Here is a 44,028-nt window from a genome sequence, read left to right on the forward strand (position 1 = left end):
CACCTAATGTGCGTTTAAGGCAGCGCCTCCAGCTTCGGCTCTCCCCAGAACGCCCAATCGTAGCCATAATCCCCTAGCGAGTCGGTAATCAAGGTGATGACGACGGTTTTGCCCGCATAGGCGGAAAGGGAGACGCTGAACGGCGTCCACGCGCCGCCGGGCTGCAGATCGTCCGACCACAGCTCGCTGCCGTTGACGGCGACGCGGAAGCCGACACCCTGCGAGTCCTCCGCGCCGTCCTTGATACCCGCGAAGCCGGTCAGCTTAGCGCCGCCCGCCGGCAGCGTCACGACGTAGTCGATGCGCGTCTGCCCGCGCTGCGGCGGATGCGCGTCGAGCCCCTGCTTCTGCACGCCCAGCACGGCGCCGGTGCCCGCCTTGCCGCCGAACGGATCCTGCGGCGGCGCCGTCGTACCGTCCTCGAACTGCAGGCTCGAATCGAACGGCTGCGCGGACAGCGACAGCGGCAACGTCACGGCACCGCCCGTGCTGTAGATCAGATACACTTGATCGGTCGCAGGCGCCGTGACCTTGTAGCGGTTCGTGCCAAGCGACGTATACGTCGCCAGTCCGGACGCCGAAGCCACCGACGCGAGCGGACGCGGGCTGACGAGCGTCAGATCCACACTGCGAGCAGCGCCCGTCTGTGCCAGCGCAACATGCGGCGCCACCCAGACGGCGGAGTCGTTGTCGACCGTCGTGCCGGGATGCGTCTCCATGCGGATCGTGACTTCCTTGCCCTTGAACGACGACAGATCCAGCGATACCGGCGTCGGCGTCGCGCTGTGGCTGAACTGCTCCGCGCTCAGCACCGGACGCGTGGCGGCAGGCGCAGCCTTTTCCCAGGCATACACCTTAAACGTCACGCCGTCGCTGCTCGCCACGTTCGCCTCCGAGCCGAGCTGGACGCCCGTCTCGAACGTCGGCGTACGGTCCGCCGGCAGCGTCACGTCGAACTCGAGCCACGTATGCCCGCCCTGCCACACGCCTGAGTACGGCGGATGCGCGAGGATGCGATCGCCCCAATGCTGCACGGTCCCGCCCTGCGCGAACGAATACGAGAATCCGTTCGTCGAGGAAAAAGAAGTCGCCGTCTGGTGCACGGTACCGTCGGCGAGCTTCTCGCCCGCGCGAATCGGACCGGCGTAATTCATGAAGTCGACGCTCGCCGGCTGCTGCAAGTCCTGCAGAGAGAGCACGGTATGATTCGTATGGACGGCCACCGACTTCATCCTGACGTCTGCGGGCATCCCGTCGATATGGAAAGCCGTCTGATCGCGCGGCAGATCAAGATACAAATAAGTCTTATCTGGGTTGAGACCGAACAGCTCATCACTGTCATACAGATACCAGCCCGGGATCCGTCCCGGCAGCGTCACGCTGTCCGAGCCGTACAAGTAGCGCAGCACGCCGACGTCCCCGCCCGAGCCCCCGGCCCCGTAAGCGGTCAGCTTTTCCCCGTAGGCATCCCGCTCGTACTTGGCCGACTTTCCGCTTGCCGTCTTGAAGGTGAACAGCGAATCGCCGTTCCACTGGCTGAAGTCGAGCTGCGGCTTGTTGTCCTGGTACCAGCGCGCCTCCGCGAACAGCTGCGCCATCAGCGGCGACGGGTTCGCGACTTGCGCGTAGGTCGGCCGGGTCAGCATCGGAACGGCGCCTAGCCGGTTCTGGACGACCTTGTGCCAGGCGATAAAATAGTCCTCGGTCAGCGGATTCGCATGATCGGGGTGTCCGTAACTGGTCGTATAAGGCGCGAAGATGGCCGAGCTCGCCGGCACGACCTGTTCGATCTTGCTGTCGTCCCAGGTGCCGGTCTGAGAGAAAATGCCGTACGCGTGCCGCTGCGCGAACGACTCGTATCGGGTCGTGATCTCGTTCAGGCTCTCGCCGCCTAGCGCTACATTAGTAGGCAGCTGCTCTCTCAGCTCGCGGTGCAGCGCGATGTTGCCCTGCAGCATATTGCGCCCGTCGATCGTGCCGTTGGCATCGTTATACATGAGCAGCGACTGGTCGAGATGAATGCCGTCCGGATGGAGCGACTGGACGAGCTGCACCATTTTGCCGACGAACAGCGTCCGCCACGCCTGCGAAGCCGGATTGATCTGCGCAAACTTGATGTGACTCGAGCCCGCGGTGTATTCGGAGAAAACGGGCTGCAGCGAAAAGGGATCCTTGACCTGGTACGGCTGCATGGCCGCAAATGCCGGATTGTTCGGATCGACGCCGAAAATGTTGACATACAGCATGACCTTGAAGCCGAGCGCCTGCGCCGCCTGAATCTTGGCCGCGATATCGGCCTTCGGCGTGTAGTCCGGGAAGTCGACGTCGTACGGGTCCTCGCGCCAGCCGGGCACGACGAGCAGCGTCTGCGACGGCTCCACCTCCTGCGCCAGCACATTCAGCGTCTGCGCGTCCTCGAGATCTGTCAGCACGGTGAACTGTACGTCCTTGGCCCACGCCGGCTGCAGCTTGGACAGCTTGGACAGGTCGAACTTTTTGTCCGCCCAGGTCCGGTACAGTGTAGCCCCGTTCACCCAGTCTCCCGTATAGGCCTTCAGCCGCCAGCCGGTGGACACGGCCTTGCGCACCTGGGCGAACGGCGCGGGCGCATATGTCTCCACACCGACGTAAAAGTTGCCGTTCTCATGCTTCACATGCAGCGACTTGAAAAACCGGGCGTCGTCGTCGCCGTGAACAAGCATGCCGCCGCCGCTGCCCTGGATGATGAACATCTGCGCTTCCCAGATGTTGGGGTAATCGAACTGCTGGAAGCCGTACGCCGCGTCCGGCGATTCTGCCGTCAGCCGGATGCCGCCCAGCACCGGGAGGATCAGATCGTAAGTATCGGGCACGACCATTCCCCACTGCACGCCCGAGATGCCGCCCGCCTGCGTATCGGCGTTCTGACTGATCGTGAGCGTGCCGTCGTACTTGGTCGCCACGGTCGTCTCGAGCTCGGCCAGGCTCTGGCCGCTGCCCCAAGTCTGTGCGTAGGTCGTATGCCCTTTCTTGACAGTCGAGGCGGAGACGGCCGTGTCGTTCCACAAGCCGCTGCCGCCGCCCAGCGTCCGGTGCCGGATGCCGGTTAGCGCCGGGCCGCTTCCCTTGGCCAGCGTCACCGTGCCGTAGGTAAAATTCAGCGCGCCTGTCGAGGCGTTCAAGGTCACGGCCGGACCTTCGGCCGCAGCCGAATCGCCGCCGGCTAGCGCGCCTCCCCAAACCATGACGGCGGCAAGCCCCGTCATCATCGTCTTTCTCCACTTCCCGCGCCAACTCGCGTTCATCGTCGCATCCCCTTCCGATCGTTGCTTTCCGTGCCTTACGGTTCAAGCAATACGGCTTCGAAGCTTGCGCTGCCTTCGCTGACGAAGAGCCCCCATCCCCCCTCTCGGTGATCGTACAGCCGCGCGCTCATCGCGACCTTGTCGTCCACGTACACCTCGCAAACCGTGCCGTCGATCACGATGTCGAGCCGGCTGACGACGCCCGGCGTCAACGCGACGGGCCGCTCGAGACCGACCTCGAAGGGAACGTCTCCCTTTCTCGGCCAGCGATCGAAAACAAGTCGCTGCCGTCCCGGTTCGAGGCGGATCATATAGCCCCGGTCGAGCGCTTCGTCCGTCCGCAGCAGCACGCCGCAGCCGCGCGTGTCCGCCCCGAAGGTCACGCTCACCGACAGCCTGCATCGGGACGGCAGCGACGATGAAGCGGCAGCCGCGAACGAATCCGGAGCTTCAGCGGCCGCGGTGCATACACCCGCAGCTTCATCGCTCTCGCCTGCATCCGCCGCTCGAATCGATGTCGCGCTCGCGCCCCCGCTTCCCCCGCCAATCCGCCAGTTGCCCGCGGACTCCCGCAGCGCAATCTCCGCCGGCCGCGACATCGCCGCCCGCACGGTCTCCGGCATCCGCACAATCAACGAGCCGTCAGCCTGCTGTGCGAGCTCGTGCACGACCAAATTTCCGCCCCACTGCCAGGTGCCTTCGTCGTGCTCACCCTCCCGCGTCGGATTCCAGCCGAACGCATAGCGCCGCTCGCCGTCGGTCCACGTTTTCGCCGCATAGAACGCCCGGTTGTCGAACGTGTCGTTCTCCGGCGCCAGCCAGGGACCCGACAGCGACCTGCTCATCCGGTAGTGCGTGACGGTGCGGTCGGAAAACGTCGAGTACACGAGATACCACCAGTCCCCCATCCGGAACAAATCCGGGCATTCGTGCGTCGTATACAGCGACGGCGCCCAGAACGGCTCGCGCACCTCCCAGCCGCTCAGATCCTTCGAGGCGCACAGCGCGACGCAGCCCCGCCTCCGGCTCGGCCCCTCCTTCAGCCGCGCGGCCAACAGCATCCAGTACTCGCCGGCCTCCTCGTTCCAGAAGACGAACGGATCGCGCCAGTCATGCTGCTCGTAGCGGTCGGCGGGCGCATAGAAGGCTTCCTCCGGATGTTTGGTCCAGTGAAGCAGATCGGTGCTCGTCGCATGCATGACCGCCTGCTGAAGCTTGCCCTGGGCGGGATAGTGGAAGTTGTTGCCCGTGTAAAAAATGTGATAAAGCTCGCCGACCTTGAGGATGCAGCCGGTATAAATGTACAGATCCTGTGCCGACTCGCCCCCTCTGGGCAGCACCTCGCCGTATTCGGTATAGTTCACGAAGTCCTTCGTCCCGAGCAGGAACCAGGGCGTCCCTTCGCCGAAGTTTTCCTTGTCGCGCCAATCCTTCAGATACAGCAGCTTGAACTCCCCGTCCTCGTAGAACGGGATGACGTCCGCCAGCACGCCGTCCGCCGGCCGGTAAAAAAAGTCGCTCATTTACTCCTTCACGCTCCCCAGCACGATGCCTTTGACAAAGTATTTTTGCAAAAACGGATACGCCAGCAGGATCGGCAGCGCGCCGACGATAATCTGCGCCGCCTTGGAGGTGCGGGTCGAGATCGCCTCCAGCTTGTACAAATCCTCCTGCTTCACGTGAGAAAAGTCGAAGTTAATGATGATCGTCTGCAAATAGGAGGACAACGGATAATGCTCCGGCTTGTTCATCAGAATCAGGCCGTCGAACCAGGCGTTCCAGTGCCCGACGATCGTGAACAGGCCGACGGTGGCGAGCCCCGGCAGCGACAGCGGGACGTAGATCGTCCAGAGCGTGCGCAGATGGCCGGCGCCGTCGATGAAGCACGACTCCTCCAGCTCTTTGGGCAGGCCGCGGAAGAAATTCAGCAGCAGGATGACGTTGAACACGGGGACCGCGCCGGGAATGACGAGCGCCCACACCGAATCGAGCAGGCCCGTATACTTGATCGTCATGTACCAGGGGACAAGTCCGCCTGCGAAAAGAATCGTGAAGACGAAGATCCAGACGTAAAACGTGCGCATCCGAAACGTCCTTACGTCCTTGGACAGCGGATACGCGATCATGATCGTCAGCAGCATGTTGATGGCGGTGCCCAGCAGCACGCGCTCGAGCGTAATGACGAAGGAGCGCATGAATTCGGGCCTGCTGATGATAAAGTCGTACGACTTGAGCGTAAAATCGACCGGCCAGAACGTGACCTGCCCGGCGGCGACCGCCGCGCTCTCGCTGAACGACACCGCGAGGACGTGGACGAGCGGCAGGAAGCACAGGACGGCCAGCAAGCATAGAAACGCGGCGTTCGCCACAAGAAACACTCGTCTGGCCGGGGAGATATGATGCAAGCGGAATCTCTCCTCTCTAGAAAATGCGATAGTTCGCCAGCCGATAGGCCAGCCAATAGGAGACCGATATGAGCAGGAAGGATACGACGGACTTGAACAGGCCGACGGCCGTCGCCACGCCGTACTGCGCGTCGTTGAACGCGATCCGGTAGATCATCGTGTCGAGAATGTCTCCGCTCTCGTATACGAGCGGATTGGCCAGGTTGAACACCTGGTCGAAGCCGGCGTTCAGCACGTTGCCGAGGCTCAGCGTCACCATGAGCACGATGATCGGCATCATGCCGGGCAGCGTGATGTGGCGCGTCTGCTTCCAGCGTCCCGCCCCGTCCATGACCGCCGCCTCGTACAGCGTAGGATTCACACTCGTGATCGCGGCCAGATAGACGATCGTGCTAAAGCCGAACTCCTTCCAGACGTCGGAGAGGATCAGCACGGCCGGGAACCAGCGATTGTCCGCCAGGAAAAAGATCGGCTCGATGCCGAGCTTGCCCAGCATGGCGTTCACGATGCCCTCGGACGGCGACAGCAGATCGATCAGAATGCCGCCCAGGATGACCCAGGACAGAAAATGGGGCAAGTAAATCAGCGTCTGCACGCCGCGCTTGATGAACGAGCGGGTCACCTCGTTAAGCAGCAGCGCAATGAAGATGGGGACGAACAGCCCCGCGATAATTTTCATGCAGGCGATAAACAGCGTGTTCCAGATGACCTGGCCGGTGTTCGGCATATCCAGCACGAACCTGAAGTTGTCCAGCCCGATCCACGGGGAGCCGAACCAGCCGCTGAAAATCGCGAACTTCTGAAACGCGATCACGACGCCCAGCATCGGCACGTAGCTGTAGACGAGCACCAGGACGAGACCGGGCAGGAGCAGCAGGTGCAAAGGCAATTCCCGCATCCACTTTGCCGCTTTCATTTCGTACTTCACCGCCTTTTTCCTCATTCAGCGCGTTCGGACGCCGATTCGGGGCATGACGGAAGAAGGGGACGATGGCCAGGACCGTCTCCCCTTCCGCCTGTCTATGCCGCGAGCGTCCGCGCATTCGCTTCTACTTCTGCGCGCTCAGCCAGTCGTTGATCTCCTTCAGGATCGCCTCGCCGCCGAGCTTGTTCCAGTCCGCCACGAACGTATCGAATTCGTCGACCGAAGCGGCACCCATGATAATCTTCGTGAACGTTTCCTTCTCCAGCTTGTCGAGCGTCGCCCATTTGTCGGTCATCGTCGGCGTCTGGCCGCCGAACGCGGTCATGAGCAGCCGGTCGCCGGTGTAATTGTCCATCGTCGTCACGAAGCCGAAGTACTGGTGGGCGACCGCCCAGTTTTCGATATTGCCCGTCTTGAGGTAGTCGACCGTCGGACCGTATTTGTCGGTCTCCGTCAGCGCGTCCTTCAGCAGGCTCTCGTCCTCGTTCTCGATCGCTTTGCGCAGCAGGGTCAGCGACTCCAGCACGCCCTGGTCGGAGACGCCGGACTGCACGAGCGACATCGGCGACGTATTGATCCGCTCGCCGTTCTCTTCGACGGTGATGAACTGACCCTCGTTGCGGCGCGAGCCGTGCACGACCTCCTCGTGCAGGTTGAGCATTTTAATGGCCGCCTCCGGATGCTTGGCGCCCTTGCGCACGACGACGTAGCCGCTGGCGGAGAAGCCGACGTTCGCCTTCGTCGGGGTGCCGTCGACGGAAGGCACGGGGAACGGCATCCAGTCCATGCCCGGATTTTTCTTGACCGCATCAAGGAATACGTACGGGTTCCAGTTGGCGCCGAACGCCATGCCGAACTTGTTAGCGGCGATATCCTCGGCGACCTTGGTGCCGTCCTTGACGCCGAATTCCCGGTCGAGCTCGCCGGCCTTGTACATTTCCTGAAGCTTGGCCAGCGTCTGCTTCATCTCGGGCTGCGTCGAGCCGTAGACGACCTTGCCCGAAGCGTCCTTCACCCACGTTTGCGGGTAGGCATGGAAGGCGTTGGACAGCCCCGTGATCGAGGTGATCGGGCCGTACAAGTAGTTGTTGACCGCCAGGCCGTACGTGTCGGGCTTGCCGTTGCCGTCCGGATCCTGCTTCGTAAACGCTTCCGCAATCTTAAGCACATCGTCCAGCGTCTTCGGCTCGGACAGATTCAGCTTCTTGAGCCAGTCCGTGCGGATCCACAGCAGGTTCGGCTCGTAGATCGGCGCGTTGACGACCGGGATCGCGAGCAGCTTGCCGTTAAACGTGGCCGATGCCAGCGCCGCGCCCCCGTCGCCGTGCTGCAGCTCCTTCGTATGGTCGGAGGCGTATTTTTCGTAAACTTCAGTCAGGTCCTCCAGCTGTCCGGCGTCCGCGAGCTGCTTGAGCTGGCTGGCCGATACCGAGAACAGCTCGGGCAGGCTGCCGGAGGCGATCGAAACGTTCAGCTTGCGGTTGTACTCGCTCGTCAGCGCGGTCCAGTCGTGGACGATCTTGATGCCGAGCAAGTTCTCGTACTCGCGGTACCAGACGTTATTGTCGATGCTGTCGCCTTTCGGATACGTCCAGGTCTGGTCGACGGCGCGGGCGACATGAAGCTCGATCGGCGGGTCGTACTTGCCGAACGGATCCTCCTTCTCCGCTGGCGCCGATGCGGACGCCGGCGCAGTGCCGGTTGCCGCAGACGAGCCCGTCGCCTTGCCGGACGACTCCGGGCCAGCGGCGTTTTTGCCCGAGTCGCTGCAGCCGGTCGCCGCGAGCGCGCAAGCCAAGATGCCGCAGACGAGCGCGATTCGTTGATTCTTTTTCAATCTCGGTTCCCCCTTCGAGCTCATGAATGAATACGTCTTGCCTTGCATGAGCTCATTATAGAGCCGGCGCGGACGCGCTCTCTACTCGCCGATTTTTACATTCCATTATCCGTTTTGGATATCGCTTGCCGCTCCTTGTACTCCTGGGGCGTGAGTCCCGTCTCCTTCTTGAAGAAGCGGTAAAAGGACTGCTCGGTCATAAATCCGACGGCTCGCGAGATGTCCTGCACGGTCAGCTGATGGCCCGCAAGCAGCTTCTGCGCCCGCGCCAGGCGCGTCGCGGCGATGTAATCCGTCAGCCCCTCGCCGGTGAGCTGCTTGTACAGGCGGGTCAGGTAGTACGGATTGTATCCGACGACCTCGCCGATGCGGGTGAGCGACAGATCGCCTGCCAGATTGTGCTCGACATAGCGCCGGACGTGACGGATCAGGTCGTCCTCGCGATCCGACCGCTCGGCGCGCTTGAGCGAGAACAGGCGCTCGGCCAGCTCCGCGAAATATTCCTCCGCCGCATGCCACGAAGAGTGGCTGTCGTACCGGGTGAGTTTGCCCAGATCGGTCGTCCCGCCCATTTCCTCGTGCGCGGCCCAGCGGTTCAGCTCCGACAGAAAGACGGGGACGAGCGAATAGTAGATCTCCAGCCTGAGCAGTTCGTCCCGCTGCCCTTCCTCGGCTCCCAGCGCCATCAGCCCCGCGTATTCGGCGAAAAACTGCGCGCTCTCGCCGTTCTCCAAATAAGCCGCCAGCGTGCCGATTCGGTCGAGTCGGCTGCGCGTCTCGTGCGTCCGTATATCCGGCTGCGTCCCTGCGCCGTCCGGAGACGGCCGGTCCAGCAGGATCAGCTCCTGGCCCAGGCCCAGACCGCGGCCGAGCAGACGCTTCAGCGCGCGGAACTGTCCGGGAATGCGCGCCCAGTCCCTCGGCTCGTCCGCGGCCGCGAACGAGACGCTGAGCTGGAGCAGCTGCTTGCACGCGCCCTGGATCGTCTCGATCGTCCCTTGCACGAACCGGACAAGACGCCTGCGCGCGTCCTCCGCCTGCGGCCATGCGCCGGATGCGACGTCCGGCGCCGGGCCCGCGTCCGGCTTCGCCTGAACGAGCCACAGCAGCTTGTTCTGCTCAAAGCTGACGGTCGTGCAGAACACCGACTTCGCGAAGTATTCCTCGGCAATGTTCGCGATCGCGTACAGCATCAGATGCTTGTCGCCGCCGCTGAAGCCGTCGCGCCAATCGTCCACCCGCCCGAGCACAAGCAGCGTCTCGGCGTCCGCGTCCAGCGGCAGCTGCAACTCCGGCAGCCGCGCATGCCGCTTGCGCAGCGCCTCCGGATCGCCGCCCGCCAGCGCCAGCAGGTACTCGCTCACGAGCAGCGGCCTCGCCAGCTGCATCTGACGCTCCGCGTTCAGGATCAGCTGGCGCGACTCCACCGCTTCGTACAGCTGCGCCGCCGCCCGCTCCACGGCTGCGACGACCGCGTCGTGCCCCTCGGTCTTGAGCAGGTAGTCGACCCCTCCGCCCCGCAGCGCCTGCTGGATATAGTCGAAGTCGTCGTAGCCGCTCAGGAAGATGATCTTGCACCACGGCCACTGCCTGACGATCTCTCGCTGCAGCGCGAGCCCGCCCATGCCCGGCATTCGGATATCCGACAGGACGATGTCGATCTTCATCCGGCCCAGCGCCTCCAACGCCTCCTTGGCGGAGTATGCGCCGAACGTCTCCAGCTCAAGCTTAGCCGGACGCCCGAACAGGTCCAGCAGACTGTCGACGATCCAGCGCTCATTGTCCACGATCAGCAATCGAATCATGCCGCATCCCCCTTGTCTTGGCGTATCGTCAGCTCCGCCTTCAGCCCGCCGAGCGCGCTGCGCGACAGAGTCAGCCCGCAGTCCGGCCCGAACTTGAGCTGCAGCCTGCGATGAATGTTCAAGAGGCCCGTCGTCTCGATCGCGCGGTCCGCCGCGGAGACGGACTTGCGCAGCCGCTCCAGCCGAAGCTCGTCCAGCTCTTCGCCGTTGTCTTCGATTTCGATATGCAGCCGGCCGTCCGGCTCCTCCCGGAAACCGATGCGCAGCCGGCCGTCGCCGGTCTTGTTTTCAAGGCCGTGCAAATAGGCGTTCTCGATCAGCGGCTGCACGATGAGGCGCGGCACCTCAGCCTGCGCCCACGCGGCAGGCAGCTCCTCCTGCTCCACCTCGACCGTTCCCGAGAAGCGGAACTTCTGAATCTCCACGTACGAGCTTGCGTGCTTCATCTCTTGCTCGAGCGTGACCGTCTCCGCCCCGTTTCGCGTGATGAACTGGAAGTAGCTGCCCAGATGGCGGAACATCTTGTCCGCCAGCTCGTGCTCCCGCATCTGCACCAGTCCCTGCAGGATAAAGAAGCTGTTGTAGAAAAAGTGCGGATTGATCTGCGACTGCAGCTGCTTGAGCTCGGAGCGCTGCGATCTTATCTGCTGTTCGTACACCTCGCCGATGAGCGTCTCGATCCGGCCCAGCATGTGATTGAACTGGTTGTACAGGTAATGGAACTCATCCTGGTTGCGGTGATAGACGCGCACGCCGAGGTCGCCCTTCTCCACCTTGCGGAAGGAGACGACCAGCCGCTTGATCGGCTTGTGAATGAGCCGGTGGATCCAGTAGGAAAAGGCGACGACCAGCACGAGCGCGATGAGCGAGAGCAGCCAGATCCAGTCGCGATGGCGGTTGAGCGGCTGCATCACCTTCTCCGCCGGCACCAGCACCGCAAGCGTCGAATCGAGGACAGGGGAATACTCATGGGCCACGAAAAAGGAGCCGGCGTTCGTCTTCATCGTGAACTGGCCGGGCGCGGACGCGCTGTCCGGGTTCTCCGCCCGCTTGGCGCCGACCGCCCCGGACAGCTCGGACAACGCCTGCGTCTCGAGGCCCGATGCCACGTTCCACGCGCCGTCCGCGCTCAACCACGCCGCCCCGCCCTGCTCCCCGTTCGCCATGGACGAAAGCGTCCGGACGATCTCCGCCTTGGACAGCTCGATCTCGATGGCCAGCACCGGCTTGCGGTTCACGTAGATCGCGTCGGGATACACGCCGCTGAGCAGCAGCCGGTCCCCGAAGCCAAAGACGGGCGCGCTCAAGTTGCGCGGCTCGAGCATGGCGCCTAGCTCTGCCGCCGGGATCGTGTCGTCGTAGTTGTTGGCCATAATACTGCGCCCGAGCGCAGGAACGTACAGCTTCACGTTTGCCACGAACGGACTGGAGCTCTTCAGCAGATAGAGCTTGCTTTTGACCGACAGAATGGTGCGCGAGCGCTCGAAGTCGTTCATCCGGGACGCCGTCGTCCCCAGACTGAGCAGATCGTCGTCGCTCACGTACTCCATCTGGAGACGGCGGAGCCTCGCTAACTCCGTCTCGAGAGACGACAAGTAAAAATGGACGCGCGATGCCATCGAAGCGGAGATCTGCTGCTTGACGACGTCATGGCCCGACTGGTTCATGAACAGGCTGGACAGATAAATGGGGATGATCATGAGCAAAAAAGACAGCACGAGCTTGGGATAAATTGTTAGCGCTTTCAAAAAAGATCCCATGATGATAACCCTCCGCCGCGATCTGGCTGCGCCGGGAGCTTGCCGGCACGCCGCTTCCACATCAGAATAACAAAAAAGAGGGGCGGCGTCGCTCCTCTTCGTATCGCATCGCGTCGCCTAGCGCGCCTACTGCGCGCGCCGCCCCCTTCCGCGCTACATCCCCAGCATAAACTGCAGCGCCTTGTCCTCGAAGTCGGCCAGCCTTTCGTGCACGTAATCGTGATAAATCTCCATCCGCTTGCCCGCGACGATCTTGTTGTAGGCCGCGAACTGCGTGGACGGCGGACAGACGGTGTCCAGCAGCCCGACGCCCATCATCACCTCGCCCCGGATCCGGTCCGCCAGATGCTGCACGTCGATATAGCCCAGCCGCTCGAATAGCTCCTCCTCGCGCTTGTGCTGGGGATCGAAGAGGCGGAAATAGGTGCGCAGCTCCTCGTACGCGTCTCTCGCCAGATCCATCTCCCATACGCGCTTGTAGTCGCACAGGAACGGCACGCTCGGCGCCGTGCGCCGAATGCGCGGCTCCAGCGCCGCGCAGGCCAACGCGAGTCCGCCGCCCTGCGAGCCGCCGATCGTGCCCACCCGGCCGGCGTCCACCTCCGGCAGCGACATCGCGATGCCGGCGAGCTGCGCCGCATCCAGGAATATATCGCGGAACAGCAGCCGGTCCGGGTGGTCGTCGAGCCCGCGGACGATGTGCCCTTTGAACGTCGTTCCCCGGATGCCTCCCTTGTCCTCCGAACGCCCGCCCTGCCCGCGGCAGTCCATCGCCAGCACGGAGAAGCCCGCCGCCGCGTAGCCCAACTTGTCGATCCAATCGCCCGAATGATGGGCGTAGCCGTGGAATTGCAGCACCGCCGGATGCGGCTCCGGGACGTTTTTCGGCCGGACGTACTTGGCATGAATGCGCGCGCCGCCGACGCCGGTGAAGTATAGATGCAAGCAATCCGCGCCGGGAACCTGGAAGTCGCTCTCGACGATTTCCACCGCCGGATCGACATTCTTCATCTCCGCGAGCGCCCGCTCCCAATAGGCGTCGAAGTCGGCGGGCTTCGGGTTCCTCCCCGCGTACGCGCTTAGCTGCGCAAGCGGCATATCGATCGTAGGCATCTTCCATCGCACCTTCCTGCGTAGTACAATATTTGCAAATTTCGCGTTCCTATTTTCGAATGTAGGCCATATTCGTCCTTACTTCAATCGTAAATAATTGAGTTGGAGGTCGCATTATATTGCTCAGAACCAACTTTGGATTCAGGTATGCGGAGCCGACGGACGCCTTGATGGCGATCCGGACGATCGGCTGGGAGAGCGCCGTGAACGACAGCTACAGATGGAACGGGCGGGCGCGCGGGGACAGGTTCGTCGTGTTTCAGTACACGCTGTCCGGCGAAGGCAATCTGGTTAGCGGAGGCAAACATTATCGCATCCCGAAGCACCATGGTTTCTTCGTTACCGTGCCGGATAACCACGAGTACTACTACAGCCCGGATGCCGGCGGCGAGCCCTGGGAGTTTATTTTTTTGACGGCGGCGGGCCGGCATGTCGAAGGCTACTGGAACGATATCGTCGCGAAAACCGGGCCGGTCGTATCGTTCAAGCCGAACGCGCAGCCGATCGCCATGCTGTGGGAGATGATGGAGAACGCGCAGTCGAAGACGGGTCTCGACAAATACGAGCTGTCCGTCCGCCTGTACGAGTGGATCGTCGCCTGCCTGCGGGCGATCGACGGCAAGCCGGACGCGGGCCGTCCCGCTCCAGATGCAGTCGCCGCCGCTTTGAAGTTTATGGAATCGCAGTATCATCGCTTTCTGACGCTCGAGCAGATCGCCGCGGAGGCGGGCGCGTCCAAGTACCATTTTTGCAGGCTGTTCCTGAAGCATGTCGGCGTCACGCCGATCCACCATCTGACCAAGATCCGGATCGAACAGGCTTCCCGGCTCCTCCGGCAGACCGACCAGCCCGTAGCGGCCATCGCCGCCGCGACCGGCTTCGACAACAGCAGCTACTTCGGCAAAGTGTTCCGCAAGCTGATGGGCGTCTCGCCCCAGCAATTCCGCGACAGTACGGACGACATCCCCGAGCATCACATTTTTATCGACTGAGTACCGCGCAATATTTTATCAATCCGGTGAAAATATTATGCTATTTACGCCCCATGTATCAGGAATCTATGATATTACCCGAGAGGATGTAATGCGCAATTATTTCATACGGAGGTCATGATAAAATGCTGAAAATTGCAATGATCGGGGCGGGAAGCATCAACTTCACGCGCAGGCTCATCATGGACTTGATGGCGGTGCCCGAATTCCGCGATACCGAATTCCGGCTCATGGACATCGATCCGGAGACGCTCGAGATGGTGACCAAGCTGAGCGAGCGCATGCTCGAGACGAACGGTCTGACAGACGTGAAAATTGTGCCGACGACGAGCCAGCGGGAAGCGATCCGGGATGCCGACTACGTCATCTGTCTGGCTCGCGTCGGCGGACTCGAGGCGTACCGCCACGACATCGAGATTCCGCTCAAGTATGGCGTCGAGCAATGCGTCGGCGACACGCTCGGACCGGGCGGCGTGTTCTTCGCCCTCCGCACGATCCCGGTGCTGCTCGACATCGCCAAGGATATGCGTGAGCTCGCGCCGAACGCGCTGCTGCTCAACTATTCCAACCCGATGGCGATGAATACGTGGGCCGTGCGGCGCGCCGGGGGCGTTCGGGTCGTCGGCCTATGCCACGGGGTGCAGCACGGGCACGAGCAGATCGCCGAGGCGTTCGGCCTGCCGCAGGACGAGATCGACCAGATTTGCGCGGGCATCAACCACCAGACGTGGTTCATCAACATCTCTCATAAAGGCAAAGATCTGACACCGCATCTGCTCGAGGCGTTCGAGAACCATCCGACGCTGCCGCAAAGAGAGCCTTGCCGCATCGACGTGCTGCGCAGATTCGGCTACTATTCGACCGAGTCGAACGGCCACCTGAGCGAGTACCTGCCTTGGTACCGCAAGAAGTCCGCCGATATGTCCAAGTGGATCAACGACAAGGAATGGATCGGCGGAGTGACGGCGGGTTATCTCGAGCACTGCCTGACGCGCTTCGTCGACTACAAGGAGATGTACCCGAAGATGCTGAGCGGCGAGATTGCGTCCATCCCGCTCGGACAGCGTTCAGAGGAGCATGGCTCGTACATCATCGAAGCGCTGGAGACAGGCAAGACGTACCGCGGCAATTTCAATATCGAGAACCGCGGCATGATCACGAACCTGCCGGACGGCGCCACGATCGAGATCCCGTGCTACGTAGATCGCAACGGCATCGCGCCGACATACATCGGCGATCTCCCGATGGCCTGCGCCGCCACCTGCCGATCGAGCATCAGCGTGCAGGAGATGGCCGTCGAGGCCGCGCTGACCGGCAACCGCGAGCTCGTCAAGCTCGCCGTGCTGCACGATCCGCTCACGGCCGCCGTCTGCAGTACCGAGCAGGTGTGGAGCATGGTCGACGAGATGCTGGAGGCGCTCGCGCCCTGGCTGCCCCAGTTCAACGGCGAAGGCCGCACCTGGCCGGATCTTCCGCAGCCGGCGGGCAGCATGTACCACTTCATGCGCGCGAAATAAAAGAAGCGGCAGCCTTTGCGGGCTGCCGCTTCTTTTTCGCCTGGCGATGCGGCGCTGCTTCCGCTCGATGAACGTCCGGTCGCGCAACTCCGCGCGCGCTGCGCCTTGGTGTTCCTATCCAGGAACATTGGTGCCTTTCACGCGTTGCGCTGCGCCTTGGCGTTCCTATCCAGGAACACTGGAGCCTTTCACGCGGCGCGCTGCCCCTTGGTGTTCCTATCCAGGAACAATGGGGCCTTTCACGCGTTGCGCTACCCCATGGCGTTCCTATCCAGGAACACTGGGGCCTTTCACGCGTTGCGCTGCCCCTTGGTGTTCCTATCCAGGAACACTGGGGCCTTTCACACGTTGCGCTGCCCTTGCGTGACCCTGTTCAGGAACACCAGGACGGGCATGGCCGTAAGGGATCGCGCATTCGCTTGCCCTTACCTGCCTTGCAGCACCCTCGCCTTATTGGCCTTTGCTCTTCAAAAATTCATCCACCTGTCTTTGATATTCGGCCATGTAGCGATCGAGTCCGGCCTTTTTGCGCTTCTCCACGTACTGGGGCAAATAGCTGTCCGGGTCGACGGTACCGGTGTCCAGCACCTTTTTGAACTCGCTCTCCACCGCCTTCAGGTTGGCCTCTTCGGCCTTCACCGATTCTACGTTAAACTTGAAGCCGTACAGGACGTCTTTTTTGGCGCTGTCGTTGGCCTGCTTCGTTCTTTCCCAAGTATCGGCCGGCTGGCCTTCCGTCAGGTAGCCGATGGTGACATTCCCCATTACCCAGTTCATGCCCGGGTTGTAGCCCGCCGAGGGATTAACCTTGATCGTGTTGTCGCCGATCTTGGTATAATGCTTGTTCTCGATGCCGAAGGCGAGCAGGTTGTAGAGCGTCGGGTCGGTGTTGACCAGCTCGGCGAGCATGACGGCGCGCTCCGGATTTTTGGAGGTGCCGCTTACGGCAGTGATGCTGGCGGTCACGCCCGTGAACAGCGGTTCCACCAGCGGCACGAACACGACGTCGTTGCCGCCGTTGCCCGCTTTGGCCGCCGCCTCGCCGCCCGGCTTCTGGGTGTAGTCGAAAGTAGAGGCGTATACGCCTGTTTTTTCGACATCGGCTTTGTTCTTTAAGGTCGCCGCATCTTGATTGATATACTTTTTCTCGTACCATTCATGTGCCATGGCGACATGCTGTTTATATTCCGGCATGGTGAACTGGTCCAGGACGGTTACTTTGCCGTCGACCGTCTTATGCGGCATTTTGTTAAAGTAGTCCACGCCGTACGCCCGCGCTTCAAAGAAATCGGAGTTGATGCCGAACGGAATGATGCCCGGTTCGTTCTGCTTGATCTGCTCGAAGAAAGGCTCCATATCCCGATAGCTCTTGATCTTGCCCGGATCGAGATGATACTTGTCGGCAAAACGCTTTTGCACCACGAAGCCTGCGGACTTGGCCGCGATCTGGTAGTTCGGGATGCCGTAAATTTTGCCGTTCACCTTCATATCTTCCCATGCGGCGGCAGGCAGGCTCGCCTTCAGCTTCTGACCGTATTTGTCGAGCAGCTCATCCAGCTCCAGAAAAGCGCCTTTCTGCGTATTCGAGTTAAAGTCGAAGCGCCAATCGGACGTCCAGACCAGGTCGAACGGCTCGCCGGATGCGATGGACGTGTTCATCTTCTGCTCGTAGTCGGATCCGGCGATCGGCTTCAGCTTTACCGTGGCGTTCAGCTTCGGCTTAATGTACTTGTTGACCTCGGCTTCCACGGACTTCAAATCCGCCTGCTGCGTGCTCTCCAGGTAATACCAGGTCAGCTCCGCCGGCGGAAGATCGCTGGCAGTCGATGGTGCGCTCGCGGTCGATGATGCGCTCCCGGTCGATTGGGCGCTTGGCGAAGCGCTGCCTTCCGCGGAATTGCCGTTGTTCGAATTCCCGCACGCCGTTACGGCCACGGATGCCGCAAGCAGAACGGACACGCCCGTCCAGGACGCTTTTTTAACCAACTTCATTTGAACAACCTCCCCTATGGATGTAAGTCGATTTATATTGGATAAGGCGGGTCCCCGCTAACCTTTGAGAGACCCGACCGTCAACCCCTGCACAAAAAACCGTTGAAAAAACGGAAATACGATCAGCATCGGTCCGGCCGCCAGCACGACCATGGCCATCCGGGCGGACAGCGCGGGGAAGTTCGCCTGCACCGAGCCCATCTGCGAGAGCATCTGCTCGTTCTGACTTAGAAACTCAATGCTGTCCATGATGCGGACAAGCATGAGCTGGAGCGGCACCAGGTCGGGATTGTCGATATAGAGCATCGCCGGAAACCAGGCGTTCCAGTAATTAAAGGAGATGAACAGTCCAAGCGTGGCCAGCGCAGGCGTAGACAGCGGCAAAATAATCCGGAAGAAAATGGTCCATTCCCTCGCGCTGTCCACCTTGGCCGATTCGATGATCTCCCCCGGCACCTTCACCATAAAGCCCTTCATAATCATAATGTTGAATGGGGTCAGCAGCCCGGACAGAATGAGCGCCCATAGCGTATCCTTCAGATGAAGCACCTGGGTCATCAGAATGTAGGAAGGCACCAATCCGCCGCTGAACAGCATGGTAAAAAATATATAAAAGGTGCCGATCCGGCCGTAGCGGAAGTTGGTCCGCGAGATGGCGTACGCGGTCGTCGCCGTCAGGAAAAGGCCGGCAATCGTACCGGCGATCGTCACGAGAATCGTCACGCCATAGGCCTGCGCGATCACCTTGGGCGCCTTCAGCACGATGGCGTACGCATCCAGGCTGAATACCCGGGGCCAGAACGAATACCCGTTGCGCAGCAGGTCGCTTTCGCTGCTGAAGGATATGGAGACGATGAGCAGCAGCGGCCCGATCATCGCGATGGACACGAGGATGAACATCAGATGGACCAGCATTTTGGAGAAACGAGGCACGGATGCGCTTTTCATCTGGGGCAACCTTCTTTCTCTACCACAGGGAGTTTTCTTTGTTCAGCTTGCGGACGACGGCATTCGTCGCGATCACGAGCACCATGCCCACAAGGGACTGGTACAGTCCGACCGCGGAGGACATGCCGACATCGCCGACGTTGCGAAGCGCCCGGTATACGTACGTATCGATAATATCGGTCGTCGGGTAAGTCATCCCCTGGTTGTTCGGAATGAAGTAATGGAGACCAAAATCTCCGTGGAAAATGCCGCCTACCGACAAGATCAGCATAATCGTAATGAGCGGGGTCAGCATCGGAATCGTGATTTTCATGGCCATCTGGAACCGGGTCGCTCCGTCTATTTTCGCCGCTTCGTAATATTCCTGATTAATGCCCATGACGCCTGCGTAGTAGACCAGCGCGGAGAAGCCGACCTTCTTCCACAGACTGGCGACGTTCAATATAACAGGCCAAGGCTCCTTCTCCAAATACCACTTGTGCGGCTCCATGCCGAACCATTGCAGGATCGTGTTCAAATAACCGGTTTGCTGGTCCAGGAAGGCGTAGCTGATGTAGCTGACGACGACCCAGGACAGGAAGTACGGAACGAACAGCGCGGTTTGATAGATTTTAGAGGCGTTTCTCCCGATCTCGTTAAGCAGGATGGCGAACAAGAGGGCAAAGACCAGCGTCAGAACAATATAGCCCATCTCGTACAGCACCGTGTTGCGCGTTATTCTCCAGGCGTCCTCCGAGACGAAAAAGAACTTGAAGTTCTCGAAGCCGACCCACTCGCTGCCCAGAATCCCCTGGTCGTACCGGTACCGCTTGAAGGCCAGAATGATGCCGAACATGGGCAGATAAGCAAAGATCAGAATATAAATGAAGCCGGGGAAAAACAAGCCCAGTATTTCCCGGTTCTGCTTCAGATGCCTCCATTCCCGCACCGGCCAGAAGACGCGTTTCCTTTTTGTCCCGGACTTCGATTTTGAGATTGCCGTTTCCATGGCGTCCCTCCTTTCCAGTGATTGCCGCATCCCCATATTGGCACAGCATACAACGCGGCCGGAAGTCCGAATAATGAACGATTGTGCGCAAATCCGGCGTTTGGCGTGTATGCAAACGAAAGATTTGTATGGACGCCTCCGCATACGCCGCATACCGGGCACAGAATACGCAAAAAGACGCCGTCGCCGGCGTCCTGAAGCGTGCATTTTTTCCGCTAGTAAATCGTCTTTTTCAGCCGGTATTCGTTGGGCGTCACGCCGTACTTGTTTTTGAACAGCTTGTAGAAGTTGCTCCGGTTCACGAAGCCGACCTTCTCCATGACCTCACTTACGCTTCGGTCCGTGGACTCCAGCAGCAGCGCGGTATGAAAAAGGCGGATCTCGGTGATATACTCCGAGACCGACTGCCGCTCGCTCAGCTTGAAGAGCTTGCCCACATGCGCGGACGACATTTTCAGCATGGCCGCGATACCTTGCAGGGACAGGTTGGGGTCCTGATAATGGTCCTCGATGAACTCCTTGATCGTGTCCACCAGAATTTTGTTTTTGGCGTAATCGGCGTCCTCCCGCTCTCCCTCGATGCTTCGGAAAACCTCCAGCAGCTCGGCTGCCATCTCGTCCAGCGTTTCTTTCTCCAGCAGTTGCTTCTGGACGATGTTCCAATCGATGGAGATGGGGGACAGCTTGTTGGCGTTCAGCCCGTTCACCGCCTGCCTCATCGAGGTGAGGAGCAGGAGCAGCGAATGGTAGATCATATCGGGGTGCAGCCTGGAGATGTGCCGGAACAGCTTGTGCAGCGACTCCTCAAAAGCTTCCGCCTGGCCGGATCGCAGACTGTCCGCCAGCTTCTTCTCCAGCTCGGCAGGCAGCTGGAAGTCCCGGTTTTCGAGCCGTCCTTTGACCATATCGTGCGTGATGACGCTGCGATAGCCGAATACCATCCGGTAATGGAGAATCTGCTGGGCCAGTTCGTGGCTTCGGTGCAGCTCCTCGTACCGTTCGAACACGGGACTGACCGCCGCCGACAGGCTGAGCCGGTAGTAGGCTTCCACGATCTGCTGAATCTCCTTCAGCAAGCCTGCGACCTGCTCTTCCATGCCGGCGGCCGAAGCGGCGCCGCTTACGATCATCGCGAAATGGCCGCTTCGCATATCGACGCTCTCGCACAGATAGTCGCGGGACAGCACCTCTACCGCGATGTTCATGACGGCAAAGGCGTACATCCGTTTCTCCGCCTGCTGCGCCGCGCGATCCAGCTGCCAATGGCGGTCGATGGAGAGAATGCAGCACACCATCGGGGAATCGGGGTTCAGGCGCATCCCGCTGCGTTCGATCTGCTCGGCCAGCTCCCGGCCGGTGATGGCCGCGCTATCCGCCAGCAGGCGGCGCAAATTGTAGTTTTTGACCACGTTGGGATCGGCGCGGAACCGCGTACGTTCTACCTCGCTCTTGTCGACGATCCGCCGGTACGTCTCCGACAGGAAGGCCAATTCGTCTTTGGCGCCGACGATCTCCTCGCCCGCCTCCCAAGCGCCCGTCCGCCGGACCTGATTGATCAGATTCTCGATCGGACGGTACAGCCTGTGGGAGACGAGGACCGACAGCGCGATGGACACCAAGAAGAACACGCCAGACAACATTAGCGTAAACGACTTCCACCGGTCGATCTTGTGGAAGATGGCATCGTAAGGCTGCAGGCTGACGATCGTCCAGCCGAAGGCGTCCGAGGGCATATACGTGACCAGGTAGGGCTCTCCGCCGATCCGGGTCTTGAAAAAGTCCGGCGCGGAGCTTCCTGTCCCGCTCCGCTTCTTCAATTCCGCCTGAACGCCGGGGTCCAGGGAAGTCTCCTTCAGATCCGTGCCGAAGGAACGGTCGTCCCGGTCGAGGACGACGATCTGTCCGGGCACCTCCGTGCCCAGACCGTTTAATCTCCGGATGTTGTCGAACAGCCAGTCCGGCTTCACATTAACGAACATGACGCTGTCGCCGGACCGGTAGGCGCCGACTTTGTCGTAGAGAATGTAGGAGAATACGTCCGCAGGGTGCCCGGACAGGGGCAGTATCATCGGAACCAGGGAAGCCTTGACCCGGGGCGGGGTAAGGCGAAGGAAGCTTCGGTACTTTTCCTCCAGCGCCTTCTCGTATTGAATGTCGATATTGCCGCCGGCGAAGATCCGGTCCGCCCGGCCGTTGTACATGATGACCGAATGTACGTAGGAATTGCTGTTGACCCATTTGTCCAGCTTGCCGAGCTTGTTGACGAGATCGAAGGTATTGATGCCGTCCCCGTACAGAAGCGGAATAAAGTCGTTATCGACAAAAAGATTGTAGGCCAGGCCGTCGATCATCTTGCCCAGGAACCCGATATTGTAGTTGACCTGGGACAGCACCTTTTTGTTGGCATCGTACTGGATCTCCTGCACGATTTTCTCGGAATAGCGGTACAGGGTCAGAGCCGTCAGGGAGAGCGACAACGCGATGAGCAGCGAAATGGATATGGAGATTCTCTGCAGATATTTCCTGGACCGATAAGCGCTCACGAGCTTCATCGTTCTCTCTCCGATCTATGAACAGTGAAAAATTATTATAGCATAGGACCGCAGGTCAATTGAATGCTTCGGCCAGCGGCTCGATATGCAGCTCGACAGGCTTCAGCCCATGTTGGTATACGGCGATGAACAGACCGTCGACCTCCCTTGTCTCCAGCTGCCTGCCGTCCGCAACGACGCGCACCGGCCGGTCGAACGCGATCTCGCCCTCCGTACCGGGCGCGCCCGTCGCCTGCCAGCAATACCGGGCATCGTCCAGCGGGACGAGCTCGCTGGTGCAATATTTGAGCGTCCCGTAGGGCAGCTTCGCGTCCACCGGGAGCATAAGGGCGCCAAGCGACGCCACCTCGAGCGCGGACAACCGCGGGAATTCCAAGGCGCCGCCTTCCGTCTGCACGACGACGCGGTCGCCGCCCGCGCAGCCGGTCATGTTCACCACCGTGACCAGGCTCATCCGGCTGCCGGACCGGCACACGGCATGATAGCGGTCCTGCGCCGTATGACAGCGCCGGCTCCGCTTCAGCAGCGGCACCAGCGCAAGCTTCAGGGCGGTCACGTTGTCGAGTCCCGTGAACTGGGGGGCGAAGCCCATCACCAGCGCTTCTCCGTTGCGGAAGGGCGCCCGGTACGCGCTCGTCTCTCCTTCGAAGGAGACGATCTGCTCCGCGCCGGCCGGCAGCTCCATCGTCGTCAACCGGTCCGCAGGGATGCCGCCCAGCTCCTTCATGGACATAAACCGGCGGCCGATGTCGCCTGCGCGCATGCCGAAGCGCGGGATCTCGCGCCGCTTGCGATACTTCAGCGCTTCCGCCAGGCCGGGAACCGGATTCCCGTCCGTATCCATGCCGGGAACCTCCGGATACAAGACGACTCGTCCGCCCCGGTCGCCGTGCTCGTTCAGATAGCGGAAGGCCTCCGTCGAGAGCGAGCCGTCGTTGGGAACGATCAGGAGCTCGTCGAAGCCAGGCTTTCGGTTGGGGTAGTCCAGGTTCATGACGGCGAACTGGATATTGTTCATCGCGAGCAGCTTGGCCAGCTGTTCGACGCTGTCCACCGCGTTTTTGGCCTTGCCGGCGGACAAGCTCCCCGCTCCGGACATCTGATCCTCGAATACCGCCGTCTCCTCCACGGCGTATTGGCTCATCAGGTACAGATCCCCGGTCAGCCCGATCACGACGTCGTACTGCTTCCGCGTGTCCGCCAGCTCCTGCTCCCACTGGGCGACGAACCGGTTGAACGCGCCGGTCATCGCATACACCTCATGCTCCTTGCCGGCGGCGCTCACCGGATCGGCGAACAGATCGTATGCGTCAGTCACGTATGTGCGGCTAAAGCCCTTGTCGCCGGAGGCGAAAATAAAGTAATTGTAGCCGTCCATGCCGTGCCCCAACAGCACCCGCAAATGTACGGGGTAATTGGCGTAGTTGGCCACCGAATCGAGGGTCATCCAGCCGGCCCCCACCTCGATCGCGATCGTCGGATGGTCCGCCGCCTGCGACTTCAGGCATTCCAGGCGCAGCGCGGTTTTCGGTACGCCGTTGGCATCCATATGGTAAGCGTATCGCAAGTAGGAGTGGCAGGTGGTGATTACGTCCTGGCCCCTGTCCTTCATATATCGGACGAATTCCGCATGGTTGCCAGGTCCCCGGAAGAAGCCGTTGATCGGCTCGTTGTACGTATTGGGCACCTCGAGGCCGTACTGCCTTGTCCATTGCGCCAGCGTGAGAGCGTATCGGTATACGTACCGCATGCGAAAGCGCATCCAATCCAGATAAAGCCGTGCCTCCCCCTCAGGATGTCCGGCAGGCCGCTGCGGCAGGATCTGTTCAACGCCGGTAAAGCTTGTTCCGTACCGGCGGTTCAGCGCCTTCAGGGAACCGTATTGCTCCAGCAAATCCCGGTGGAACCGACCGGGGCGGCCTTCCTCTCCCAACACCTCAGGATCGAACAAGGAGCCGTTCGGGTCCAGACAGGTGAACAGCAGGTTCATCTCGTTGTCCGGCTGATGCAAAATAACCGGCCCGCCCCGGTCGATGCTGTATTCCGCCAGCAGCGGAATCGCCTGCGCATACCAGCGTTCCGCGAGCAGCAGGAACGTATCGTCAAGCTGGGCGGGGACGTGATTGCCCTGTCCGATCCAATAAGCCTGCTCGCCGCCGGGCCGCCTGCTGACCGTCTCCGGATAATGCTCGAACATCCAGCGGGGATGTCCGCCGTCGATATATTCCGCGTTGATAAACGGTCCCGGCTTGGCGATGAAGTACAGCCCCTCCTCCGCCAGCATGTTCAGAAATCCCTTCAGATCCCGCTCGGGTAGGGTACGTCCCTCAAAGTCGAATACCCCTTCCTCCGGCTCGTGGAAATCCCAAGGAATGTAGCTTGCGATCGCGTTCAGTCGATTGGCCTTCGCCTGCCGCAGCCGCTCCCGCCAATTGCGCTTGTAGATGCGGAAATAATGAATCTCGCCCGACCGGAGCATCGTCTCCCGGCCGTCGATCAGAATCGACCTTCCCTTAACTTGTATGCTGCCCATCCGGCCCACTTCCTTTATGTAAGGTGAAACGGAGCGCCGGCCTTCCTCCTCGCCGCTTATCGCCCTGCGTCCGTTTATTACGATTGTGTCAAACCAGCGGCGCCCAGGGCCAGTGCGCGTCTTCGGATATTGTCTTGTTCGGGTGTCCGTTTTTTGAGGAATTGTGCGAAATGCAGGCCGGCTCTGCGATTGGTCAGACAAAGGAGCCTTGCCGGCTCGCGAGATCCGGCAAGGCTTCCTCAGCCTCCGCTCTTTAAGAAAGCTTCAGCCATCTTCCGATCGTGACCAGCGCCTCCGCTCTCGTCGCCTGCGCTTGAGGCTTAAAGGCGCCCGCCTCGTTTCCTTTAACGAGTCCCGACCGCGCCGCGGTCAAGACGGCGTCGGACGCCCAGCCGCTCACCTCCTGCTGGTCTGCGAACGGTCGGCTGTCTCCGGCGACGACGGGGATCGCCGTCCCCCATGCGCGAACGAGCACGGTCGCCATCTCCTCTCGCGTGATCGGCGCATTCGGACGGAACTGCCCTTGGCCCGCGCCCGTCATCCAGCCCTGGGCGGACAAGGCGGCCACGTAAGGCGCGTACCAGGCATCGGCCGCTACGTCGTCAAACCGCAAGCCCGCCGCATCCTCCGTCAGCCCCAGCCCGCGAACGACCCAGGCCGCGAATTCCGCGCGGGATACGGACCGCTCTGGCACAAACAGGCCGTTCTCCATGCCTTCCGCCACGTGGCGGGAAGCCATCTCTTCGATATCCGTTCTCGCCCAATGTGCGGCGATATCCGGAAAGCTCTTGTCGTACGCCATCACGGTATAGATGCTAAAGTGCCCGGTAGCGAAGGAGACGGTCATCGTCTCTTCGTTCGCCCTGCCGCCGACATAATCCCACGTCCGACGTTCGGGATTGAATACATAGGCGCCCAGCTTGGAGACTTCCGCGCTTCCGGCCGCATACGGCAGTTCCACGGCGATGCTGCGATTAAAGCGGGCTTCGTCGGGGCCGCCGCCCGGATGCGTCATGCTGAATGAATAAAGGCTCGACCGTTTTTCATACACGCCTTCCATCCGTCCGCGACTCGCGGCAAGCTTGTCGGCCGCTTCCATGGCCGCTCCCTGGCCGACATTGCTGACGGTCAGCTCCGCCCCGGCCGTTCCTGCCCCCGCGTCCCAGGCATCGGCCGGAATCCGGAATACGACGCCCTTCATGATCAGCCGGACCTCCAGGCCGGTATCCTTCAGCGCTTGAACCGCCTCACCCGGCAAGCTAAGCACAAGGGACGGCCCCTGGCCCGGGACGGTCAGTTCCAGCCGGTCGTTCAGCGTCCGAGACAGCTCCTCGTGTCCGGCGCTGTTCAACTCCTGCTTCAGCTTGGTCAGCGCGGCATCGATCTCCCGTATCGCCGCAGCCAGCTCCTTCTTCGCTACCGCGCGCGATCCGCCCTCGGTGTGATCCAAGTCGAGCAGCCGGGACGGGACGCCGGTGATCGCCTTCAACGCCTCGCTCAGTCCCGACTTCAGCTGCTCCGGCGTCGCCCCCGGCTTCAGGAGGGCCAGGAACCGGTTTAATGCGGCTTCACGTTCGTTCACGGGCGGCAGCGTCTCGGTTCCGCCGCTGCTTCCCGGGCCTTCCGGGTTTTCCGGCGGCGAGGCCAGGGTGAACCGAACCGTGTAGACCCGCTTCTCCCCGTTCTCCGCCTTGACCTCTACCGAGGCGGTGCCGGGCAGCGCCAGCGGGGGCACGATCTTCACGGTCGCCTTGGCATCCTGGGGCGATCCGTACACCGCCGGAATGACGGAAGCATCGTGCGGCAGCTGGAGGCTGTAGTCCGTCCGCTCCGGGCGGAAGTCCGGCAGCGCGACGCCGTCCACCGTAAGCTCCGACAGCAGATTGTTGGCGCTCGGCTCCTCCAGCTTAAAGTGCACCCGGTACACCGACGACATCCTGCCGTCTTCGGACTGAACGCGGACCTCCGCGGTGCCGGGCAGATAAACCGCCTGGGCGACCGTTAGCCGCGAGGACGGGTCCAGCATCTCCGCCGTCACCTCCGGGACCTCCGTCGTAAGGGGAGGCAGGAATTGCGTGTAGTCCGCCGGTTCGTACACGAAGCCGGCTACCGACTGTCCGGCTACCCGCAAATCCTTCAGCAGGACGGCCGAACGGTAATCCCGGTAAATTTCCAGCCCCGACAGCACCGGATCGCCTTTGACGTTGCCGATGTCGAGCGTAAGGGCGCCGTCGGCGACGGTCGTGTCGAAGGGACCGTAACGAACGTACCGGTTCCTGATCTCGCTGCCGATCTGCGTGGCCGCCCGCCGTCCCTCCACATCCAGATTGAAGCTGCGGGACCGGTCCGCACTGGTCTCCATGAACCACAGGTACACGCGATAGCTGCCTTCCGGCACGGTTTGCTCCAGCTTTAACGGCTTTTTCGATGCGCTCACGTTCGTGTTCAGCATATGGGTCACATCGTAGATATCCTCGAAGGGCAGCGGGAAGTTGGCGGTCGTGCCCGCGGCGGGAGCCGCTCCTCCTGCCGTAACGGCAAGACCTTCCGCCTTCGCTTGTTCGTAAGAGATCCATGGATTGCCGTTAATGGTCACGCCTTGGCCGTTCAAGTTGATTCCTTTATAGAAAAGCGATTGACTGCTTCTTGGCGCTGCCTCGAGCGTCGTCCCCCCGGATTCGTTGCCCGAACCGTCTACGCTGACGATGTTAAGCCGGTATACGCGTCCGTTGTCCAGACCGCTTAGCGTCGCTGCCTGAACGCCCCGGTCCACCTCGGCGAGCAGACGGTCGCCGGCATATACGCGGACCTTCATGAGATCCGAATCGGCGCTGTCTTTCCAGGTCAGCTTGATCAGCCCGTCGTCGACGACGGCCGCCGCCTCCGTCGCGTCGCCCGGAGCAATGTCGTCAACCGGCGGAACGATGGGATCTCCCCCATAGAAAAGGGTCAGCTTCGGCCGAAGCGACACATTGGCATATTGCGAGGAGGCGAAGGTCCGGGTACCGTTGGCGCTGCTCGGCCGGTCCTCCAACAGCACTACGCCGAAGTTGGATTCGGGGTGCAGCACCCATTCCTTGGCTGCCCGCGTCAAGTCGAAGCGGTACCAGTTGCCCGGCACGTAGGAGGTAACGACGCTGTCCAGCGTCGTCTCCGTCCCCGTCTCCCAGCTCGGCTTCGTGTTCATCGTGACGCCCGTTATCTCGACGCCGTTCACCACGGTTCCCACGGTGTTGCCGTCGATGGAGGTACCGTTGCCGTCGCCGTTTCCTTCTTCCCAGTCGCTCGTGATCAAGTGAGCGTCGACCGTTTTGAAGTTTTCCGAGGAGGCGCGGGTCTGGGAGTGGTACAGCTCCAGATACGCGCCCAGGATAGGTCTCGTCGGATCGATCAGCGACAAGTCGAATTTGATGAGTCCGTACTTGTCGTCGACGCCGCCGCCATTGTAGCGTGCCATCTCGAATTCGCCGTAGGCGCCGTTGTTATTGTTCAGCCCTTGCCAATGCGACATGAGCGAGGCATCGGCGGCGCCCAAGTATCCGCTCACGCCCTGCTGCAGCACGAGCTTGTTGCCGCCGGGATTGGGCATCGGTCCGTTGTCGGGCAGCTCCGGAGGTTGCGGCGGCTTCGGTTTGGCCACATTCAGCGTTACGTCGTTTTCAATGATGACGGTTCCCGTCCCGTAGTCTTTGTATCGCTCCTCGGGCGCGTCGCCCGGAAGAATGTTGTTGCGGACGATGGTGGCTCCCGCCACCGGGCTGTCGATCCGGAACGGGCTCGACGCCTCGTTTCCTTCGAACACGTTGTATCTTATATTCTGCTTGGGCGCCGGGAAGAAGTCGTAGCCGCCCGAGGCGACGTATATCGCGTCCACCCGATTGTTCTTCACCGTATTGCCCAAGGCGGATACCGAGCGCGGCGAATCGATCCGCAGGTTGCCGCCGAAGTTGATATACGCCCTTGCGCCGGAAGTATTTTTAATCACGTTGTAGTAGGACGGATGGTACGTGGTCAAATTCCGGTCGAAGCTGTTGATGGCGACGCCTCCGTTGCCCGCCGTCGGGGAACCGCCGTCTCCGAGTGCAGACCTGTTGCCGTCGAAAATATTGCCGACCGCTTGTCCGTACATTCTCATGTCGTTGCCCTTGTTGTTGGCTGCGGTATTGTCGGCGACGATGTTCTTGTAGAAAAACCGGCTGACCGCCAGCCTGGAGGTCGTATCGGGAACGATCGTCCAGTCCTTGTCGACGGTGATCGTATCGCCGGTGTTGGCCGTAATCGTCCGGAACTGGCCCAGCCCTTTGCCTTCTACGACCAGGACATATTCGTCCTTCAGCACGTTGGCGTTCCAGTTCATCCCCTTGATCGTCGCCTGGTTGGGTCCGGAAGCGCTTACGTTTCCATAATGGAGAATCTTGTTGCCTGCGCCCGTGAAGTCCGTGTCCACGTCCACGAGGGCGTCGAACAGCAGAATCTCTCCGTCGTTCGTCGGCGACGATTCGTTGCCGATGTACTGGGTGTCGTTGCGGGCGATGTAGTTCATTGCCGTTGGCTTGTAGGAGCCCGAGCTCGGGTGCAGGGTGAAGTTAAAGCCGCGGGACCCGCCCCGTTTGCCGGCATCGTCCCTGCCGTCGATCTTGTTGCCGGTAATGATGTTCTGGTACGCATTCGTCATGGTGACCGGCGTCCAGCTTTTCCCCCGGAACGTATTGCCGGAAATTTTGCTGTTGGACAGCTTATACAAGTTAAGCGTGCCGCCGGACGTAATCTCGTTATTTTCCACCAGGATGCGGGTCAGGCCGTTCGTCCCGCCGTCCCCCCAGATGCCGCCCATCATCGCCTTCTTGGCCGGGCCCGGATACCAGGTATCTATGACATTGTTGCGGATGACGATATTCTGCAGACCCGCCTGGATGACGATGCCCCGGTCTACGCTGTCGCTGCCCTCGATGCGGAGGCCTTCGATCCTCGTCCCGGAGCCGGCAACGGTGATCATCTCCGGACCGACGCCGGTATCCCTTCCCCCGATGGAGCCGGTATCCAGATACTTCAGCGTCGTCCGATCGGCGCCTTGTCCCTTTAACGTCACGTTGGCCTTCAAAGTCAGCTTCTGCAGCTGCGTCTCTGGCTTTGCTCCGACGGCGAGCGGACCTTGGGGGGTGCCCGTGAAAAATTCCATCTCGGCAATGTAGCCTTTCTTTGTCGTATCCGGCTGAATGTAGCGCAGATAGCGATAGGGGGTCGTGCTGTCCAACGTCTGCACGACATTGCCGCTAAAGGAAGGCTTGGCCGCGACGGTGTACAAATCCGTATAATTGACATTATCGTTGGAGCCCTGGAACTTGCCCCCGATCATATCGGCATCGATGGTCGCATTGGTGGACGGGCGCGGAAAAAACCGGATCGCCGTCACGGGGCGCTCGTTGCCCGCTCCCAGATCGATTCCCAGATATCCCGGCCCCGTGCCGGAAAAATCGAAAAACGTAGCGGAATTGGAGTCGAACGCCCGGAAATATTCACGGTCCGTCCCGTAAGAAGGAGTCGCTCCGAAGGTGCTCTCATCCACCAGCTTGGTCAAGCCGGCCGCGGGGGGCGTTCCTTCTTTGTCCAGATTGAACACGCCCGCCGGCAGCATGACCGTGCCGCCCCCGGCAGCGGCCGCAGCGTCGATCGCCTTCTGGATGGCCGGTCCGTCATCCGCGCCGTCATCCGGAATCGCGCCGTACAGCGGGTCTGTCACATCGTATACGGCCGCCGGCAACGGCGCGTCGATCAGCGTAATATCGGTCTTGCTCCAGCCGAACTCGCCGCCGTGTCCGTTGTTCACCCACACCTCGTCGTAGCTGCCGGCACCTGCCGAATCCGGAACCTGGAACACCATCTCGTAAGGCGCAGCGCTTTTAAGCGTGGCCTGGATGTACGCCGAGGTTGTCTTGTTGCGCAAATAAACGCGGCTGCCCTCGATCCCCGGCTCGTTGCGGTACGTCAGATTCGTCCCGATCACGGTAACCTCCCGGGATTCGGCAACGTTCACGACGTTCGGATACACGTACATGACGTCGGTTTTGTTGATGAATACAGGATTGCTTTGGCCGGCGGAATTGACCGCCCACAGCGCGTATTGCCCGTGCACCTCGTTCGCCGGCAAGACGCCAGCCACGGCGTTCGCGTCCGATTGAAGCGGAGGCAGCAGCTCTTGCGGCTCCCCGGCGATATCCGCCTCGGTCTTGTTCGCCGCCAGCTGCGCGCCCACGGTACTGTCGAAGCTCGTATCCGGCAGGAGGCGGATGCCGATCCGGCTGCCCCCCAGATCCTGGCCGATGAGCTGCACCGTCTCGTCGGGGGCCGCCGTATCGGGGGTTGCCTTCACGACGATCGGGACAGCCGCCTCAACTGCCTCAACCATCTCAGCCGCCTCTGCCGCTTGTGCGGGCAATGGGTTGAAAGCGCTTGCCAAAATACTGAACATGCATAATGCGATTGCTGCGATCCTCATTCGTCTCATACTTGTGCAAGGACCTCCCTTTAGATGGGCATGACGCCGGCCCCGGCCTTTTATGGACCGGGCAAGGCCGAGGGCCGCGCTTACCACCTATATTGGTTCACGGCCCTTGCCTCCGTACAGTTTCTATTGCCGGGATTTGTATGATCGGCGTGTATGAATTTCCCTCATTTGTACTCGGGGGCTTCTCTGCCGGTACGATCGTTCTGCGGGGGCGGCGTTTACCTGATTTTCAGAACGACGCCAGAGGATGTCCGGTACCTCCCGCCTCGGTACGCGCAGAACAGATAATCCGGGCGGCCGTCCCGCATGAGCAGCTGCGGCCGTTCGAATCTCCCCTCCCGATCCAGCCCGGGCATCGCTTCGTTGAAGTAGCTGGCGGCGTCCTTGTACGCGATGCTCGGTTCGCTCCAGCGGATGCCGTCGGAAGACTCGACGTACAAGCCGTATTCGTCGTTAAAGAAGCCCATATCGCGCATGATGGCTTTATATTTGCCGTCCTCGAGCCAGACGTAAGCGTCCTCGCATTGGATCTCTTCGCCATAAGACGAATAATCGATCACCGGGTTGCCGGCAAACTTGACATAGGGGCCGGCAAGCCGCTCGGATTCGGCGAAGCCGTATTTGCGGTTGCCGTTGAACTTGGCGGCCGTGACGCGATCCCATCCCTTGTAGTAGATCCGGTATTTGCCTTCCGGCGTCTCCACGAAGCCGGGATTGGAGGTGCAGAAGTCGTCCCAGGAAGAATTCGAACCGACGGGGATCACCGGTTCGTCTCCGACTCGCGTCCAAGGGCCGAACAGATCTTTGGAGATCGCCATTCCCACTCTTTTCGAATTCACCAGCCTGTGAAAGTAAGGTAAATACTGCGCTTTGGACATCTGGCGGATTTGTGCTTGGTCTATGCCCAGCGTCGAGCCGTCCGAGCCCATATACAGCATCATATAGCCGTCATTCACGCGATACACGGTCGGATTGTGGATCGACCAGGAATCCCAGTGGTCCCCGCCTCTCCCCTTCAGCGCGACGCCCGCGAACGTATAGGGTCCTTCGGGACGATCGGCGACGGCATGCGCGACCTCGCTCGCCATCACCCAGCCGTCGAAGCCGTAGGCGTTGTCCCAGCGCGAATAAAAGACGTGAACTTTGCCGTCCGGCCCGTAGATGGGCGAACAGCACCAGACATAGTGATCCGGGTCTTCCAGAATGCGCCCGACAGGCGCCAGTCTGTGCATAAATTCGGATTCCCGCTCTTGCGCTTCCAGCATCTCGCTTCGCACAACCTTTCGCTTCGAATCGTTGCAGCCGCTCCGGCCGCCGGTCATTCCTTGACGCTGCCAAGCACGATGCCTTTGACGAAAAACCGCTGCAAAAACGGATAGACGACCAGAATCGGAAGCGATCCGATGATGATCTGTGCGGCCTTGGAGGTACGGTTCGATATCTCCGCCAGCAAATAAGCGTCCTCGGTCCGCATGTTCTTGAAGTCCATCTGGATGATCAGCGTCTGTAAATACGTCGCCAGCGGATAATGCTCCGGCTTGTTCATATAGATCAGCCCGTCGAACCACGAATTCCAGTGGCCCACGATCGTGAACAGCATGATGGTAGCCATGGCCGGCAGCGACAGCGGCACGAAAATGCGGCTCATGATCGTCCAATGTCCCGCGCCGTCGATAAAAGCGGATTCCTCCAGCTCCTTCGGCAAGTTGCGAAAAAAATTAAGCAGCAGAATGACGTTGAACACCTGTACCGCTCCCGGAAGCACCAGCGCCCATACCGAGTCCATGATCCCAGTCATCCGGATCGTCATGTAGGACGGGATCAGCCCGCCCTGGAACAGGATCGTGAATACGAACAGCCAGACCATCAGGGTCCTGCCGCGAAACGCCTGCACCCCTTTGGACAGCGGGTACGCGGTCAGCACGACGAGGACCATATTGATCAGAAAGCCGAGCGCTACGCGCTGCAGCGTGACGCCGAAGGAGCCTAAGAACTGCGCGTTTTTCAAAATATAGACGTAAGATTTGAGCGTAAAATCGACCGGCCAAAGCCGGACAAGACCGGCCGCGACCGCCGAGCTTGCGCTGAACGACATCGCCAGCACCTGAACGAGCGGCAGTATGCACAGCAGGGCGAGCGCGATCAGAAAAATATGATTGCATACTCGAAATATTCTGGTTCCGACACCGCCGGAAAGAACCATGCCCAAGCCTCCTTCCGTTCCGTTTCGTAAGATCAGAATATCCGGTAATGGGCATAACGATAGGCCAGCCAGTACGAGGCGGAAATAAGCACGAAGGATACCGCCGATTTCATAAGGCCGAACGCCGTCGCGAGTCCGTACTGCGCGTCGACCAGGCCGACTCTGTAGATCATCGTATCCAGAATGTCGCCGCTGTCGTACACGACGGGGCTGTACAGGTTGAACACCTGATCGAATCCCGCGTTCAGCACGTTGCCGAGACTAAGCGTCGCAAGCAGCACGATGATCGGCAGCATGCCCGGCAGCGTCACATGCAGCGTCTGCTTCCAGCGGCTCGCGCCGTCGATGACCGCCGCCTCGTACAGCACCGGATTAATCGAAGTCAACGCGGCCAAATAGATGATGGTATTGAAGCCGAATTCCTTCCAGACGTCGGACAGCACCAGCACGTAAGGAAACCAACGGTTGTCTCCGAGGAAAAATACCGGCTTGAAGCCGATCGCCTGAAGCGCCTGATTGACGATCCCCTCCGACGGGGAGAGGATGTCGATCAGTATGCCGCCAAGGATGACCCAGGACAGAAAGTGCGGCAGGTAAATGAGCGTCTGCACGCCCCTTTTGACGACGGTGCGCGTCACTTCGTTCAGGAGCAGCGAGATGGCAAGCGGTACGACCAGACCGGCTGCGATCTTCATAGCGGAGATATACACCGTGTTCCAGATGACCTGCTCCGCATCCGGGAGCGCCAGCGCGAACCGAAGGTTGTCGAGACCGACCCACTCCGAACCGAACCATCCTTTGAACGGCGTGAACTTCTGAAAGGCGATGGCGATGCCGGCCATCGGAACGTATTGATAGAGGACGATCAGGATAAGCCCGGGAAGCAGCATCAGGTAGAGGGGGAGTTCGCGTCTCGTTTTGCCGCTCAGCATTCCGTTCACCGCCCCTTCTTCACCGGCCGTCCATGATCTCGTTGATCTCGCTGGTGATCGTCTCGCCGCCCAGCCTGTTCCAGGAGCTGACGAACTTGTCGAATTCGTCGATGGGCGCCGCGCCCATGATGATCTTGGTGAACGTCTCGCCCTCCAGCTTCTGCAAGGCCGACCATTTGCCGGCCATCGTCTCGGTCCGCCCGCCGAACAAATTGACGTTCAGATCGTCCGTGTACTGCTTGAACAGCACGGTGAAAGCCGAATCCTGCGGACCGTTCTGACGCACATCCGCCCAGCCCGATTCGTCGCCGCCGGCGTATCGGTTATAGGCGTCGTACGCGCTCTCGTAATCGGTGAGCAGACTCTGATCTTTCTTGTCGATCGCTGCCCAGAGATTCTGGATGTCCTGCACGACCGCAGCGTTCGGCTTGTCGGAAATGACGAGCGGGAAATTGGCCGTATTCATCTTCTCGCCTTTGGCATCGACCTCGGAACGGTACTTGGCGTTGTCCCTCGTTTTCCCGTACGACTTCTCCTGATAGAAGTTGAGCAGCTTGACCGCCGCTTCCGGATGCTTGAAGCCCTTGCGAACGACCGTATATTGCGCGGCCGGGAACGGTACGCCGGGCTTCGCCTCCGACCCGTCCACGGTCGGGATCGCATAGGCTTTCCAGTCCATGCCGGGATTTTGGCCGCGCGCGTCGGCGAGCGGAAAGTAGGAGTTCCAGTTTTCCCCGAACTGTACGCCGATTTTATTTTGCGCGAAGCTCTCGCTCGCTTTGTTGGGGTCCTTTACGGCAAATTCCCGATCGATTTGGCCCGCTTTGAACATTTCCTGCAGCTTGGCAAGCGCCGCCTTCGTCTCGGGAAGCGTGCTGCCGTAGGCGAGTTGCCCGTCCGCTTTTTTCACCCATTGCCCCGGATAGGCGCCGAACCCGTTCATATACCCGGTGATGCTGGCGATCGCGCCGTAAAGCCCCTTGTTCAGCGCGATTCCGTACGTATCCGCCGCTCCGTTGCCGTCGGGATCTTTCGTCGTAAACGCTTCGATGATCGCATGCAGTTCGTCCATCGTTTTGGGAGGCGTCAGCTTGAGCTTTTCCATCCAGTCGGTGCGCAACCATAACACCTGGGCGTTGTAGATGTTCGCAGTGATGTTGGGAAGCGCGAGCAGCTTGCCGTCGAACGTAGCGGACGCCATCGAGATGCCGCCGTCTCCCTGCATCAGCTCCTTCGTCCAGGGCGCGGCGTATCGATCGAATACGCCCGTCAGATCCTCCAGCTGTCCCGCATCCGCAAGCTGCTTCAATTGTGTGGGACTGACCGTAAAGATGTCCGGCAGATTGCCCGAAGCGATGGATACGTTCAGCTTCTGGTTGTAAGGGCTCGATTCGGACGCGTCCCCCGCCTCCGCGGTCCAGTCGTACGCGACCTTGATCCCGAGCTCGCTCTCGTATTCCCGCGTCCATACGTTGTTGGCGATATCGTCGCCCGGCAGAAACTTCCACACCTTGTTGACCGCTTTGGCGGCATGCACCTCGATGGCCGGATCGTACTTGCCGAACGGATCGGGCGCTTCGCCCGTCTGTGCCGCGGCCGTTCCGCCGCTCCCGGCGCCTCCGGCGCCGGACTTCGCATTCGCGTTGGACGCGTCGTTCCCGCCGCTGCAGCCCGCCGTCGTCAATGCTGCGGCAAGGAAAAGCGAAAATGCCCATCGTCTCGTATTCGTCCGCAAAAAATTCCCCTCCTCGTTATATATGAAAGCGTGCGCACGCCCTCCATGCCTGCATTATAAGACGGGGAATGAAGGCGCCTCTACTGGACAGTCTTACGATAGACTGTCGTTTGTTGCCCTCCTGGCTTGATCGCGATATTCCTGCGGCGTCATCTGCATATGCCGCTTAAAAAAGCGATAAAAGTATGACGGATCGGCATCGAAGCCGACCGCGGCGGCAACCTCCTGAATGCGGCGGCTTTCTTCGCGAAGCAGCGCCTTGGCCTTGGCCAGCCGGATGCCGTTGATATAGTCCGACAATCCCGTACCCGTGATTTGTTTATACAGCTTGGAAAGATACGGCGGACTGAGCGACACTTCATCGGCGATTCGGGTGAGCGACAGATCGCCGGACAAATGCCGGACGACGAATGCCTGAACGGTTCCCACAAGCTCGCTTTCCCGCGAACGCGCGCCTCGCTCGAGCCGCTCGAACAATTCCGCGGCGAACAGGCCGAACAGACCGAATGCCTCCACCCAGGAAACGCCCGTATCCATGCGCAGCAATCGCGAGAGCGGCAGCTTTTCCTCCAGTTCGTCCGCGCCTCCCGTTCGGTTCAAATAAGAGAGGAAGAGGGTGACCAACGCATAATAGATTTCAAGCTTGAAGCGATCCTCCCATTCGCCGGAAAGAAAAAACGTCTCGTACGTTTCCCGAAACAGGTCGAAGAACAGCTCGCGCCTGCCCGTCTCGAGCAGCATGCCCAGCTCGTCGATTCGCGCTCTGCCGATGCGCAGCTGCTGTGACGAAGAATCCGGGCTCCCTGCCTCCGGCTGCGCGGCCGGCGGTTCGATCAGAAGAATCTCCTTGCCAAGCCCCAGGCCGAAGGTGAACAGCAGCCTCAGCGCACCGAGCTTGCGTCCGGCTTCGCGCCATGCGACTGGCTCGCGCGCTGCCGCGAACGACACGTGCCGGCGAAGCAGCGCGCTGCACGCGGCCTGAATATTTTGCAAAATGCCGTGTACGAACGAAATAGCCTCCTGCCAGGACTTCGGATCTCGTGCGCTTTCCGGAAGCTGGATGCACCAGACGAGCCGATGCTTGTCCAGCATGACGGACCTGCTCCTGACTTTAGGAGACAAGTATTCCTCCGCGATATTTTGCAGCGCGTAGATCAATAGCGTCCTGCCCGCCGTGTCGCGCTCGTCCTGCCACTCGTCCAGCCTCGCGAGCGCGAGCAGCACGGGCTCCTTGCTGTCCAGCCCCATATCCAGCTCCGCGAACTGCTTGGCGATCGCCGCTTCCGAATCGACATCCCCGTTCAGGATGCCCGACAGCACATCCTTGTGCAGCGAAGCACGGGCCAGCATAAGCTGATCCCTCGCTTGCTTCAGCAGCGCATCGGCGTCGAATTCCTTCGCATATTCGTCGATCGCTTTGCGCACGGCCTGGACGATCGCCGCTTCCCCTTCGGTCTTCAGCAGGTAATCGAGCACGCCGTTGCGAACGGCCTGCCGAATATAGTCGAAATCGTCGTACCCGGTCAGAAAAACGACTTTGCAGCGCGGCCACTTCTCCACAATGCGCGTCTGAAGGGCGAGACCGTCCATGCCCGGCATCCGAACGTCCGTCAGCACCAAATCGACCTTCGTTCGGGACATCCGATCCAGCGCTTCGCCGGCATGATAGGCGGCGTATATGTCCAGCTCGGGAAAATGCTCCCGCAGCAACTGCACGATTCCGTTTACGATGATCGGTTCATCGTCGACCACGATGACGCTATTCATGCCTTCACTCCTCTTTTTCGATCGGAAGCCTTACCGTTATGGCTAATCCGCCCAAATGGCTTCTCTGCGCTTCGAGTCCGTAAGCGGCCCCGAAATAAAGCTGCAGCCGCCGATGAACATTGATCATGCCGGTCGTTTCTATATGCGCCGCAGGCGGCGACGACAGCAATCGCTGCAGGGCGTCCAGCCGCTCAATCGACAGCTGCTTGCCGTTATCCTCAATCGTTACCTTCAAGGACTGCCGCCCGGTCTCGAAGCGGACGACGATAAGACCGCCGTTCGTCATAGGCTCAAGCGCATGCTCGTACGCGTTCTCCAGAAGCGGCTGCAAGATGAGCCGGGGAACGCGCAGCGTGCGGCACTCCTCCGGCAGGTCTCCGATTCTCAGCTCGATCCGGCTCTCGAAGCGAATCGCCTGTATGGCGGCATAGTCCTTCAGGTGATTCACTTCCTGCTCCATGGACACTTCCGCCGAAGCGTTCCGGGTGATGCCCCGATAATAACCGCCAAGATGGCCGGTCATTTTGATAACATTGTCCAAATTGTCGTTTCTGGCCAGGAAATGAAGCGTGAGGAAACAGTTATAGAGAAAATGGGGATTGATCTGCGATTGAAGCTGCTTCAGTTCGGCGTTTTTCATGCGGATGTCCTGCTCGAAATTTTCCCTGATCAGCACGTCCAAACGTTGGACCATCGAATTAAACTGCCGGCTTAAATAACGAAACTCGAATTGGCTGCCTTCCTCGACCTTGGCGGCGAAATCCCCCTTTTCGACCTTCCGGAAAGCATTCACCAGCTCGCGCACGGGCCGATGCACCATGCGGTGAACGCCCAGCGAAAAGCCGGCCACCACCAGCAGGGACAAAAGGGAGAGCCCCCAAAGCCATCGGCGATATTCGTTCAGAGGCCCGATCACCGTTCGTTCGGGCATATATACGGCCAAATAAGCGTTAATATAGGGAGAATATTTATAGGAAACCCAGAAACGGGTGCCGCCTTGCTCGATAAGGGTATGGCCGAAGCTGCCGCTGCCGGGACCCAGCCTGCCCAAATATTCGGAAACCGGCCCGATCAGCATGCGATAGTCCGGATCGGAGATTCGCCAATCGCCGGACGCGCTCGCCATCAACGCCCCGCCTTGACCGGTCACGCTGTTTAGCGAGCTCACGATCCGTTCGTTGGACAATTCTACCTTGAGCGCGAACGAGACGGGCGCCGTCCCGTATGCGAATACCGGATACACCTGGTTGATGATCAGACTGTCCGCAAACCCGGATATGGGCGTGCCCTCGAGACTCGGATGCGCCTTCAGCGCGGCAAGTTCTTGCTCCGACAACCCCGGACCGTAATCGTCCGCATGCAGCATGCGGCCGAGCGCGGGAAAATAGACGCCCACATCCTTGATATACGGGCTCGTCCGCTGGAACATCGAAAGCTTGTTCTGCACCGTAATCACGCTTTGCGCGCGCTCGTAATCGGACATTTCCCCGAACCAGGCGCTGGTCCGCTCGAAATCCTTGTCGGTTACGAACGCCGTTTTGAAGGTCAAAATGCGTTCGACCTCCGATTGAAAGGAAGCCAGGAAGAAATCGACCTGATTTTCCATGGAGGTGGAGATCTCCTCCCTGACCCGGTCCGAAGCGCGCGCATTCATAATAAGGCCAACGATAAAGATCGGCGCAAAAACGAGCAGAAAGGCGATCACGAGCTTTGGATAAATGCGAAGATTGTTAAGCCATTCCCTGACCAACAGGCTCCCCCCTTCAAAGTTGCTTAAGCCCGGCCGTCTGTCTCGCCATACGGCACAAAGCCCCGCATATGCGAGGCTCCTTGTCGCTGCCGTATTCCTTTGTGACGGGAGACTATCGGCGTTTGTAAATGGCGATCCCGTTTATCATCGGGTCCTTCAGCGTGTTTTGCAGCTCGATGTTCAGCACGCCGTCGCCGACCGACACATCGTAGGGGCCGTATTTGACCCATTCGTTGATCGGCATATTTCCGATGTCGGCATCGACCGTCGCGCCTTCCAGAACAACGTTAAATTTCCGGTAATTGCTTTGATGATTTTCCATCACCCAGAAGTAAATTTGATACTTGCCGTTCGGCAAAGTCTGGTTGATCGGCAACGCCGCGCCCAATTTCCACACGTTCGTGTTCAGCATGCCGGCCGTAGCGGCATCCGCAGCCGGAGCGGGCACGAGCGGCGTGCCGTTGGCGGACAGATTCGCGCCTGCAGGGAAGGATAGGCCTTGCGATAGAGCGGCAGAATGGGAGATCCAGTCGTTCCCTTCGATCGTGACGGCTCCGCCGTTCAAATTGATCCCTTTATAGAACACCCAGGTTGACGGCTGGATGCCCGCTACGTTCTGCGTGTCGTTCCAGGCACTCCAGGGCAGGTCGACGAATCCCAGCGGATAGGCCGGCGAACCCGGCTGAAGGCGGTAATCCCCTCCGCCGAAGTTTACGAATTGCGGATCGGAAATAACGGAGTTCGCGTCCTTGCCGCTGACCTTCGGGACGTTGAACAGATCGTTATAGTCCGTCGTATAGGTGCCTCCGTTAAAGTAATCCAGATATTTGGGCCAGGACGCCGTCTTGGAATAAATAATGTTTTTCTCGATCGTATTGTTGGCGCTTACCCGCTGATTCGTCCCCCATTCCAGCCGCACGAACTTGTCTTTGCCGTCCTCGTGACCGAGCCCTTTCCAGATGGCATTGCCGATGATGGCTACATTGTTGCGAATGGCGTTGTTGTCCCCCGCATGGACGAATACGGCCGCACGGCTTTGGTCCTTGATGAAGTTGCCCAGTACCGTTACCCCGCTCGTCTCGTCATCCAGATAGATGCCGTCGGCGCCGTAGGGGTACCGGAAGATCGGCTGCGTCCAGTCCGGCCGGAGCCCGCCCGTATCCTCGATGTAGTTGTACTGGATCTTCGAGGCGGTATCGGCCGCGCCCCGGCCCAGCATCTCGATGGCGCCGGTATCCGACGTTTCCCGGTTCGTATGGAGCACTTTGTTGTACTCGATCGTATTGTTGCTGTTGTCGGTCGCCGCATCCCACTGCTTGACGGAGATGCCGTAACGGGCGGTGTATTCGATCCGGTTATTGTTGATCCGGTTGTCGTGGACGCCATACCCCCATACGCCCGCTCCCATCTTCTCGACAAGCCCGATATGGTGGATATAATTCCAGTTGATGGCGTTGCGATCGGCGTTATACGTGATCTCGACGCCGCTGCCGCCGGTTTGGGCGATTTCATTGTGATTAATCGTATTGTCGCTCGAACCTGTCAGCATAAAGCCCTTGCCCACGTTGACCAGCCGGTTGTTGTAGAACCCGTTTAAGTCCGCTCCGTTTTTCAGCTCGACGGCCGGAAGCGAATAAGGCGTGTCGGAGAACGTCATCCGCTCGATCGTGACATTGTCGGCTCCGTCCAATGACAGAATGGTGCGTCTGGGCACTACGGCGCCTTTGGACAAGAGCGTCGAGGCGTTGGCGGGCTTGACGACGAGCTTGCTGTCCGACACCCGGTAGGCGAATTCGCCGGCTTCGTCGATGAAGGCCGGATTGTTCAGCAGCCGGTACGTGCCGTTGGTTCCGATCGCGTACTTGGCGTTGCCGGTCAGATTGATCGTGCGGTTCGCTTCGTCGATGGAGGCCACGCGCAACAGATCGTTTTGCATTCGGGTCACGGCGTAGGTTTCGATCCGCAGATTGGATACGAAGTCGGCAGCCGTCATCTCTCCGGACTTAAAGACGACCTTGTTCAAGGCCGTATTGGCATCCGCGAAAAAGTGTCCGTACGTATACGGGTTGGCCGCATCGTACGACTTCTTCTCCGCCACGCGCTGCCGCTGGCCGTCCACGATCAGCTCCAGGTCGCTGGGCGTCGAGAGGGGAGCCGCATACAGGCCGCCCGCCTCCGCGGCGAAGCCGGTCACCGCTTGACCGCCGCTCAGCACCGGCGTCTCTCCGTTATAGGCCGAGAACTTGACACCGTTGTCGCTGGCATTCAGGACAAGCGTGGACGCCATGTAGTAGGTGCCGCCGCGCACATACGTCGTCTTGACGGCGCCGGTTCGCATCGCATCGCGCGCTTTGGCGAGCGTCTTGAACGGGCCGTCCGTGCCCGCGCTGTTAGGGGCCGCCAGCGTGCCCGACCAGGCGTCGTTGCCGTTGGTCGCTACAAAATAAGCGGACGAGGCTTCCGTCCTCGCCGGGTTCAGGCCGATCAATCCTGTGAGAGCTACCATGGCGACCAGCAGCCACTTGACGCCAACTCCGAATACTCGTTTCATTCGTTCATCTCCTCTTCGGTTGGATGAAGTGCCATGTTCTGTGCAGGCTCGTTCAAGCCCGCGGAGTGGGGGGATGCGGCGGCGGGCGGGATGCAGCGGGGGCGGCGGGATGCGACGGCGGGATGCGGCGGCGGGGCATCCGCGGCCTGGCGCGAGATGCGGCGGCGGGCGGGGCATTCGCGGAATGCCGCGGGGCGGCGGCGGACCGGGCATTCGTCTGCTTGCCGCGGTACCGGAGATTCGCCCCCCGTCTCCATCATGTTGGAAGCGCATACATTTTCATAGTCTCAAATTTGACGATTTGTTTGCGAGCCGCTTTGAATTTCGGATATTTGTATGCAGAACGCTGCAAGTGTTCCTATTCAGGAACACTTGGGTGGTTTGTTCGGAGTGTGGGCCGCAGGAGTTCCTATCCAGGAACTCCCTGGCGGTTCGTATGGTGTGTGGGCCGCAGGAGTTCCTATCCAGGAACTCCCCGGCGGTTCGTGCGGGGCGTGAGTCGCAGGAGTTCCTATCCAGGAACTCCCTGGCGGTTCGTGTGGTGTGTGGGTCGAAGGTGTTCCTATCCAGGAACTCCGGGGCGGTTCGTGCGGTGTGTGTGGCGCAGGTGTTCCTATCTAAGAACACTTGGGCGGTTCGTGCGGGGTGTGGGTCGCAGGTGTTCCTATCCAGGAATTCCTGGGCGGCTCGTGTGGTGTTTGGTTCGCAGGAGTTCCTATTCAGGAACTCCCGGGCGGTTCGTGCGGGGCGTGGGTCGAAGGAGTTCCTATCCAGGAACTCCCCGGCGGTTCGTGCGGGGCGTGGGTCGCAGGAGTTCCTATCCAGGAACTCCCGGGCGGTTCGGGCGGTGTGTGGTTCGCAGGAGTTCCTATCCAGGAACTCCCGGGCGGTTCGTGCGGTGTGTGGGTCGCAGGAGTTCCTATCCAGGAACTCCCGCGCGGTTCGTGCGGTGTGTGGGGTCGCAGGAGTTCCTATCCAGGAACTCCCGGATGGCTCGTGCGGGGCGTGGGTCGCAGGAGTTCCTATCCAGGAACTCCCGGACGGCTCGTACGGTGTGTGGGTCGCAGGAGTTCCTATCCAGGAACTCCCGGGCCGTGCGTGCGACGCGTGCTCCGCTCACTCCGCCGCGCCCCGGTCAAAATCCGCGACGATCAGCATGTCGGTGCCGCGCGCGCGGCGCAGCATGAAATGCACAACCGTCTCTTTGAGCAGCGAGTACCAGAGCGGCCGGCGGGACTGGCCGATGATTAGCAGCGTCGCGTTTAGTTCGCTCATGCGCGCCAGCAGCGCTTCGCCGATCCGGCGGTGGTCGCCCGGCGGGGCGACCTCCAGCTTGCCCCCGAGCCGTTCGCACAGCTGGCGCAGCGTGTCGAGCCGCTTGTCGGTCTCCGCGCCCGCTTCCCTATCCGGCCGCACGTAGTGCGCGTGCCACTCCGCCTTGAGCCGGTGCGCGATGCGGAAGCCGCGGCGAATGAGCCGCTCCGAGCGGGGCCCTGCGTCCACGCAGACGAAGATCGTCTCCTGCCTCCGCCATTGTCCCCGCAGCGACGTATGGCGATCCCATGCCTCGAGCCGTTCGTCCACGTCGTCCGCCAGCTCCCGGAGCGCGAGCTCGCGCAGCGCGATCAGATTTCCCATTTTAAAAAAGGACGCTAACGCCTGATCGACCTTCTCGAGCGCATAGATCTTCCCTTCGCGCATCCGCTGCTGCAGCATCTGCGGGGTCACGTCGATGAGCTCCACCTCGTCGGCCAGCTTCAGAATCGCGTCCGGCACCGTCTCGCGCACGCGAACGCCCGTCAGCTGCTCCACCGCGTCGTTCAGGCTCTCGAGATGCTGCACGTTGACGGTAGAAATGACGGAAATGCCGCTGTCCAGCAGGCGGATGACATCCTCGTACCTTTTCTTGCGCAGGCTTCCCGGCACGTTCGTGT

At 60.6% G+C, this 44,028-nt stretch carries 24 protein-coding genes; 2 read left to right on the plus strand and 22 right to left on the minus strand.

What is annotated here, in order from left to right:
- Positions 1–14 precede the first annotated feature (14 nt).
- The 8 genes from KVT38_RS06425 to KVT38_RS06460 form a co-directional block, all read right to left on the minus strand.
- Entirely contained in the window at positions 15–3,284 is a 3,270-nt protein-coding gene (locus KVT38_RS06425; RefSeq protein ID WP_217592867.1) for a DUF6259 domain-containing protein, read from the minus strand.
- Between the two features lie 35 nt (positions 3,285–3,319).
- Positions 3,320–4,807 (minus strand): glycoside hydrolase family 32 protein, encoded by a 1,488-nt coding sequence (locus KVT38_RS06430; RefSeq protein ID WP_217592868.1) that lies wholly within the window; start codon positions 4,805–4,807, stop codon positions 3,320–3,322.
- A complete protein-coding gene (locus KVT38_RS06435; protein WP_217592869.1) occupies positions 4,808–5,689 on the minus strand; it encodes a carbohydrate ABC transporter permease in 882 nt (293 codons plus the stop codon). It abuts the gene before it with no gap.
- 16 nt (positions 5,690–5,705) lie between these two features.
- Positions 5,706–6,605, minus strand: a complete 900-nt coding sequence (locus KVT38_RS06440; protein ID WP_217592870.1) for an ABC transporter permease — start codon at positions 6,603–6,605, stop codon at positions 5,706–5,708.
- A gap of 133 nt (positions 6,606–6,738) precedes the next feature.
- Positions 6,739–8,451 (minus strand): extracellular solute-binding protein, encoded by a 1,713-nt coding sequence (locus KVT38_RS06445; protein WP_217592871.1) that lies wholly within the window; start codon positions 8,449–8,451, stop codon positions 6,739–6,741.
- Positions 8,452–8,546: 95 nt separating this feature from the next.
- Positions 8,547–10,256, minus strand: a complete 1,710-nt coding sequence (locus KVT38_RS06450; protein ID WP_217592872.1) for a response regulator transcription factor — start codon at positions 10,254–10,256, stop codon at positions 8,547–8,549.
- Complete coding sequence (locus tag KVT38_RS06455; RefSeq protein WP_217592873.1) at positions 10,253–12,016, minus strand: sensor histidine kinase; 1,764 nt, start codon at positions 12,014–12,016, stop codon at positions 10,253–10,255. The genes KVT38_RS06450 and KVT38_RS06455 overlap by 4 nt, the downstream gene beginning before the upstream one ends.
- A gap of 153 nt (positions 12,017–12,169) precedes the next feature.
- On the minus strand, positions 12,170–13,129 hold the full coding sequence (locus KVT38_RS06460; RefSeq protein ID WP_217592874.1) for an alpha/beta fold hydrolase: 960 nt from the start codon (positions 13,127–13,129) through the stop codon (positions 12,170–12,172).
- Between the two features lie 119 nt (positions 13,130–13,248).
- On the opposite strand from KVT38_RS06460, the gene KVT38_RS06465 reads away from it, so the two are divergent.
- Together KVT38_RS06465 and melA are read left to right on the plus strand one after the other, a co-directional pair.
- On the plus strand, positions 13,249–14,121 hold the full coding sequence (locus KVT38_RS06465; RefSeq protein ID WP_217592875.1) for an AraC family transcriptional regulator: 873 nt from the start codon (positions 13,249–13,251) through the stop codon (positions 14,119–14,121).
- A gap of 125 nt (positions 14,122–14,246) precedes the next feature.
- Complete coding sequence (melA, locus tag KVT38_RS06470) at positions 14,247–15,638, plus strand: alpha-glucosidase/alpha-galactosidase (protein WP_217592876.1); 1,392 nt, start codon at positions 14,247–14,249, stop codon at positions 15,636–15,638.
- A gap of 450 nt (positions 15,639–16,088) precedes the next feature.
- Here melA and KVT38_RS06475 read toward each other — a convergent pair whose 3' ends face one another.
- The 14 genes from KVT38_RS06475 to KVT38_RS06540 all read right to left on the minus strand — a co-directional run.
- Positions 16,089–17,630: an ABC transporter substrate-binding protein gene (locus KVT38_RS06475; RefSeq protein ID WP_217592877.1), complete on the minus strand. Its 1,542-nt coding sequence runs from the start codon at positions 17,628–17,630 to the stop codon at positions 16,089–16,091.
- Between the two features lie 57 nt (positions 17,631–17,687).
- On the minus strand, positions 17,688–18,578 hold the full coding sequence (locus KVT38_RS06480; protein WP_217592878.1) for a carbohydrate ABC transporter permease: 891 nt from the start codon (positions 18,576–18,578) through the stop codon (positions 17,688–17,690).
- 19 nt (positions 18,579–18,597) lie between these two features.
- Positions 18,598–19,566 (minus strand): ABC transporter permease, encoded by a 969-nt coding sequence (locus tag KVT38_RS06485; RefSeq protein ID WP_217592879.1) that lies wholly within the window; start codon positions 19,564–19,566, stop codon positions 18,598–18,600.
- 215 nt (positions 19,567–19,781) lie between these two features.
- Positions 19,782–22,118 (minus strand): helix-turn-helix domain-containing protein, encoded by a 2,337-nt coding sequence (locus KVT38_RS06490; RefSeq protein ID WP_217592880.1) that lies wholly within the window; start codon positions 22,116–22,118, stop codon positions 19,782–19,784.
- 55 nt (positions 22,119–22,173) lie between these two features.
- Complete coding sequence (locus KVT38_RS06495; RefSeq protein WP_217592881.1) at positions 22,174–24,651, minus strand: beta-galactosidase; 2,478 nt, start codon at positions 24,649–24,651, stop codon at positions 22,174–22,176.
- 253 nt (positions 24,652–24,904) lie between these two features.
- The gene (locus KVT38_RS06500) at positions 24,905–31,057 is read right to left on the minus strand and encodes an S-layer homology domain-containing protein (protein ID WP_217592882.1); all 6,153 of its coding nucleotides are present in this window, start codon (positions 31,055–31,057) and stop codon (positions 24,905–24,907) included.
- 317 nt (positions 31,058–31,374) lie between these two features.
- Positions 31,375–32,478 carry a glycoside hydrolase family protein gene (locus KVT38_RS06505; RefSeq protein ID WP_217592883.1) on the minus strand — a complete coding sequence of 368 codons (1,104 nt, stop codon included), beginning with the start codon at positions 32,476–32,478 and terminating at the stop codon, positions 31,375–31,377.
- Positions 32,475–33,359, minus strand: a complete 885-nt coding sequence (locus KVT38_RS06510) for a carbohydrate ABC transporter permease (RefSeq protein WP_217592884.1) — start codon at positions 33,357–33,359, stop codon at positions 32,475–32,477. The genes KVT38_RS06505 and KVT38_RS06510 overlap by 4 nt, the downstream gene beginning before the upstream one ends.
- A gap of 32 nt (positions 33,360–33,391) precedes the next feature.
- Positions 33,392–34,291: an ABC transporter permease gene (locus KVT38_RS06515; RefSeq protein ID WP_217592885.1), complete on the minus strand. Its 900-nt coding sequence runs from the start codon at positions 34,289–34,291 to the stop codon at positions 33,392–33,394.
- Between the two features lie 19 nt (positions 34,292–34,310).
- A complete protein-coding gene (locus tag KVT38_RS06520) occupies positions 34,311–36,026 on the minus strand; it encodes an extracellular solute-binding protein (RefSeq protein ID WP_217592886.1) in 1,716 nt (571 codons plus the stop codon).
- 93 nt (positions 36,027–36,119) lie between these two features.
- Positions 36,120–37,793 carry a response regulator gene (locus KVT38_RS06525; RefSeq protein ID WP_217592887.1) on the minus strand — a complete coding sequence of 558 codons (1,674 nt, stop codon included), beginning with the start codon at positions 37,791–37,793 and terminating at the stop codon, positions 36,120–36,122.
- Positions 37,794–37,797: 4 nt separating this feature from the next.
- Positions 37,798–39,543: a sensor histidine kinase gene (locus KVT38_RS06530; RefSeq protein WP_217592888.1), complete on the minus strand. Its 1,746-nt coding sequence runs from the start codon at positions 39,541–39,543 to the stop codon at positions 37,798–37,800.
- 112 nt (positions 39,544–39,655) lie between these two features.
- Entirely contained in the window at positions 39,656–42,094 is a 2,439-nt protein-coding gene (locus tag KVT38_RS06535; RefSeq protein WP_217592889.1) for a right-handed parallel beta-helix repeat-containing protein, read from the minus strand.
- A 1,116-nt stretch (positions 42,095–43,210) separates the two neighbouring features.
- Positions 43,211–44,028: universal stress protein (locus KVT38_RS06540; protein ID WP_217592890.1), on the minus strand; the 818-nt coding region annotated here is incomplete at its 5' end.

Source organism: Cohnella sp. GbtcB17 (genome assembly GCF_019091135.1).
Classification (GTDB): domain Bacteria; phylum Bacillota; class Bacilli; order Paenibacillales; family Paenibacillaceae; genus Cohnella.

What these genes read in the sequence shown, in the direction of transcription:
- KVT38_RS06510 (WP_217592884.1), bottom strand. Translation starts at nt 33,359, where the DNA reads ATGGTTCTTTCCGGCGGTGTCGGAACCAGAATATTTCGAGTATGCAAT.
- KVT38_RS06475 (WP_217592877.1), bottom strand. Translation starts at nt 17,630, where the DNA reads ATGAAGTTGGTTAAAAAAGCGTCCTGGACGGGCGTGTCCGTTCTGCTT.
- KVT38_RS06455 (WP_217592873.1), bottom strand. Translation starts at nt 12,016, where the DNA reads ATGGGATCTTTTTTGAAAGCGCTAACAATTTATCCCAAGCTCGTGCTG.
- KVT38_RS06525 (WP_217592887.1), bottom strand. Translation starts at nt 37,793, where the DNA reads ATGAATAGCGTCATCGTGGTCGACGATGAACCGATCATCGTAAACGGA.
- KVT38_RS06450 (WP_217592872.1), bottom strand. Translation starts at nt 10,256, where the DNA reads ATGATTCGATTGCTGATCGTGGACAATGAGCGCTGGATCGTCGACAGT.
- KVT38_RS06425 (WP_217592867.1), bottom strand. Translation starts at nt 3,284, where the DNA reads ATGAACGCGAGTTGGCGCGGGAAGTGGAGAAAGACGATGATGACGGGG.
- KVT38_RS06515 (WP_217592885.1), bottom strand. Translation starts at nt 34,291, where the DNA reads ATGCTGAGCGGCAAAACGAGACGCGAACTCCCCCTCTACCTGATGCTG.
- KVT38_RS06490 (WP_217592880.1), bottom strand. Translation starts at nt 22,118, where the DNA reads ATGAAGCTCGTGAGCGCTTATCGGTCCAGGAAATATCTGCAGAGAATC.
- melA (WP_217592876.1), top strand. Translation starts at nt 14,247, where the DNA reads ATGCTGAAAATTGCAATGATCGGGGCGGGAAGCATCAACTTCACGCGC.
- KVT38_RS06485 (WP_217592879.1), bottom strand. Translation starts at nt 19,566, where the DNA reads ATGGAAACGGCAATCTCAAAATCGAAGTCCGGGACAAAAAGGAAACGC.
- KVT38_RS06440 (WP_217592870.1), bottom strand. Translation starts at nt 6,605, where the DNA reads ATGAAAGCGGCAAAGTGGATGCGGGAATTGCCTTTGCACCTGCTGCTC.
- KVT38_RS06430 (WP_217592868.1), bottom strand. Translation starts at nt 4,807, where the DNA reads ATGAGCGACTTTTTTTACCGGCCGGCGGACGGCGTGCTGGCGGACGTC.
- KVT38_RS06460 (WP_217592874.1), bottom strand. Translation starts at nt 13,129, where the DNA reads ATGCCTACGATCGATATGCCGCTTGCGCAGCTAAGCGCGTACGCGGGG.
- KVT38_RS06535 (WP_217592889.1), bottom strand. Translation starts at nt 42,094, where the DNA reads ATGAAACGAGTATTCGGAGTTGGCGTCAAGTGGCTGCTGGTCGCCATG.
- KVT38_RS06495 (WP_217592881.1), bottom strand. Translation starts at nt 24,651, where the DNA reads ATGGGCAGCATACAAGTTAAGGGAAGGTCGATTCTGATCGACGGCCGG.
- KVT38_RS06505 (WP_217592883.1), bottom strand. Translation starts at nt 32,478, where the DNA reads ATGACCGGCGGCCGGAGCGGCTGCAACGATTCGAAGCGAAAGGTTGTG.
- KVT38_RS06480 (WP_217592878.1), bottom strand. Translation starts at nt 18,578, where the DNA reads ATGAAAAGCGCATCCGTGCCTCGTTTCTCCAAAATGCTGGTCCATCTG.
- KVT38_RS06500 (WP_217592882.1), bottom strand. Translation starts at nt 31,057, where the DNA reads ATGGTTGAGGCAGTTGAGGCGGCTGTCCCGATCGTCGTGAAGGCAACC.